At 54.7% G+C, this 57,671-nt stretch carries 51 protein-coding genes and 1 CRISPR repeat array (1 of these 52 running past the window's edge); of the genes, 24 read left to right on the forward strand and 27 right to left on the reverse strand.

All coding sequences use genetic code 11. The annotated features are described in order from the left end of the window. Positions 1–31: 31 nt before the first annotated feature. A CRISPR array of direct repeats spans positions 32–2,880; the repeat unit is 37 nt; unit sequence GTTTCAATCCCCAACGGGCGTCTCAGGCCATTTAGCC. Positions 2,881–3,065: 185 nt separating this feature from the next. The 5 genes from cas2 to VFA09_26950 all read right to left on the reverse strand — a co-directional run bounded on the left by cas2 (position 3,066) and on the right by VFA09_26950 (position 8,560). Beyond that, positions 3,066–3,371: a CRISPR-associated endonuclease Cas2 gene (gene cas2, locus VFA09_26930; protein ID HZU70940.1), complete on the reverse strand. Its 306-nt coding sequence runs from the start codon at positions 3,369–3,371 to the stop codon at positions 3,066–3,068. A gap of 9 nt (positions 3,372–3,380) precedes the next feature. Then, positions 3,381–4,478, reverse strand: a complete 1,098-nt coding sequence (cas1d, locus tag VFA09_26935; protein ID HZU70941.1) for a type I-D CRISPR-associated endonuclease Cas1d — start codon at positions 4,476–4,478, stop codon at positions 3,381–3,383. A 23-nt stretch (positions 4,479–4,501) separates the two neighbouring features. Further along, positions 4,502–5,119, reverse strand: coding sequence for a CRISPR-associated protein Cas4 (gene cas4, locus VFA09_26940; protein HZU70942.1), 618 nt, complete (start codon positions 5,117–5,119; stop codon positions 4,502–4,504). 211 nt (positions 5,120–5,330) lie between these two features. Next, complete coding sequence (locus VFA09_26945) at positions 5,331–6,842, reverse strand: reverse transcriptase domain-containing protein (GenBank protein ID HZU70943.1); 1,512 nt, start codon at positions 6,840–6,842, stop codon at positions 5,331–5,333. A gap of 323 nt (positions 6,843–7,165) precedes the next feature. After that, positions 7,166–8,560, reverse strand: a complete 1,395-nt coding sequence (locus tag VFA09_26950; GenBank protein HZU70944.1) for a ThiF family adenylyltransferase — start codon at positions 8,558–8,560, stop codon at positions 7,166–7,168. A gap of 130 nt (positions 8,561–8,690) precedes the next feature. Between VFA09_26950 and VFA09_26955 the strand changes: the two genes are divergently transcribed. Further along, positions 8,691–8,894: a hypothetical protein gene (locus tag VFA09_26955; protein ID HZU70945.1), complete on the forward strand. Its 204-nt coding sequence runs from the start codon at positions 8,691–8,693 to the stop codon at positions 8,892–8,894. Positions 8,895–9,191: 297 nt separating this feature from the next. Here VFA09_26955 and VFA09_26960 read toward each other — a convergent pair whose 3' ends face one another. Together VFA09_26960 and VFA09_26965 are read right to left on the reverse strand one after the other, a co-directional pair. Continuing rightward, entirely contained in the window at positions 9,192–9,875 is a 684-nt protein-coding gene (locus tag VFA09_26960) for a hypothetical protein (protein HZU70946.1), read from the reverse strand. A gap of 39 nt (positions 9,876–9,914) precedes the next feature. Then, complete coding sequence (locus tag VFA09_26965) at positions 9,915–10,580, reverse strand: NYN domain-containing protein (GenBank protein ID HZU70947.1); 666 nt, start codon at positions 10,578–10,580, stop codon at positions 9,915–9,917. Between the two features lie 345 nt (positions 10,581–10,925). Here VFA09_26965 and VFA09_26970 point away from each other — a divergent pair, with 345 nt between their 5' ends. Further along, complete coding sequence (locus tag VFA09_26970; GenBank protein HZU70948.1) at positions 10,926–12,356, forward strand: NB-ARC domain-containing protein; 1,431 nt, start codon at positions 10,926–10,928, stop codon at positions 12,354–12,356. 8 nt (positions 12,357–12,364) lie between these two features. Beyond that, positions 12,365–13,873 (forward strand): hypothetical protein, encoded by a 1,509-nt coding sequence (locus VFA09_26975; protein ID HZU70949.1) that lies wholly within the window; start codon positions 12,365–12,367, stop codon positions 13,871–13,873. Positions 13,874–14,002: 129 nt separating this feature from the next. Here VFA09_26975 and csx15 read toward each other — a convergent pair whose 3' ends face one another. Both csx15 and VFA09_26985 read right to left on the reverse strand, forming a co-directional pair. After that, a complete protein-coding gene (gene csx15, locus VFA09_26980; GenBank protein ID HZU70950.1) occupies positions 14,003–14,386 on the reverse strand; it encodes a CRISPR-associated protein Csx15 in 384 nt (127 codons plus the stop codon). Between the two features lie 133 nt (positions 14,387–14,519). Continuing rightward, a complete protein-coding gene (locus VFA09_26985; protein HZU70951.1) occupies positions 14,520–15,413 on the reverse strand; it encodes a CRISPR-associated ring nuclease in 894 nt (297 codons plus the stop codon). Between the two features lie 44 nt (positions 15,414–15,457). Between VFA09_26985 and VFA09_26990 the strand changes: the two genes are divergently transcribed. From VFA09_26990 to VFA09_27030, 9 genes are all read left to right on the forward strand, one after another. Further along, positions 15,458–16,636, forward strand: a complete 1,179-nt coding sequence (locus VFA09_26990) for a CRISPR-associated protein Csx3 (protein ID HZU70952.1) — start codon at positions 15,458–15,460, stop codon at positions 16,634–16,636. A 138-nt stretch (positions 16,637–16,774) separates the two neighbouring features. After that, positions 16,775–17,776 carry a CRISPR system precrRNA processing endoribonuclease RAMP protein Cas6 gene (cas6, locus tag VFA09_26995; protein ID HZU70953.1) on the forward strand — a complete coding sequence of 334 codons (1,002 nt, stop codon included), beginning with the start codon at positions 16,775–16,777 and terminating at the stop codon, positions 17,774–17,776. A gap of 270 nt (positions 17,777–18,046) precedes the next feature. Then, positions 18,047–19,453, forward strand: coding sequence for a hypothetical protein (locus VFA09_27000; protein ID HZU70954.1), 1,407 nt, complete (start codon positions 18,047–18,049; stop codon positions 19,451–19,453). A 2-nt stretch (positions 19,454–19,455) separates the two neighbouring features. Continuing rightward, positions 19,456–21,126, forward strand: a complete 1,671-nt coding sequence (locus VFA09_27005) for a hypothetical protein (GenBank protein HZU70955.1) — start codon at positions 19,456–19,458, stop codon at positions 21,124–21,126. After that, the gene (locus VFA09_27010; protein HZU70956.1) at positions 21,126–21,809 is read left to right on the forward strand and encodes an RAMP superfamily CRISPR-associated protein; all 684 of its coding nucleotides are present in this window, start codon (positions 21,126–21,128) and stop codon (positions 21,807–21,809) included. The genes VFA09_27005 and VFA09_27010 overlap by 1 nt, the downstream gene beginning before the upstream one ends. Then, positions 21,806–23,464 (forward strand): hypothetical protein, encoded by a 1,659-nt coding sequence (locus VFA09_27015; protein HZU70957.1) that lies wholly within the window; start codon positions 21,806–21,808, stop codon positions 23,462–23,464. The genes VFA09_27010 and VFA09_27015 overlap by 4 nt, the downstream gene beginning before the upstream one ends. A gap of 2 nt (positions 23,465–23,466) precedes the next feature. Further along, positions 23,467–24,999, forward strand: coding sequence for an RAMP superfamily CRISPR-associated protein (locus VFA09_27020; GenBank protein HZU70958.1), 1,533 nt, complete (start codon positions 23,467–23,469; stop codon positions 24,997–24,999). Continuing rightward, the gene (gene csx19 / locus VFA09_27025; GenBank protein HZU70959.1) at positions 24,996–25,601 is read left to right on the forward strand and encodes a CRISPR-associated protein Csx19; all 606 of its coding nucleotides are present in this window, start codon (positions 24,996–24,998) and stop codon (positions 25,599–25,601) included. The genes VFA09_27020 and csx19 overlap by 4 nt, the downstream gene beginning before the upstream one ends. Next, entirely contained in the window at positions 25,598–28,186 is a 2,589-nt protein-coding gene (locus VFA09_27030) for a TIGR03986 family CRISPR-associated RAMP protein (protein HZU70960.1), read from the forward strand. Before csx19 ends, VFA09_27030 begins: the two co-directional genes overlap by 4 nt. Positions 28,187–28,444: 258 nt before the next feature. Here the strand turns inward: VFA09_27030 and VFA09_27035 are convergent, their stop codons facing one another. Both VFA09_27035 and VFA09_27040 read right to left on the reverse strand, forming a co-directional pair. After that, positions 28,445–28,582: a hypothetical protein gene (locus VFA09_27035; GenBank protein HZU70961.1), complete on the reverse strand. Its 138-nt coding sequence runs from the start codon at positions 28,580–28,582 to the stop codon at positions 28,445–28,447. Positions 28,583–28,633: 51 nt separating this feature from the next. Beyond that, positions 28,634–29,413, reverse strand: coding sequence for a Uma2 family endonuclease (locus tag VFA09_27040; GenBank protein HZU70962.1), 780 nt, complete (start codon positions 29,411–29,413; stop codon positions 28,634–28,636). Between the two features lie 291 nt (positions 29,414–29,704). On the opposite strand from VFA09_27040, the gene VFA09_27045 reads away from it, so the two are divergent. After that, on the forward strand, positions 29,705–30,325 hold the full coding sequence (locus VFA09_27045; protein HZU70963.1) for a hypothetical protein: 621 nt from the start codon (positions 29,705–29,707) through the stop codon (positions 30,323–30,325). On the opposite strand, the gene VFA09_27050 is transcribed toward VFA09_27045, so the two are convergent. The 4 genes from VFA09_27050 to VFA09_27065 form a co-directional block, all read right to left on the reverse strand. Continuing rightward, a complete protein-coding gene (locus VFA09_27050; protein ID HZU70964.1) occupies positions 30,322–31,425 on the reverse strand; it encodes an SAM-dependent methyltransferase in 1,104 nt (367 codons plus the stop codon). The genes VFA09_27045 and VFA09_27050 overlap by 4 nt on opposite strands. Continuing rightward, positions 31,418–32,524 (reverse strand): DNA polymerase III subunit delta, encoded by a 1,107-nt coding sequence (gene holA, locus VFA09_27055; protein HZU70965.1) that lies wholly within the window; start codon positions 32,522–32,524, stop codon positions 31,418–31,420. Before holA ends, VFA09_27050 begins: the two co-directional genes overlap by 8 nt. Before the next feature lie 24 nt (positions 32,525–32,548). Then, positions 32,549–32,914, reverse strand: coding sequence for a PTS sucrose transporter subunit IIBC (locus VFA09_27060; protein HZU70966.1), 366 nt, complete (start codon positions 32,912–32,914; stop codon positions 32,549–32,551). Between the two features lie 117 nt (positions 32,915–33,031). After that, entirely contained in the window at positions 33,032–33,391 is a 360-nt protein-coding gene (locus VFA09_27065; protein HZU70967.1) for a hypothetical protein, read from the reverse strand. 838 nt (positions 33,392–34,229) lie between these two features. On the opposite strand from VFA09_27065, the gene VFA09_27070 reads away from it, so the two are divergent. From VFA09_27070 to VFA09_27080, 3 genes are all read left to right on the forward strand, one after another. Next, positions 34,230–34,526, forward strand: a complete 297-nt coding sequence (locus VFA09_27070) for a transposase (protein HZU70968.1) — start codon at positions 34,230–34,232, stop codon at positions 34,524–34,526. After that, on the forward strand, positions 34,523–35,380 hold the full coding sequence (locus VFA09_27075) for an IS3 family transposase (GenBank protein ID HZU70969.1): 858 nt from the start codon (positions 34,523–34,525) through the stop codon (positions 35,378–35,380). The genes VFA09_27070 and VFA09_27075 overlap by 4 nt, the downstream gene beginning before the upstream one ends. A gap of 503 nt (positions 35,381–35,883) precedes the next feature. Continuing rightward, positions 35,884–36,297 (forward strand): DUF4870 domain-containing protein, encoded by a 414-nt coding sequence (locus tag VFA09_27080; GenBank protein HZU70970.1) that lies wholly within the window; start codon positions 35,884–35,886, stop codon positions 36,295–36,297. A gap of 2 nt (positions 36,298–36,299) precedes the next feature. Here the strand turns inward: VFA09_27080 and VFA09_27085 are convergent, their stop codons facing one another. From VFA09_27085 to VFA09_27095, 3 genes are all read right to left on the reverse strand, one after another. Then, positions 36,300–36,833 carry a hypothetical protein gene (locus VFA09_27085; GenBank protein ID HZU70971.1) on the reverse strand — a complete coding sequence of 178 codons (534 nt, stop codon included), beginning with the start codon at positions 36,831–36,833 and terminating at the stop codon, positions 36,300–36,302. 226 nt (positions 36,834–37,059) lie between these two features. Continuing rightward, on the reverse strand, positions 37,060–38,001 hold the full coding sequence (locus tag VFA09_27090) for a DUF92 domain-containing protein (GenBank protein HZU70972.1): 942 nt from the start codon (positions 37,999–38,001) through the stop codon (positions 37,060–37,062). A 188-nt stretch (positions 38,002–38,189) separates the two neighbouring features. After that, positions 38,190–38,645: a RusA family crossover junction endodeoxyribonuclease gene (locus tag VFA09_27095; protein ID HZU70973.1), complete on the reverse strand. Its 456-nt coding sequence runs from the start codon at positions 38,643–38,645 to the stop codon at positions 38,190–38,192. Positions 38,646–38,900: 255 nt separating this feature from the next. Here VFA09_27095 and VFA09_27100 point away from each other — a divergent pair, with 255 nt between their 5' ends. Beyond that, positions 38,901–40,421 (forward strand): hypothetical protein, encoded by a 1,521-nt coding sequence (locus VFA09_27100; protein HZU70974.1) that lies wholly within the window; start codon positions 38,901–38,903, stop codon positions 40,419–40,421. A gap of 207 nt (positions 40,422–40,628) precedes the next feature. Next, positions 40,629–42,473, forward strand: a complete 1,845-nt coding sequence (locus tag VFA09_27105) for a glutamate mutase L (protein ID HZU70975.1) — start codon at positions 40,629–40,631, stop codon at positions 42,471–42,473. A gap of 143 nt (positions 42,474–42,616) precedes the next feature. Here VFA09_27105 and gpmI read toward each other — a convergent pair whose 3' ends face one another. Further along, positions 42,617–44,200, reverse strand: coding sequence for a 2,3-bisphosphoglycerate-independent phosphoglycerate mutase (gpmI, locus tag VFA09_27110; protein HZU70976.1), 1,584 nt, complete (start codon positions 44,198–44,200; stop codon positions 42,617–42,619). Positions 44,201–44,568: 368 nt separating this feature from the next. Between gpmI and VFA09_27115 the strand changes: the two genes are divergently transcribed. The 3 genes from VFA09_27115 to VFA09_27125 all read left to right on the forward strand — a co-directional run bounded on the left by VFA09_27115 (position 44,569) and on the right by VFA09_27125 (position 47,436). Next, the gene (locus VFA09_27115; GenBank protein HZU70977.1) at positions 44,569–45,519 is read left to right on the forward strand and encodes a hypothetical protein; all 951 of its coding nucleotides are present in this window, start codon (positions 44,569–44,571) and stop codon (positions 45,517–45,519) included. A 350-nt stretch (positions 45,520–45,869) separates the two neighbouring features. After that, a complete protein-coding gene (locus VFA09_27120; GenBank protein HZU70978.1) occupies positions 45,870–47,147 on the forward strand; it encodes a hypothetical protein in 1,278 nt (425 codons plus the stop codon). A 10-nt stretch (positions 47,148–47,157) separates the two neighbouring features. Continuing rightward, positions 47,158–47,436, forward strand: a complete 279-nt coding sequence (locus VFA09_27125) for a hypothetical protein (protein HZU70979.1) — start codon at positions 47,158–47,160, stop codon at positions 47,434–47,436. 318 nt (positions 47,437–47,754) lie between these two features. Here VFA09_27125 and VFA09_27130 read toward each other — a convergent pair whose 3' ends face one another. The 8 genes from VFA09_27130 to VFA09_27165 form a co-directional block, all read right to left on the reverse strand. Further along, positions 47,755–48,216, reverse strand: a complete 462-nt coding sequence (locus VFA09_27130; GenBank protein ID HZU70980.1) for a F0F1 ATP synthase subunit epsilon — start codon at positions 48,214–48,216, stop codon at positions 47,755–47,757. 3 nt (positions 48,217–48,219) lie between these two features. Continuing rightward, positions 48,220–49,638 carry a F0F1 ATP synthase subunit beta gene (gene atpD / locus VFA09_27135; GenBank protein ID HZU70981.1) on the reverse strand — a complete coding sequence of 473 codons (1,419 nt, stop codon included), beginning with the start codon at positions 49,636–49,638 and terminating at the stop codon, positions 48,220–48,222. A 105-nt stretch (positions 49,639–49,743) separates the two neighbouring features. After that, entirely contained in the window at positions 49,744–50,637 is an 894-nt protein-coding gene (gene atpG, locus VFA09_27140) for an ATP synthase F1 subunit gamma (protein HZU70982.1), read from the reverse strand. 12 nt (positions 50,638–50,649) lie between these two features. Continuing rightward, positions 50,650–52,296 carry a F0F1 ATP synthase subunit alpha gene (atpA, locus tag VFA09_27145; GenBank protein HZU70983.1) on the reverse strand — a complete coding sequence of 549 codons (1,647 nt, stop codon included), beginning with the start codon at positions 52,294–52,296 and terminating at the stop codon, positions 50,650–50,652. 237 nt (positions 52,297–52,533) lie between these two features. Then, a complete protein-coding gene (gene atpH, locus VFA09_27150; protein ID HZU70984.1) occupies positions 52,534–53,196 on the reverse strand; it encodes an ATP synthase F1 subunit delta in 663 nt (220 codons plus the stop codon). A 2-nt stretch (positions 53,197–53,198) separates the two neighbouring features. Continuing rightward, entirely contained in the window at positions 53,199–53,732 is a 534-nt protein-coding gene (atpF, locus tag VFA09_27155) for a F0F1 ATP synthase subunit B (protein HZU70985.1), read from the reverse strand. Between the two features lie 304 nt (positions 53,733–54,036). Beyond that, positions 54,037–54,264, reverse strand: coding sequence for an ATP synthase F0 subunit C (atpE, locus tag VFA09_27160; protein ID HZU70986.1), 228 nt, complete (start codon positions 54,262–54,264; stop codon positions 54,037–54,039). A 104-nt stretch (positions 54,265–54,368) separates the two neighbouring features. Beyond that, a complete protein-coding gene (locus VFA09_27165) occupies positions 54,369–55,283 on the reverse strand; it encodes a F0F1 ATP synthase subunit A (protein ID HZU70987.1) in 915 nt (304 codons plus the stop codon). Positions 55,284–55,708: 425 nt separating this feature from the next. Here VFA09_27165 and VFA09_27170 point away from each other — a divergent pair, with 425 nt between their 5' ends. The 3 genes from VFA09_27170 to VFA09_27180 form a co-directional block, all read left to right on the forward strand. Beyond that, a complete protein-coding gene (locus VFA09_27170; GenBank protein HZU70988.1) occupies positions 55,709–55,954 on the forward strand; it encodes a hypothetical protein in 246 nt (81 codons plus the stop codon). Between the two features lie 336 nt (positions 55,955–56,290). Next, positions 56,291–57,457: a 23S rRNA (adenine(2503)-C(2))-methyltransferase RlmN gene (rlmN, locus tag VFA09_27175; GenBank protein ID HZU70989.1), complete on the forward strand. Its 1,167-nt coding sequence runs from the start codon at positions 56,291–56,293 to the stop codon at positions 57,455–57,457. Between the two features lie 52 nt (positions 57,458–57,509). Beyond that, a protein-coding gene (locus tag VFA09_27180; GenBank protein ID HZU70990.1) for an arylamine N-acetyltransferase crosses the window boundary here: on the forward strand, positions 57,510–57,671 show its beginning. 723 nt of this gene lie beyond the right edge of the window; only the first 162 of its 885 coding nucleotides appear in the window; it begins with the start codon at positions 57,510–57,512; its stop codon lies off the right edge, out of view.

The raw sequence follows: 57,671 nt of genomic DNA on the forward strand, positions 1-57,671 counted from the left end.
ACCAGCCGCCTGGACGTGTACCGCCAATGACGTTTCAATCCCCAACGGGCGTCTCAGGCCATTTAGCCGCGTGAATGGTGGGATGAGCGATTTGGCAAGTCTAGTTTCAATCCCCAACGGGCGTCTCAGGCCATTTAGCCGCCGGAGTTCGCGCTTGCTAGCACGACCATGCTGATTGGTTTCAATCCCCAACGGGCGTCTCAGGCCATTTAGCCGTGGGACGTTCTCGTTTCCGCTGCCGCCGTTGCCACGTTTCAATCCCCAACGGGCGTCTCAGGCCATTTAGCCGCGCCTACTCCTACACACACAGTAACTATTACAGCTGTTTCAATCCCCAACGGGCGTCTCAGGCCATTTAGCCGTTATGGGTACTATCGCACCAGTTGACGAATTGACTGTTTCAATCCCCAACGGGCGTCTCAGGCCATTTAGCCGGTAAGGGATTTGCTCCAATATGGTCACTGGAGTTAGTTTCAATCCCCAACGGGCGTCTCAGGCCATTTAGCCAATCTGCTCCCACAATAGACGAGTTGAAATACTATTGTTTCAATCCCCAACGGGCGTCTCAGGCCATTTAGCCTGTAGGAAGCATCACCGAATGCCACGAAAGGTGATCGGTTTCAATCCCCAACGGGCGTCTCAGGCCATTTAGCCGTATCATACGGTCAAAACTTGCAAGGTATTGGTAAGTTTCAATCCCCAACGGGCGTCTCAGGCCATTTAGCCAAGACGATCGCAACCCCAATTGCATCAACTCAAGTAGTTTCAATCCCCAACGGGCGTCTCAGGCCATTTAGCCCCTCCGGCGCTGGCAACCGGTACCGCGCCTTGCGCAGCGTTTCAATCCCCAACGGGCGTCTCAGGCCATTTAGCCGCGGTTCCACGCTTGCTTCTGCAACTGGAATACCACGTTTCAATCCCCAACGGGCGTCTCAGGCCATTTAGCCGGCTCGCTGTACCCTCATACCGATTTGCTATTTAGTAGTTTCAATCCCCAACGGGCGTCTCAGGCCATTTAGCCCTCAGGGTGGCACGACCACTGCCCCTGCCAATGGAGGGTTTCAATCCCCAACGGGCGTCTCAGGCCATTTAGCCCACGAACTGACCCATCAGTACAGGAGCAATAATGCTGTTTCAATCCCCAACGGGCGTCTCAGGCCATTTAGCCACAGGTGACTTTGTGGGTGGATTTTTGGACATGCGCGTTTCAATCCCCAACGGGCGTCTCAGGCCATTTAGCCTGTGCAGTATGGACATGGCACATCACCGGTTCCATTGTTTCAATCCCCAACGGGCGTCTCAGGCCATTTAGCCCCGGGTGAGGCAGACTTTACCCTAAAGGTGGAAGTGTTGGTTTCAATCCCCAACGGGCGTCTCAGGCCATTTAGCCCGAATCAAATGCTTGACCTCTAAGAAGGCGTACATGGGTTTCAATCCCCAACGGGCGTCTCAGGCCATTTAGCCCCGGGTTGCGTGGCCTGCTTGCAACTGTAAACTTTGGTTTCAATCCCCAACGGGCGTCTCAGGCCATTTAGCCTGTTCAGCCACCATACTGCGACACGTTTTTTCACATCGTTTCAATCCCCAACGGGCGTCTCAGGCCATTTAGCCCACGCCATCTGCGGACGAGCGTCCACTCACTGGGATGTTTCAATCCCCAACGGGCGTCTCAGGCCATTTAGCCGATGGAATTCCTTACATGGCATCACACGCACTATACGTTTCAATCCCCAACGGGCGTCTCAGGCCATTTAGCCGCCGCGGCCTCGCCTATGAGTCCGGCGCCGACTTTTCCGTTTCAATCCCCAACGGGCGTCTCAGGCCATTTAGCCATGGATGGGTAATCCCCACCATCTCCAACGGTCACAGTTTCAATCCCCAACGGGCGTCTCAGGCCATTTAGCCCATGAGTTGTGAGCCACCGACGTTAAACGGCTCATCCAGTTTCAATCCCCAACGGGCGTCTCAGGCCATTTAGCCACCGTTGTCGGTGTGGAATTATCACGCCACGGCTGACAGTTTCAATCCCCAACGGGCGTCTCAGGCCATTTAGCCGTTTCTGGCAGTTTATGCTGCATCCCAGGTCGATGATTGTTTCAATCCCCAACGGGCGTCTCAGGCCATTTAGCCCTGGAGAGATTTTCGCCTGCACTGCAAAGCACTGCTGGTTTCAATCCCCAACGGGCGTCTCAGGCCATTTAGCCGGGGGGACTGCTGTGTAGTGAGTGGCCTCCCTCTCATCGGTTTCAATCCCCAACGGGCGTCTCAGGCCATTTAGCCCCCCGACTTGAAGAACGTGGAGCGCATCCTGGAGTTCGGTTTCAATCCCCAACGGGCGTCTCAGGCCATTTAGCCCAATTGCCAGGTATGCTGTAAGGACAGCTTCAACTGAGTTTCAATCCCCAACGGGCGTCTCAGGCCATTTAGCCGGCGTCTAAACCAGGGTAACATAGATATCCCCTCCAAATGTGTTTCAATCCCCAACGGGCGTCTCAGGCCATTTAGCCTTTGGATTACTAGTCTCCTGCGGAATCCCTGCTTGTGTTTCAATCCCCAACGGGCGTCTCAGGCCATTTAGCCTCTCATGACTTCTCCCCATTCCTCGTAAGAAATCCAGGGTTTCAATCCCCAACGGGCGTCTCAGGCCATTTAGCCCCAATAGTTGCAAAAGCGCCAAAGCGTAAGAGAGGGAGGTTTCAATCCCCAACGGGCGTCTCAGGCCATTTAGCCCCAGGATTTGAACCAGGCTCAGCTCGAGCTGGTGATCGTTTCAATCCCCAACGGGCGTCTCAGGCCATTTAGCCTGAAGTTGGAGGGGTTGTAAAATGCGGGCATCTCTGCTAGTTTCAATCCCCAACGGGCGTCTCAGGCCATTTAGCCCGCTACCCCCGTAGTATAGCATAGGAAGCCAATTTATGCAAGGGTTTGCGAGGCACTCGTTTTTTGGGCTATTTTTGGGGTCAAAAAAGAGGGCATTTTGGGCGCATTTTGCTCTAAAGCCGCTCCTGGCGTGCTGCGAGGGATCGAGCTTGGAGATTCCGTCACTGCGACCCTCGCGGCAGAGCTTATACAATAAAAAGGATGTCGTCCTTCGGCGGGGGATCACCGATGGTTTCTACTTTCGCGACACAGTTCGCGCAGAGGGGATAAAATCGCACGCTGTCCTGCGTATCGACGAGGTATTCATCTAACTTCGCTTGCAAGAGGATCATGTCTCTCCTGCTGAGAAAGCATTCAAATAACGAGTACTGCGTCCATTTGCCAAATCCGGTCAGAATCTGGTGTATCTTGGTGCGCCTGCGATCATCGGGAATATCATAGGCCACCACGTAGCACATCGTCTGCATGCTGCTGCGACTCCTGCTAGCCATTGTCCTCTCCTATCGAATGCGCAGCGGTGGATACTCATCAATCTCGCCGGTCAGGTATTTCCCTAAGAGCCTGGCCTGGAGTTCAATGCAGCGCCGGTAGGTGGTTCTGTAGCCGAATAATGGATGCTGCACTTCTTCGTTCAGGCGTTCTTCCAATTTCGTGAAGAATACTTTGCGCTTCTCCTGCTTGAGATTGTATGCGCCTAACTCTACGACAAAATCATTCGGACTCATCATGCGATGATTCAGCATGTTCAGCACCATCGAATCCACGATAACGGGCCGGAATTCTTCCAGAATATCGAGTGCCAGGGCTGGACGACCGTAAAAGGAACTGTGCAGGTAGCCCACATAGTGGTCGAACCCTACCAGCTGTACCGCGCTGGCAACTTTGCTGGTCAGCAGTGAGTAGCCAAAGCTGAGCAGCGCGTTCACCGGGTCGGTCGGCGGTCGCTTGACACGCCCTGGAAATGGCCATTGCCTGGGGTCGGAGAACAATTTGCCGAAACAGCTAAAGTAGGCCGCGCTGCCCGCACCCTCCATCCCCAGAATCGCTTCCAGGGGCGTACCTTCTATCCGGTTATCTCCCGTCGCCAATCGCTGTGGGACGTGTACCGCGTCTAATCGCAGCGCTGCCAGTTGCTGTAGCAGTGAGGTGATCTGTTCAATGGCCTGCCTCATCTCGGCATCGGATTGACGGCGCTGGTACCGTTGCAACATGGTGCGTTGATTCATGAGCTTACCCATCACGAAGCGCCGCGCCAGTTCGCAGCGTTTGCCCATATCCAGGTGCGCGCGATACTGTGCCATGCGCAGGATGGCATTCCTGGAGAACGCGGGCGAGAGGCGACCCTTGAACTGTCCAAAATGGCTCATGAAGGTGATCTCGATGTCGCGCTCGAGCAACAGGCGCAGGGCCGAGGCCGTCATTGTTACCTCGCCCATCACCACCACTTCGTCTATTTTGATCAGCGGCACGCGCTCCTTGCGAGCCGGGACGGCCGCCGCGCCATCCTTCGCGCGCCTTTCGGGAATTTGCACCAGCAGGCTGTCTTCGCCGTCGCGCCGTACCAGCGCATAGTCTTCGGTCAGATACAATGTTGGCATGTCTATGCTCCTTTCAACCAGACCTACGTAAGCTTTTTCGCTTGCAGCATTCGCACTTCCTCCGGCATACAGAGCGGCAGCAGGCTGCATTTGGGGCAGCGTGCCGCCAGTTGACCTGTAAGCGGCGGTGGCGGAGTCTCAAGCGCCGCTATTTTCAATGCCTGGACGATGGCGGCCCGCGTCCTGGCGCGCAGTTCCTGTGTGAAACGTACCTGCACGCGCCTGCGCGAGCCAACGTAGTAGATGTAGCCATAGGGGATGAGCGGCTGGCCGGGACGACGCTCTTCCAGACACAATGCTTGCGCGCACAGTTGAATGGAATGATTGAGCCAGTCGCCCTGCTGCCCGTGCTTGTATTCCACCGGTACAGGCACGCCTGCCCGCTCCTCGATCACATCGGCAAAACCCGTCAGGCGCAACGCCTCGGAATACAGGTAGAGGCGCGTGATCTGCATCTCCCCCTCCGCCGTCGTATGTGTCCCTTCCTGGTGGACACGCTCGTGTTCCAGCGTCCCCTCCAGCACGTATTCATTGACCAGCATCTCCCCCTGCACGAACTGGTAGTAAAACTTGCGCGGGCAGTATTCCAGCGCGTTGAGCGAGGAGATGGGGATCATCTCCGTCTGTGGTATAGTTGCCATGGCTTATTGTATTTCCTCTTGATCTTTTCGGGTTTCCTAGTATACTTGTCTTGTACCGGTGTGGCAGGAGCAAGACCTTTTCTCCATCTCCCGTCTGGGATTGAAATTATACTCCATCACTTGTGAACTGTTGCCGGTAATTTGGCAGGGACGCGGGGCCGATACATCGGCCCCTCCAACCATTACTCACAGCCTTTTCCAAACCAAACTGCTACCCTTTCAAAATGCTCTTTTGCCGGTACGCGCGTAGTTGAATGCCGTTGGTGGTCGCGAAAACCCTCCGATTGTTTCCGGCGCGCTGCCAGTAACGATTGAGCAACCAGTCGCGCCCCTTGCCTGGGTGCCGCCGACCCGCCCAATCGAGGAGCCGCTGCTCCAGCAGATCATCGTAGCGGTTCAGCGTTGCCGCCGGAACGATACCGTTGTAGTAGTTCGCCCAGCCCATAATCATGGGATTGAGTTCCTCAATCACCTGCGCCTGCGGAGCCTGCTGCAACTGCCGTAACTTTTGCTCGATGGCCGCCAGGTGCCGATTGCTCGCCTCCTGGCCGGGGGCCACGATGGTCTTCAATCCCGTTGGGCGCAGCGGCGACGTGAGCCGCTGCATAAGGGATGTGAATCCAGACATGCTTGCCTGCGCCGGTGCCCGTCCCTGCCCGCTCCTGCCTGGAGAAGGTTGCTCTCTCGACTCCTGATGAATGTGAAAGCCCAGGAAATCGAAGCCGACCTGGCCTGAATAGGGCATCAGCGTATGCGCGATGCGTGTTTTGCCGGGATGCAGGTGCAATCCCATCGTTGCCAGCCACTGCCGGACTCGTTTGGCCGCCTGTTGCAGTTCCTTGAGGTCGGTATGCAAAATCACGAAGTCGTCGGCATAGCGTATCAGCAACGGCCGCTCCTTTGCCTGATCTCTGGCGGTACTGCCAGCTGCTATGGCCTCCATTCCATGCAGCGCCACATTCATCAATAAAGGCGAAAGCACGCCTCCCTGGGCAATGCCCGTTTCGACGGCATAGTAGGTGTGGTCGTCGATCACCCCCGCCTTGAGCCAGGCCTGAATGGTCTCGCGCAGCGCAGGATAGGTTTGCAGCTTGTCCAGCACCATCGCCTGGTTGACATGATCAAATGCCCCCTCGATATCAGCATCGAACACATAGGTAGGCTGGCGTTCAATCGCGACCAGAATGGCCGCGATCGCATCATGCCCACTGCGACCGGGACGAAAACCGAAGCTATGTGGCTCAAACTGCGCCTCCCACTCCGGTTCAAGCGCCAGTTTCACCAGCGCCTGCTTGCAGCGGTCGATCATCGGCAGGATGGCCACCGGGCGCTGTTCCGTCGTACCCGGCTTGGGAATCCATACTCGCCGCACCGGTCGCGGCACCTGTTGTCGCCAGTTCCGCGGATGAATCGTCGCCGCCATCGCCAGCCGCTCCTCGGCACTCAGCGATTTAACGCCATCGACGCCCGGCGTATGCCTGCCCGAATTCTCCTCCGCCGCGCGGCGCACCGCCAGTAGCCGGGCCGCCTCGGACTCCATCAATCGCTGCTGCAAGGAATGTACCGCCTGCTTATCCCCGCGCTGGCATGCCTGTGAAATCTGCATCTGCATGCGCACCACCTGCTGCTCCAACGATTTCCACGGCACGCCATTGCGTGCTGAATTCGCCGGAGCAGCCGCCTGTTGCACGCGCGCGTTTCCCGATAGTTTCTTATCTTTCATCTCCTATGTCCGATTCACTTTCAATACAAACGCGACAAAGGGCCGATAAATCGGCGGTGCCCACGATAAATCGGGGCCTACGGCCATCACCCGGTCACCCATTTGCCCCGTTGCCACCCTGTGACGATGAAGCGGCACCCCGGCGGTGCCGTAGGGGCCGATTCATCGCGCCCAGCGCCGATTCATCGGCCCTACGTGGGAAACCGACCACTGCTGGATTGCTTCGTCAATGCCTACCATCCTGTTCCTGGAACAGGGTCTATTTGCCGGACGATTGCCCCACCCTGGGCGCGATAAATCTGGCCTCTACATCCTCGCCCCCATCACACATTGCACACAAAACACTGCTTGTTCCTCATCCGCACGCTCTCTTTATCCTCGTAGATGCTCATCGCGCCGTTGTTTTCGTAGACCAGGATGGGTACATGCCTGTATACATCCGTGTACTGGTTGATCAATACATCCACCAGCATCGTCGCCAGGTACGTGTTCAGCGTTTTAACGGCAGGCTCCTTGACATTCATGCCCGTCACATAGCCTCGTTTCACCAGCTCCTCGCGGATCATCTGATCAGGATGCTTCTCACTCGCGACCTTCGTCGGGTTGATACGGTGCAGGCATTGCAAGCACAGCCTGTCGCCCACCCTGGCCGTAATCACTTCCCCACTCATATCCTCGATCTTGCCATCCTTCACCGTGATGTTAACCCCTACAGAGAGCAGCGGCACAAAGTATTCGATGGAGAGTTCCTGCGCGCGCAACCGGCTGGAATGGTTATCAGTCGCCACAATGATCCAATCGGAGAGCGCCAGCACGCTCTCGATCTCCTGGTCATGCACATCCTTCCTGTAGGCCTGTACGGTGGCCTTGGGATTAATGCGGGTGAGATGCCGCTTGACCACGTCCACCTTGGGCAGCTTCCTCTGAGCATCCTCGTAGTACGCGCCCACGACGCGGTTCAGGTTCGACATCTCCAGCACATCGGGGTCAATGAGATTGATCTCGTGAAAGCCCATATGAATGAGATGTTCGGCGATGATGGAACCTAATCCGCCGACGCCCACAATTGAGATGACCTGGTCATGCATGATCGTTCGCATCACGTCCAGGCCCAGCACCGCCGCGCCGCGATTGAAAAAGCCCTCGGTAGCCGTCACCGCCGTCTTTTCGTATTGATCATCCGCGTATTCGCGAAAGTCGGCGCTCGCGATACGCTCCCGACTCGTCTGCGTCTTCAGTTGCGCGGTTTTGGGAATGATGGAGCCACCGTTGAGCGTCCAGACGCGCGCAGAGTAGCGGCTCTGCGAGAAAACGATGCTGGCGTAGTGAATACCGGCAAATGTCTCGTGCAAAAACTGGAAGAAGGTCTGCTCGTCGCCATCATCTGTGGCCGAGAACGCGACCCGCCCCTGCGAGAAGGGGTGTGTATGCACATCGATAATCGTATCGACATCGTAGCGCCTGGTCATCTCGGCCAGCGCCGCGTGGACGAAATCCTTTTTGATGCGCAAGAAGGCCACATTCTGCGTATTGTAATCCGCCTGCGAGGGATATAGCTGATCGATAACGTTGATGATCATACAGCCATTGACCCGGCGCGTCTTCCCCAGCAAAATCGCAAAATGCTCCTTCGAAAGATCCTCCAGTAGCGTCTCTCGCAACTGCTCAAGATCGCCATTTTTAAACTTGATCTGATAACGCGATTGTGTAGTATGCATGAATGGTTCCTTTCGTAATATGGATAGGTTTTTTGCACCGCCCCTGGGCATGTCATTCTGAGCGTAGCGAAGAATCCCCCGGCTTTTTCGCCCCCCACTCTCGCCCGGTCTGCTTCCGAGAAACACCTGATTGGGTTTTTGGGAAGGTGAGGGTGAGGCTCTTACGACCGTTCATGGTGGAGTCGCTCTTCCTGGCACACAGCTGTGTACACGCCAGGGGCCAGGTTATGGGCATGCACACATTGGTATGGTAATCCCGCCAGGGGGCCGATCAATCGGCGATGCCCGCGATAAATCGGGGCCTACGGCATCCCGCCGCGGCGAAGCCGCGTAGGGGCCGGGCAGTCCTGTCTGGGGGACAGGCATACCGTACCCATCGCCGATTTATCGGCCTCCACGTCCATCCCAGAGTATTTTGTCAAAAACCTTCATCGGGCCTGGCGCAATTACCCCGTTATTTTGTTCAAGCCCATCATCACGCCCTCTGATTGAGCCTGCTCGAATTCACATGCCTATCCTCACCATGGGGCACGATGATGCCTTTCAACAAACGATGGTGGTCAACCACGCCGGGCCGATGAATCGGCGCTGGGCGCGATCAATCGGCCCCTACGACCCTCCCCATACATCCCTATTCCTCCGTTCCCGACAACACTTCGCTAATCAGCGTAAAGTATGTCCAGAGGCTATCGCCCTTGCGCCAATCTCCGGGATGTATGACCGGGGCCGGCTGCCATCCCCCGGGGTTGATGTAGACGCAGTACCACTTCCATCCCTGCGTCAAGGGGTCGCTGCAGGCCTCGTGATAGGCTTGCTGGTACAGGTGCCCGTTGACGGAGAGCGGTATATCTTGCCTGAGGTAGAAACCGACCGGCGGCAGCACCGGATATTCGGTCGGGAAGACAACCATCAGATCGGTCGTTTGAGCGATGTTATGCCAGATGGGCGGCAACACATAATTGTTGGCTATCATCCAATCGGCATTTTCCTCGTCAAACGACACGCCACGCTTGAACAAGTTCTCCGCGATATCGTAAACCTGTTCAGTGATGATCTGTTTGGAAAGCCAGGTTCGCACTCCCCCATAGGTGACGCCCTTCGTGCGGTCAGGAATCGTGGTAATCTTGACCGGATTGCCATGCTTGTCGTACAGTTCCGCCGGCGTATAGGTATGGCTCGGCTGCACAGGACGGAAAGCCATTCCCTGCTGGATGACCGGGCGCCGGCCAACTCCAGGATTCAATTGCTGGATCAAATTCTGCCCGGTAATGCCCCCGGGTGGAACCTGAATCCTTCGACCATTAATGATCGCCATGAGTAATTTCTCCTTCTAGCTTCTCGATTGAGAGCGATCTTATAACGTCACATCATCGCTGCTGTCCGCGACAGCCACACCCGTCTCCTCGCCTTTCAGATCGACGGTGATCTTTGCCCCTGGTTCGTCCGCGTCCAGGTCAAGCGCCTGCGATTCGATGAGTTTTTGAAACTGATCGTCCTCGAGCCTGTCCGCGCTTGCATTGCCATCCAGGGCCGCCAGGTAGCCGTCATAGTACACGGCCAGGTTGATAAAGCCCGAAGACTTGATCAGGATATCCGTTCCAGCATTCTCCAGAAACGTCGCCACCTCGACTCGCACACCGGCCCGCCTGACCTCCTGAATCAGCGGGATAAAATCGGAATCGCCGGTCGCCAGCACAATAATGTCCGGCTTGACCTGGTACACCACGCGCTGCACGTCCATCGCGATCTCAACGTCGAAGTTGCATTTGTACGTACCGCCCGCGATCGTACCCATCTTGGTAGTGACGATGTAGCCGGCCCGCCATAGCTCCTCAATCTCCGCGTCCAATCGATGCTCGTTGCGCGGATTGATGGGGACGTAGCAATACGCCTCGACGAGAAACCGCTGCTCGCCGACATAGTGCAGCAGGTCGGCGTAGTCCATGCGATACCTTTTCTCCCTGGCCGCGCGATTGACGTTGGCGTAATCCAGGAAGAAGACAACCTTTTCCTTTTCCATAATGTTCACTCCTCCTTTAGGAATGTGACTTACCTGGCCACTTCAGTTCGACTGTTAGTGATTGCCCAGAAGCGAGGCCGGGATTCTTCGCTGCACTCAGAATGACATGACCTGTGCATGTCATTCTGAGTGCAGCGAAGAATCCCTCGTGCCATTCTCAGACCGGCAGACACTCCTCGTTCTGGCAAATTTCCAGTTCGACTGTACTTGAAGTGTTTCTCTCCAGGTGTTAAACTACGTAGCGGAAGGTTCAGTTTTCCCTTCCACTACGAGCATATCCGTAAAGGTTGTCATTGAGAATGACATCTTTTGTCATTAGATTTTGATAGCAACGGGTGAAAAACTATGACATATGCAGGTCGCCCGCGCCGTGAGGAAGAGAGGCCGGATAGCGCATTTGGCAAGGCGCTCAAACACTACTTACAGCGTATCGAGGATTTCACACAGACCGATTTAGCCAGGGAGACCGGCATTCCCGAAAGAACGCTCTCCCTTATGGTCAAGGGGGAACGCGCAAGCGGCACGACACTGCGGCGCGATCTGCGCGACATCATCAAGGTCCTGTACAAAAAGAATGCGCTTCATTCGCTTGCAGAGGCCAACCAGCTGGTGACCAGCATTCCAATGATCAAAGAACTGGACGAGCGCGATTCCGATGACGCGGCAGTAATCAAACTGTTCAGTACATCCCTGACCGAAAACGAACGACTTGCTCGCATTGAGGAGCGCATCCGGCACGTGCTGCGCGATAACGCGGTTGTCGATCACACACAGTTGTTCGGCGTCGACACGCTGCTAAAGAAATTAAAAGATGACCTCTTCGCGCCGCAGGGTGCATGGGTGATCAGCCTCTGTGGCGAGGGCGGACTCGGCAAAACGGCCCTCACCTATGAAGCGGTCGCTCGTTATGCAGCCTCAGCAGGCTTTACCAGGGTTGGCTGGGTTTCGGCCAAAACATTCCAATTGCTACCCGATGGCATACTCTTGAGAGATGGCAGCGCCGAACTGCATTGGGGCAATATACTCAAAAAATTAGCGGACCAGCTCGGTATTCGCCTTGGTGATAACTCGAGCGGGTGGATCAAGGATTTTCAGCGCGGAATACGCTCGCTTCCGCCAGGAGAACGCTGCCTGCTCGTTGTGGATAACCTCGAAACGGTTCAGGATATCGATGAGGTCATCCAGTACCTGGGCCGCAACACGCTCGTCAATCCGCATAAGATACTCCTCACGACCCGCCATGCTCTGTTAGGAAAAGTGCAGTACCTGGTCGAACGGCACGTCAAAGCCCTTGAACTTGAACCGGCCTTACGCTTTATCCGTACTCTCGGTGGCGATGTTGTCGAACAGGCAAGCGATGACGAACTGCGGCCCATCGTAGATGTTACCGAGGGCAACCCCCTCTTAATCAAGCTCTTCGTCACGCGCCTGCTCGTGAGCCACCAGCCGCTCGATTTTGTCGTGGAAGAGTTACAGGCGGTTAATCAGCGCCTCGGCCAGAACATCATCGACTACCTCTACGCGGAATCGCTCTCGATGCTGCAACAACGCTGCGGCAAAGAGGCCGCGCGTCGTCTCCTCAACGCCTTTTGCCCACTTGGCGCCGGAGATAGCGTGACCTACGGGGCGCTGCGCACCTACAGCGACATCGCGGACGACGAGGTGTTTCACAATACGCTCAAGGTTGCTTGCGACCTGTCATTAATTCGCAGTTTGAATCTCAATGCTCGTTTTTCCATTCATAGCCTGTTATGGAAATTTGTGTGTGAATACTGAGAAAATTCATGCAATCAATAGACGACACCGCTATCGAACAAAAAATACAAAACATCCGCGCCACGAAAGCGGATTTTCGCCAGGCGGATGACAGGCGTAACGCCTTTGAAAGAGTATTGCGCGATTACTATGAACGTCTTCGCATGGCCCAATCTCCTTCCCAGGAAGACATCATCCAATCGCTCCATGTCCTCTACCGGGCATTGAACGCGCCGGAACTGGTTGATCAGCAGTTGCTCATCGACTTCATCGCGGTCGTTATTCGTTTTGTGGAAAACGCCGGTGTGGGCTACGAATTCAGCAAAGGCTTCATAGACAAGGCCATTCAGGTCTATCGAAAAGCAGGCTTTTCGCCCGTCGAACTCTACCAGGCGAAGGCCGACCTGCTGCGCCTCAATCAACTCGAAAGCGCCGAGCGCGAGCAGGCGCTTCTGGAAGCCAGGCGCTACGCTGAAGTTTCAGGCAACGCCGAAATGCTGCTGCGCGTACTCATCTCATGCGCCGTGTACTACACCGAAGTGAGCCAGTACCAGAAGGCCCTTACGGCCTGCCAGGAAAGCGAGCAACTGATCGAGCGCCATAGCCACCTGCAAAAGTACCGGCCCAAATTGCTGACCCTCTTTGGCATGAACTACACGCCACTCTTCAAATACCAGATCGCCAAAGACTGCCTGATGCAGGCAAAAACATTGCTCGATGCTGAAGAAAACCGGCAGGATGACGGTGAAAACTATGAAATCTGGGTCAGTTCGATGGATACGATCTATCACTACCTGGGCCGTATCTACGCAGCGGAAGGCGACCTGCAAGCAGCCATGTATCACTATGTCGAAGGGCATCGCTACCAGCACATGTTTGCTCAGGAGCCTCGCTCGCGCCTCGCCTTCTACCACCTGCGCATAGGCGAACTGCTCACTTCAGCCTCGCTACTGGAGCAGGCTCGCGACCACCTGCTACTGAGCCAGGAAATGTTCGACGCCATCAAATTCTCCAGTTCAGGGCGCCTGCAAGTCAGCGCCGCCTGGGCCGCGCTTTACAGCAAGGAAGGAGATTACGTGCGGGCGCGAGAATATATCCTCGACGCCAGAAAAGAGGCCCGCAACAAGCAGTTTTCCCGCGGCGAACTCTGGTGCCTGGTCAAACTCTTCTGGCTGGAACTGGGTCATTTCCACCTGTATCGTGCCATCGTCGCTGCTATCCAGGCGCTCGGAACCTGGCGTCACGGAGAACTGCGGCGCAACGAAACCCTCAGAATGCTTGGTCACTACTTCGTACAGGTCGTCTCCGCGCCTATCAAACTGCTGAGCCGTAAGCCCCATACCGTGATGGGCGCCGGAACGCTCAACGCCAGATTGCAGGCGTGCATTTGCCCCCTGCACCAATCCTGTGATCCCCAAAAGAGATTCTTCGCTCCGCTCAGAATGACATGCTGGCTGTGTCATTCTGAGCGCAGTGAAGAATCCCGCTGGCCTGTCATTCTGAACGAAGCAAAGAATCCCGCTGGCCTGTCATTCTGAGCGCAGCGAAGAATCCCGCTGGCACAAGGCTCACATTCTTCCCCCTGGTTCCTCACGGCTTCGGCTCGCGCTCAGCATGACACCGCCAGAGCCACTCGGATGACCGGCTTTGAACGTGAGATTTCATAATTAAGAGTAGCGCCTCTCCCTCGCCCGCTCGCGAATCACCTGCAGATCAAGCAACTCCGCGACCTCGTAGGTCGTGACCGCCCCGGCAGCCGGGCGCAAGCGTATCAATGCCGGGAAATGTCCCATGCGTCCATGCAGTTCCGCCAGCAAAACGAAGGCGGCGGGCGCGTATCCAGGGGGATTGATGAGCAACTGGCGCGTCTGCCACTCTTCCGATGAGAGGCCAGCCGCGTTTACCAGCTGCGCGATTTGTGGTTCCAGGGCCTTCGCCTGGTCGATCTGTACCGGTATCGTGCGAACATCCTCTACAGGCATGCCGGCCAGCGCCTCAATGCGCGCTCGCTGCTCGGTCGTGAAAGGATGCGAAAAGTTGATGACAAGCATAGAAATACTCCTTCAAATAGGCAAGAATGTGATCTCCCCGAGTATATCCCATAACCTTTCAGAATAGATGAGAAAAACTTCTGAAAAATATCAGAACATTTCTGATGTATTTAGCTCCCAGACAGGATATACTCTACCCGTGGTCTGTTTCAAAGTAGCGCGAAAAATGCCGGTAGAGAAATCGCTGGTCGAATGGCCCATAGTCCGCGCTATCCCAGACCTGCGCGCAGGTATCCAGCAACTTATCTCTATGGCTATACACTGTTTTGATGGAGAGGCAGAGCCGGTCGGCGATCTCCTGGGCGGTGAGACCATCCGCGATACCGCGCAGGACATCGAACTGGCGATGCGTAATCTTCTGGATAAAAGCCTCGCAGCGCGCGTGTTCTTGCGCGTCCATGCGCGCTTTCCCGGCCTGCTGGGCCGCCTGCGCGCTGGGAAACGACTGCGCCAGCAAGGGAACGTAATCGGCTATAGGAAAGAACGGCATCTCGATCAGGTTCACCCTTGCATCGGGCGGAACGTGCATCTGCGCGCCGTCTCTCACCTGCGCCTTGATAGCTTCGGGCGTGTAGATGTGCCAGATATGGTCGAACGAGTCGAATTTGAGCTGCGCGGCTGAAATGGCCAGCAGCGCCATCAGTCGCCGCCCACCGGTCACCGACAGGTGAATATGGCGCGGCTGCTGTTTCAGCTCCTCGAAAAAGCTGTAAATGGTGTCGCGCGTTCCTTTAGCAGAGGTGTTGTCGGTGATATCGTCCAGCGGAATGTGATCGAGTTCCAGGATTTTCGGGCGAAAAGGGCAGTTGATGATGCGCCCATCGATCTGATAATGGTCGTCCGGAAATTCGGCGTGCAGGCAGTCGAGAGCATGTCGCAGGCGCGGCTGAGCGGCGCGTGGGAGAATTACGATCACCTCGCCTATCGTTACGCCATGCCGCAGTAACAGGTCGAGCGTGAACGTCACCACCTGCGGCTGCCCGCCGAGGGTGGCTACCAGCGTCTGAATATAGTTCAATTCGGGCATTCGCGGCACACTCACTTTCATTATAGAGAAAGGACTATCGAACGATGAACGTACTTCCGGCCATATTGATCGGCGGCCCACCCAACGCGGGCAAATCCGTCCTGTTCTACAGCCTGACGATGGCGCTGTATGAACGCGGCATCAAACATCATATCGTGCGCGCCTGCCCCGACGGCGAGGGCAACTGGTATCAAGAGATTCACCGCTCGCTCGACCCAGAAATCGCCCGGCTCATTAAGGTACAATCGAAGGCAGAATGGACGCCGGCATTCGTCGAGGGTATCTGTCGCGACCTGGAACGCCGTCACACTCCGCTCCTGGTAGATGTGGGTGGCCGCCCGCAAACATGGCAGCACTGCATCCTGCATCAATGCACGCACTCGATCTTACTCTATCGCGACCCCAATGACGAGGCTACCCACTTCTGGCAGCACTTGCTGGGTTCAACACAACTCCTGCCGCTGGCCTCCATCCATTCTACCTTACATGGAGAAGCCGTGCTGACGGAAGAAACGCCCGTCATTCGCGGAACGCTCACCGGCTTAGAACGCGGCACGCGCGCGCAAGGGCCAGTTTTCGACGCGCTGGTGAATCGCATCGTCGCGCTCTTTGCCACCTATCCGCTCGCCGAGTTGGAGCAGGCGCAACTACAAAAGGCGCCCGCGGAACCCGTCGTTCTCCCAGACCTGCTGCACAAGTTCGATGCCGGCGCGCAGGAATGGAAGCCTACCATGCTGCGCCTTCTCGCCGGAGAACTGCCATCTAACCAGCCGCTGGCCATCTACGGCAAGGGTCCCGGCTGGCTCTACGGCACTCTGGCGTCCCAGGTAGGTGAGCAGCCATTCTACCAGTTCGATCCGCGCATCGGCTGGATGGCCCCGCCGCGACTCGAATCCGGCACGGAGCCTGCTCCCGAAGGACTCACCTACCGGCTCTACGACGATTCCTATGGGCAGGTACTCTCCATCAAACTCAGCAACGAATACCTGGACTACCTGCAGGCAGAAGGAATGCATTTCCCGCCGATTCAGGCCGGTCGCGGACTCATTCTCAACGGCAAGATGCCGCTCTGGCTGCTGACCGCGCTCGTCCGTCTCTATCGCGTGGCGGAAGTCCCCTGGATCGCCTGCTACCAGCCACAGGTAAAGGGAGCGGTGATCGTACTTTCCCGCGGCGATGAATACGCGATTGGTGATGTGATCCTCATGCCCATGCCGCAGTGAAATTCCCCGCTTACCGTTGTTTCATTGTAGCACAGGTGCAAACGATCAGGCAGAGCTATAAGATGAAGTTACTACGGGGGTATCAAAAAATGCGGGAATATTCTATAATAATCCCGAATAGAAAGGATGGATGTTGTGATGGAATTTGATACAATGACCACAACGGATGGACAACCTGCTACAAAACCCGCTGTTCCAGATGCGTCTCCGGCGAAACTCTATGCGTTCCTGCTCAAGCTGCGCCCGCTGCAACCCGGCACACTGATGCCCTTTTCTGGCGAGCTGGTGCATGCCGCGTGGCTCGACTGGCTGGCCGCTGCCGCGCCCGATGTTGCCGCCTGGCTGCACGATGGCAACAAACGGCGTCTCTTCACCTGCTCCAGCCTGCAATTTCCCATTCCCACGCAGCGCATGCGCCAGGCGGAGAGAGAGAACGTTCACCTGTCGGTAGAGCCTGATAAAACATACGCCATACGCATCACGCTGCTGCTGGGCGGACTCTTTCCCCTGTTCCACGAGGCGTTGATGAACTACAACCAGCGCAACACCGGCGAGCAAAAGCCACCATTCATGCGCCTGGGCAAGCAAACGTTCCTGCTCGAAGAGGTGCTGATCGGCAACGACGATCCATCTGATTGGACCGGCTTTACCTCTTTCAGCAATTTCGCCGAAAAAGCCAGGGAGCTCAAGCTGAGCAAAGTCGAAACGCTCAAACTCGAATTTGACTCCCTGACGACGTTCAACCGCAACAACGCGAGAAACAGGGTCTACGGCGTTTATCATGCCCTGTTGCCCCTACCGGAGTACATATTCCCCATTCTCGCCCGGCGCTGGCAAGAACTCGCCCCGCCGGAGTACACTCATCTTGTTGACGAGGCCGCCATCGAACAATACATCCAGAATAATGGGATCATCATCACCGATTACAACCTCAAGCCTCATCGCGTGACGTTCACGAATCATCCGCAGCCCGGTTTCACCGGCACCTGCACCTACGCGCTGCGAGGCCCCGACGAGCCGGCCAGCGAAGAGGCCCCTTTGACGGTGCGCCAGCAGTTGATCCTGCTCGCGCAACTGGCATTCTACACCGGCGTTGGGTACAAGACGGCGATGGGGATGGGGAGGACGAGGCCGGTGTAAGGGCTGTAGCTGGCGCAATCAAGAAAAAATTCAGAATTTTTCTGAGGAAAACCAGAAGTACTTCCCTTGTACTAATCAGCATTTTCTGCTAAGATAACCAGCACTGGTAATCCCATCATAGATACTCGGCTCCGGCATAAATCATCCTGAAATAGTGGCTTGAGGTATTTAGAAAGAGTAAGTTCAAAGTCATGGAATCGAGAACAGTACAAATCCTTTCCCTCAAATTATTGCATTCCTTCTTCACAGACAAAAGCCTGAGGTTCGAAAATGAGCGAATTACATGAGTACCAGGTTGATCATCTCTTGCTTCTTGTCGGCTCCAACCCGGTGCCAAATGCGGTAGCAGGCAAACTACTCATTGCGCCGGGCGGCACGATTACCCTCATTCACTCAAAAGAGGGGCTTAAGCTCGCCCAAAGATTACAAACGTGGTTGGATTCTAGCAAAAACTTTGGTTTCAAGGAAGTTGAAGAGTCGAATGCGGCTTCAGTCTCTAAGCGCGTACAGGAGGCGCTCGATAAGTATGAACGCACGTTATTGGAGGAAAGTGACTCCAACAATGCAAACAAAGAGCATGAGTTCCGCCTGGGTCTCAACTACACGGGCGGCACCAAGGTGATGTCGGTACATGCCTATCGCGCGCTAGAGAAGTGGGTTAATGACCCCAAAAGACGCATCATATTCAGTAAGAACCTCGTATTTAGCTACCTCGACGCGCGTACACTAAAAATGTGCTTTGAGCCTGTCCAAGGTCAGCCTACTACAATTCCCGTTGGCAATGAAGTCGAGATTAAGATTGAAGATTTGCTCAAGTTGCACAATTGGAAGTTTAAAAAGTCCCCCACCTGGGAACCGGTGCTGCCACAGAGTGCGGCAGCCTTGCTCGCTATCCATAGCAATCCAGCCGAAGCCAGGATATGGACAACATGGCTGTATGATGAGCTTTTCCGAAATGCGAAGAGACAGGATGATCTCCGTTCTCCCTTCTGGGTGCTTAAGGACGGAAAAGAGCAACAGGGACAACTTGAGGTAAAGTATGCGGATTTTGAATCTAAGTGGAAAAGCAAGGGTCAGCTACGCGAGCTAAAAATATCCTGGCCCAACCTGCCAGACCTGCGGGAAACCATGAGCAATGAGCTTGGACAAAGTGGAACCGAAAACCTTGACCTGGCTGTAGCGAAAGGAAAAGGATTTGACGTGGTAGAGGATTTCTGTAAGTGGTTGAGCGGAATCTGGTTGGAGTCTGCTGTGCTTACGGTGCTGCAAAATTGCTCCCAGGAATTAGGTCTGAAAGAGTGTTGTATGGATCTCCAACCCGAAGTGCTGGACAATGGGGATGGCAAGACCGGCTTCCAATTTGATGTCGCTGCGTTATGTGGCTATCAGCTATTCGCCTTTTCATGCTCTACTGAGAGCGGGGAAGACAGGGGAGGCAGAGGACTTCTGAAGCAGAAACTGTTCGAGGCCTATATACGCGCGCGGCAGATGGGCGGCGATGAGGCCTGTGTCGCGCTAGTATGCTGCGCAAAGCCGGAAATGACCGGCGATCTGGAGAACGAGATACGCCATGTTTTTAACCAGGAGGGGCGCATACGAGTCTTCGGACGTGAGCATCTGGCAAACCTGGCGGAGAATATCGCGGACTGGATCCGCAGACAGAGTAAGGAGGGTTGAGCATGTGGCTCGTGGTTGTCGACACGATGCAGATACAACCGTACATCTTCGGCAGCAACCGTCTGCGCGAGAACGTCGGAGCATCATATCTGGTTCACCTCGCAACCGGAGACTGGGCATTTGATGCCGTGAAATCCGCTGTACCTGGAAAGACCAACATCGGAGACGGAAATAAGTTGATAGGTGATGCCTGGATCGAGAATGGTCTGGATGCCGAGGTATTGTATGCGGGTGGTGGCAATTTCGTTGTGCTGTTCGACAACAAAGAAAAGGCCAGGGAGTTTACTTCTAATCTCTCGTTGCGTGCTTTGCTGGAGGCTCCTGGACTACAATTAGTGATCACCCCACAGGAGGAGATCAATTGGCAAGAAGATGTCCTTCATAAAAAGCTAGAGAAGGCGTTTCACGCATTAGCGGAGCAGAAAAGAAACCATACCTGGTCAGCACCCCTGCTCGGACTGAGCGTAACAGCAGCTTGCGGCTCAACCGGCTTACCGGCTACCGGAGTGGTTAAGGGCATTGGTGGTGAGCCAGGCTACCTGGCTTCCGACGAGATCCAGGCCAAAGTAGATGTTGCCAGACCGGATCAAAGTAGTTTAAGCAAAGCTGACCGGCGACTACAAAGGACAGTGAGACTACCAGAAGAGTATCGCTACCCCGCCGATTTCGAGGATATGGGTGCTACAGCAGGCGAGTACAGCCATATTGCTGTCGTGCATGCTGACGGCAACGGCATGAGCCAGCACATTCGTGACATCGGCAATACCTATCCCACACCGGATAAGAACCGTGATTTTATCCTCGCCTTGAGGAAGTTTTCAGTCGATGTAGAGATCGCCGCCAAGAAAGCACTCAATGCGGTAGTCGAGAGGCTCGTCAACCACATTGTTGATAAAGATGGCGGCAAATGGATCGTTTATGAGCCACACCAGGATGAGCCACACCAGGATCTGTCGATCAAGATCGAGCTGGCAAAAAGCAAAGACGGACGCTATTATATCCCTTTCCGGCCTATCGTCTTTGGTGGCGACGATGTTACCTTTGTATGCGATGGGCGTCTGGGCTTGTCGCTGGCGACGATGTACTTGCGGGAGTTTGAGCAGCAGACAGCCGGGCTGGGGAAAGACAACAATGAACTGACAGCCTGCGCGGGTATCGCTATCGTCAAGAGCCATTATCCTTTTGCCCGCGCATACGCATTGTCCGAAGAGTTGAGCAGGTCAGCTAAATCCTATCGTACAAGGGAGACGATTGCTGGCTCCTGCCTCGATTGGCATTTCGCCTTGAGTGGCCTGGGTGGTTCCATCACGGAGATTCGCGAGCGCGAATATAAGGTGCGCACCGGTTCATTGACGTTGCGCCCTGTCACGCTGAAGGCTAATCCTAAGAGGGGACAACACGCCTGGCCCGTAGTTCTGGAAGGTATCAAGGCCTTTCAAGGAAAGCAGTGGGCGGGACGTCGCAACAAAATTAAGGCCCTGCGCGATACCCTGCGCGAGGGACCCTCAGCGGTTGAACACTTTAGAGTGGCTTTCAACAAGGGTGAGAAATTGCCGCCGGTTCTGCCTGAGATGCAGGACTGGCCACTGAGAGGTTGGCAAGGTCCTTTCTGTGGTTACTTCGATGCGATTGAGTTAGTAGACTGGTTCATACCGTTGGAAGGAGACGGGTAATGCGACGCCTGCAACTAAAGTTGCAACTTGAAAGCGATGCCACCTTCGGTCGTGGCGAGGGTTTGGCCGGGCTGGTAGACGAAGAGATAGAATACGACCTTGCGACCGGGCTGCCATTCCTGCGTGGCCGCACGCTGAAAGGCCTGCTGGTGGAAGAATGCGCCAATCTGCTGTTTGCTCTTCAGGTAGCACATTCGCCTGCACTGTCTACACTTGGAGCCTCGGCCAGGCGCCTATTCGGTAGTCCCGGCAGCGGTCTGGAGAGTGCGGCCCTGCTACACTTCGGCCCAGCTCTCCTACCCCAACAATTGCGCGAGGCAGTACGCTCCGGCATAGAAAATGAGGAGATGGAACCTAACGATGTGCTGGAGGCCCTAACCACGATTCGCCGCCAGACTGCTATCGACGAGGTGAGGGGAGCGCCCGATAAGGGCAGTTTGCGCTCGATGCGCGTTGTGCTGCGTGGAACAAGCTTCTGGGCGTGGCTCGACTTTCCCGATAACCTTGGGGAGGATGATCTGGCTTTGTTGGCCGCCTGTGTGCTAAGTGTGCGGCGCGGTGGCATAGGACGCAACCGGGGACGAGGCCGGTTGAGCCTGGAATTGTTGGATGAAAGCGGCAACCCCATTCAAGAGAAATACTTCGGACGCTTTAAGGAAATCATAGCGGAGGGGCAAGCATGAAAGTTATCAAGTATAACATTGAACTGCTGGAGCCAGTCCTGGTGACTTCAGTGCAAGGCGATCCCAACAGCTCAGTAGCATTTGATTACCTGCCAGGCAGCGTCCTGCGCGGCGTCTTGATCGATAAGTATCTCGGCTCAAAATCGGGCGACACCACAGATAGCACGCTGCGGCGTCTTTTCTTCGATGGCACTACCCGCTACCTCAACGGCTATCTCCTGGACGCTTACGACCATCCCAGCTACCCGACACCCTTATCCTGGCAGCGCGTCAAAGATCAAGCCAATGATAAAGAGGGAAAGACTTTCGACATCTTCGATTTTGCAATCGAACCACAGTATGACGATCAGCAATGGCAGCCCGTCCCGGCGCCGTTTTATACCCAGTCTAGTACATCCGTGCGGTTGATTCGACCGGCTCGCAACGTGGCAGTACACACCCAACGCACCCCACGCTTTGGCCGCGCCATGCCTGAGTTGCTCCCTATCAGTAAGGGTCCGGCAAGCGGGCAGGCCGTCAAACCACTTGAGGAGGGCAAAATCCGCGGTGCTGTTTATCGCTATGATGCGCTGGCCGCCGGACAGAAGTTTCAGGCTGCGATCATATGTGACAATGACGAGGATGCGAAGATTCTACAGGACTTAATAGGTGGCTACGTTACCCTGGGCGGCTCGCGCAGTGGTGGCTATGGTCGAGCCGAAATCAAACTGCTTACCGAGGATGATTCGGATCAAGATGCGACTGAAGATGACGAGGACATACAGGAGGACAAGCTGATCGTCACGCTGCAAAGCGATATGTTAATACGCGACGTGCGGGGCCAGTTCGCCGTCGATTCCGAACTACTATGTCAGGTATTGGGCAGACATCTAGGAGTAGATCTAAAGCTTAAAATGGCGTTCATCGGCGCTGTGCCGATCGGCGGTTTCAACCGCAAATGGGGTTTGCCCTTGCCGCAGGCTCTGGCGGTTCGTATGGGTAGTGTACTGGTTTTTGAAGATCCCCACTGCGATCCCGCTCTGCTACATGATCTGGAGGTACGCGGCATCGGCGAGCGCCGCGCCGAAGGCTTTGGGCGCATCGCTTTCAACCGGCAGCGAGTGCTAAAGCTGGAGACGAAAGAGAATAAGCGTTCCAGTTCCAGACCGGCTAACCTTACCTTCAGCCAGGACGAGGCACGTACACTCGCGGAATTGATGGTCAATCGCATGCTTATAAAGCGGTTGGACGAAAGTCTGCTGGCCCGGGCCAGCACTTTAGAAATTGCCAATCCTCCGTCCAATGCACAGATTTCGGGCCTGCGCAGCATTGTTCTCGAGGAGATTCGCCAGACAACACCAGGAACCGGCAAGATACGCCGGTTTATTGCGAGTATTGAAGCTAGAGGTACTTCCCGCCGCCAGTTTGAACGCAGCACCATCAATAGAGAACCACTGCTCCGCTGGCTGAAAAGCCTGCTGGGGGACGGTAGTGAGGGTACATGGACGATGGACGATAATGTTTGGAAAAATCTACTGGGTTTGAGTAGTACTGGAGAGATTGCCATCGGGAATGTGAAAGCAAACATAGATAACGCTCTGCGCCTGAAGTACGTACTCCGCCTCATAGACCTTGTGCTGGCGCGAGCAGCCAAAGAGCAAGGAAAGGAGAACTAGCTATGCCTAAGCCTTCATGGTCTGGCGAGGTATCGCGCAAAATCGTGCAGCGCATCGTGGTCGAGGGCGATCTTGTTCTGCTGACCCCTGCCCACTTCGGCAATGGCGACGGTGACGACCTGATCGACATGCCGCTGTTGACCGATTCACTCGATGAAAAGACGCCGCTACTGACCGGTGCGTCGATTGTCGGGGCCTTACGCGGCTACTTGCACGAACGCGAACAAGGCTTTCGCGTGAAAGTCGATACATACGCGAGTGCTAACAAGTCGGCCAGTGTACGCCTTTTCGGTGGCAACAAGGGCAATGATGTTGGCGAGCAGAGTCCACTGATCGTCGAGGATGCGCGTGGTAAAAATGCTGGCATCGAGTTGCGCGATGGTGTGCGTCTCGCCGGTAAGAGTCGTACAGCAGAACATGATGCATTATTCAATATTGAAATGTGGGAAGTCGGCACGACGTTTCCTTTGCGTTTCGAGCTGGTGGTGCGCCAGAGCGATGAGGCATCCGAACTTAAGCGGGCGCTGGCTACAGCCCTCGCCGGTTTCACCGATGGCAGCATCACTATCGGTGCGCGCAAGCGGCGTGGCTATGGCCGGGTAAACGTAACTGGTTGGCGGGTCAAAGAATACGACCTGACAAAAACTGGGCAATTGCTGGACTGGATCGAGCATGGTGCGAAAGAATTGAGTGGCACCGCCAGTACAGATATTATGCACGCGCTTGGCATTGATGAGTTGGTAACCGATCAGCGTAAGGCTTTCCGCCTCAAGGCAGAATTCTACCTGGATGGCTCGCTGCTCATTCGCTCTGGCAGCGGTCCCGATATCGAAGGTGCCACAGACGCCGCCAATATAGCGCGCCCCGACTTTATGCACCTGCATTCAGCACGACCAACGGCAGGCGGTGTACGTAAATCCGAACCGGTCCTCTCAGGCACCAGCCTTACCGGCGCCTTGCGCGCCAGAGCCTTCAAGATCGCTCAGTTGATTGCGCCAGACACCGTAGAAGGGCAAGAAGCAGCGGGTGGATTGATTGAAGACATGTTCGGAGCCAATATGGGAACCGCTCAAGAGCCAAAAGCCAGCCAACCGAAGGCCAGTCGAATGCTTGTTCGCGAACACATTGTGAGGAATGTCGAAAATATGTTGGTACAGAATCGTGTGAGCATCGACCGCTTCACCGGCGGCACACGCGATGGCGCCCTGTTCAACGAACAGCCCCTGTTCGGTGACGCGCAATCGGTCGTCACAGTTGACCTGCAACTTGAGGAACCAAAGGAACACGAGATCGGTTTACTCCTCTTGCTTTTGAAAGACCTCTGGACAGGAGATCTGCCCCTTGGCGGCGAAATCTCGGTTGGCCGAGGTCGGCTGCAGGGCAAGAACTGCGAGATCGAGCATCGAAACGGCGAGGTACGCACCTGGAACTTGCTTGCAAACGAGACCAACGGCCTGAGTGTGAAAGGTGATACCCAGGAGCTAGAAAAATACGTTGCCAGTTTACACACATATCTGAGTGGGAGCAAATCATGAAGCGCGAGATCATCGACACAACAACAACATGTGAACCCGTAAAGATGGACGGCTTTGCAAGCAACCCAGCAGAATGGCTATCCCAGCAAATGCAGACTTACGGGCTGAAATACCTGCTCGCCCACACTGACGATGGCGTAATATGGGGCCGACTTGATGGCACAGAGTTGATTACCTCGCATGGCCTAGTCCCAGAATACTCGCCACCTTTGCGAGCAGAGACACTCCTGACAGCCCGCGTCTTCTCACGTGCGGGTGAGTTGCTCGTCTGGCGCGACGAATCCGGTGAATGGGCTGGTCGGCTCATCATCGAGGATAAGCCGGACGCGACTGCCGAATGGACCAGAGCTTTTGAAGAAAAGCAGGTTTTGTTCGGCACACATGCCCAACCCAAGGAGCGAGGCTTTGCCCTGATGCGCGAGGGTTCACAGGGACTCTTTCACGCCGTCCCACTGGACCTCTCAGGACCAATTGACGAGGAAGAACGCCCCCTGCGACTCATAGTTCGCCACTACTTGAAAGAAGATAAAAATGGTTTCGTCCGAGTAAACGCTAGCCGACTTGTTGGCCTGTTGCCAGAGCCTGAGGAGAGCAACGCATGAGTATTCTACAACCCTGGCCTGAACACCAGAACCCCACCAGACGGGATCGAATCGCCAGTGCGCCTTATAATTTTGTGCCACTGCCTGAGAAAATCATATCTGCCGTCGATAGTGCCAATGAACTTCCAGATCACAATAAGTACTACCGAAACCATCTCAGCGGCTACTTCGATGTGACACTGACGACCCGCTCGCCCCTCTACATTCGTGGGCCTATAGCGGCAAAAGATTTGCCCCGCCAGGAGGAGAAGGAGATAAAGGACAAACCTGAGTTCTTCTATACTCACGACGAACATACGCCGGTAATTCCCGGCAGCAGCCTGCGCGGCATGCTGCGCTCTGTACTCGAAATCGCCAGCTACAGCAAGATGCAGTGGGTCAGCGATAAGCAGTTATTCTTTCGTACAGTAGATGATTCAGCTATCGGCTCATACTATAACTATCGAATGGTCGAAGAGCTTGATACTGTTCATAGTACCGGACATCCACCTGCGCCTGCTTATCACGCTAGAGTCGAGGGCGGCTTTTTCCACATGCGTAAAGACGGAACCTACTTCATTGAGGAATGCACAGTTGCCCGTGTTGAGATAGAGGATCTCTTGCGACTATTTGGGAGATCGAATCGACGCGATTTGTACCAACTCGATGGCAGGAATCTGAATCCAAGTAATGAACGTAATCCCAATCAGACGCCAAGTTGGTCATATCAACATAAAGAAATATGGGCAGATATTGATAGGACCGAGAAGGATTACTTTTTCGCCGGACAATTCACAATAGACCACAATAATAGAAGGCACATGCGCCATCCTGATCTTTACCTACGCTTCCGGCGTGCCAACAATCTTGCACAGGCTCAGACGCAAGGCAAAAAAGCTGGCAAGTTGGTCCTGACAGGACACATGAACTATAAGCATCTGGCATTCCTTTTTGTTCCCAATAAGCAGCTTGGGTTACCAGTTACTACAATCGATGTACCCAACGATCCCGGTGAACAGAACTCTAACAAGCGGCTAGTTGACCGCTTTCATGATGACGATCAGCTTACACAATGGCAGAAAAAAGCCTTCCCTGCCCATAGAAGGCCGTCAGGGCCGAAGGAAGATGGATACTTGCTTGATGGCGATCCAGTCTTCTTCCTATGCGACGAAAAACGTAATCTCATATTCTTTGGACGAGCCCAAATGTTCCGCTTGCCCTACACTCGTTCACCATTTAAACTGGTAGATCCGTCTCTTCATAGCATCAGGGATATCGATTATGCCGAAGCTCTATTCGGGTTTGTACGCAATCCGCAACAGTTTGAAGAATCGAGAGTCCCTGTACCCAGGCAAGGCGAAAAAGGCCGCGCTTACGCAGGCCGCGTTACCATCACAAATGCTATACTCCAACCAGATCAAGAGAGTATCTGGCTAGCGGGAAACTTTAACCAGGATATTACACCTAAAATATTAGCAACACCAAAACCTACCGCATTCCAGCACTACCTTACGCAGCAACATCCTGATGAGAAGAAAAGACTCGGTCACTATGATAGCAAGCCACCAGAGAGCGACAAGACTACTATTCGTGGTCATAAGCTCTACTGGCATCAAGGCCTGGATGCCGAAGACAGACTAAGACTTGAAGAGATCCGTGATGCTATCAAAGAACCGGATAAAGTTCCTCCAGATGATAAGCAGCATACGCACATGAAACCGCTGAAGCCTGGAGTTCAATTTTCCTTCCGTGTCTACTTCGAGAATCTGTCTGAGCAGGAACTTGGCGCTCTCTGCTGGACGCTTCATCCAAATGGAGAGCAGGGAAAGCGTTATTGCCACCATCTTGGTATGGGTAAACCGTTGGGGATGGGATCAGTGGAACTGCATGCCCACTTGCATATCATTGATCGTCCGTCGCGCTACAATACACTCTTTACCAGTAGCGGCCACAACTGGCAATCAGGTGAGGCATCGACAGTCGAGGACCTGGCTGATCGCGAAGTACTGGAGCGCCGAACGCGGCCTTTCGAGAAACACCTGTTGGATGAACTGAATCCAGACCCACCTTGCGGACGACTGGCAGATATGCAACGTATCGCTATGCTGCTCAAGTTGCTCGAATGGCCAGGCTACCGTGCGGAAGAAGGCGATAGATATCTGGAAGCCGAGAATCGTCCAAATACCCGTTACATGAAGATTCAGCCTAATGAATATCGTGATCGCCCAGTATTGCCCGATCCCAGGCTGTTCGACAATCAATACTTTGAGGGTAAATCACGCCCACAAGATACCCATGCTCCGGTCGCGCAACAGGTTCCGGCAGAGAAGGATGCATCTCAACCAGCTGTGTCATCTAAATTGATGGAAATAATGGAAGAATTTCCTATCGGCCGGGAACTGACCAATATGCTTCATTTTCCTCAAAACGAGCAGGGAGTTGAAGTCAGGTTCTGGGATCGGAACCCTAAACAGATTATTGGGTTTATCCCGAAGGCACTGATAGATCGTCCATTAGGTGACAGAATATCAGTTGTTGTGACAGGACACCACCAGGAACCCAACGGTCGCTTAGTCGTCGAATTGAAGCTGCGGTCGAAGAAATAGTATACTTACTATCTGATTGATGAACACAGGAGATGAAATCATGAGAAAAAATGCGAAACTCTTCAAGTCCTGCATGCTATGTTTGCTCTCACGCTCATCGTTATCGCCTTCAATTGCGCGTTGGAGGAGTAGAAGCCTATCCGCTGAGTAACAGCTGCAAATGGCAAGTCGTTAGTAGCCCAAACCCTGGAAGTGGAAGCCAATTGGTAGGAGTAGCGGTCATCTGAATTCTATCCCTGCTAATAGGTCCTGTTGAAGCTACGAGTTGGGCGGAGGAGGATGTAAGTTGAAGATGACCTGAATATGCTTCTTACTGTCTTCCATGCGAGGTGGACGTGGATAAATCCAGACCGATTCCTGGCCCGGCCCCGGTTCAATGCGATCACGCTGGTTCATCTATCTGCCGTGCTTTCACTTTTATATTAAATCCGCTTTCACGGGCTGCAATTACAACAACTGATCGGGGTCGATGCCCAGGGCACGCAGCCGCTCCGCATAGGCCTGTGCTTTGCGCGCCTCTGCTTCGGCTCTTCTGGCTTCCATCTCTGCCCGCTGGCGTTCTGCTTGCGCCCGCAGGTGCTCCATCCTTCGGGCCTCCGCTTCCACATCGGCCCGGAGTGCCTCGGCCTGCTCCCTAGTCAGACGCGGCTCTCCCCGGCTATTGTGCAGGCGCAGGTACTGCTCATCAGGCACCAGGTAGCTGTCCAGGCGCGGACTCCACAACTGTCCCTGGTCATTGAGCGAAAGTGGCTCCATCAGACCGGTCGCGGGATCACGATGCCAGCCGAACAACCGCTGCCCCTCGCGCCGGCTCAATGACAGCATCGGGTCGTTAGGGTCGTAGGCATAGTATTCCTCTACACCCATGCGCGCATATTTCCAGACCTTTTCCCCAAGGTCTTTGGCCCAGGTTTCCTCTGAACCAATCACAAAGACCACCTGAGGAGCTGGCCCGTAGACACCAACCCGCCAGCTTTTCACGCGCCGGAACACGACTCCCTGAATCACGGCGATATCAGGCGCAATCGGGCGCTCATTTTTGTTGGGGGTTTGATAGAAATTCAGGTTCTCATAGATGGCACACAGTTGCCCGTGAAAGAGCCAGGTAAGGACCGCCATCAGGTAGTTGACCAGCAGGGCATGGTCGGCGGTTTCCCCCATCTCGTCCTCCTCGGTGGGGTGGGAATCGTAATAATACTCTACCTCGTCTTCAATCTGCCTTGCCATGAGTTCTTCCTTTCTTGAATGCAGGCCGCTACCAAGGTCTCTTCGTCCCCCAACCTTTTATCGTCTGTAGTGGCTTCCCTGGCTCCCTGGTAGGCCAGAAAAAGCTATTTCAATCTTATCACAGTCTTAGCGGAACAACAAGCAGAATCCTGGTAAATGCAAGGCCTCTACTGAATGAACCTGATGATAATAGGACAATCAAAAGCCCATAGACAGGTAGAACTATTTCGGTCTATAATAGCTCTAGAACAGGCAGAGATACCTCTGACCGGCAGTATGAGGAGAGTCTACATGTTTAAGCTGATTCGTAACCTGCTCTTTACAGCGATCATTGTTGGGGGCGTGCTTTATTTTTTCACGCCGCGCCTCTTCGCCCAGGTGGGAAGTTCAGCGGTCAATGCGATCAACAACTCGACAACTACCGGGCTGGCACAATACCTTCCGAAAGATGTCAATGGGACAACTGACGCGCTACAGTTGAATCTCAGCGGCCTCGCATCACATTTCAGCTATTTCGTGACGATAGATACCGGCAAATGCGGTGGCTCTCCTATGTTCAACCTGGGGAAATACAGTTCCGACAGCAACGGCAACCTCGATACCCTGCTCTCCACCACAAACCTGGATACCTCGCATACCCTCTACATCGATATCCACCAGGGCAACTCTGCTAGCGGAACAACCGTTGCCTGCGGCCAGTTACAAATAAACAAAAATAGCGTAACCAGCCTTAACCTGACCGGCAACAGCTCTACAAATACGAACCTGACCCCTTTAAATGGACAGAATACCGGCCAGAGTTCGAGCACCTCGGCGCCCGCGGGCATTCCTCAAGGCGGCTTCCCTAATACAGGCGTGGCCCCGGCAGGCAGCAATTCGTATGATAACTACAGCTACCCGCGCAAATACTAGCGGCGCAGGATCAACACCTTGAAATTTCCCATGCCGTTGGGGTCGGTCAGAAGTAGGACGCCCTGCCGCACGTTATACCATTTCAGCAGCGCCACCTGTCCCCGGTCGCTGGCACGCGCCGTATCGGCCTCCGCGAATTCCTGCTGCCGGAGCCGCTCCAGTTCCTCACGAATACCCAGTCCCTCCAGCCATTCACGCTGCGTCGTAAATTTGCTGACACGCAGGCCATGTCGCCTCGCCTCCTGAATAAGCGCGCTGAAATTGACATGCGCCGTAATATCCTGCGCCCCCGGACGCGCCAGCGGCCACCCGGTCATTTGATGCTGGTAGTAGCAGTTCAGCGTGCCATGCCATCTATGGCGCGTATAGAGGTCAGGAGCCTTCTCACCGTAGTCGATGGTCAGAATAAAGCCCTTACGCACTCGTCGCGCCACGCGCTCCACCCAGCGCAGCGCATCCAGATTGATCTCCGCACGCCATCCATCGCCATACGTCCGCCAGGGAATCTTATATGTATCCAGGTACGCGGCGACCTCTGGCGTTTCCGGCTCGCTCAAAACCTCGCACAAGCGCCCATTTTGCTCATCCACGTACACCTCATACAGCTGCCCATCGCGCACCTCAACAACATGCACGGGAAAAGCATCGATCAACTCGTTCGAGAGCAGGACGGAAGGCGACGAGGATTCACCAGCATCTGTCGCTTCACTAAGCACATCCTGTCCCACTCGAATATCCTCTACCCGGTAATCAAGTACTTTGGAGAAATCAGGAGCCTCTCTTTCCGCCCAGGCCCGCACACCATCCGCCAGTTTCCCTCGCCCGGCTCCCTCTTCAACTACAAGAAATGGAACTGGCTTTTTCAGTTTCTCCCACATGGCATACAGCTGGCGACCCATGCAATTGGCGAAGAACGTAGAGACATCCGTGCTGGTGAAATAATCGCCCTCCCAGCCCATCTTTGCCGCACCGCTGACATAGTAACCGTAGCCCGGCTCGTACAGGGCCATGCGCATATATTCGGAGAAAGGAATCGGCCCTTCGCGTCGAATACGCTCGACGATCAATTGCTTGAGGGGATTGCGAGTTTGACTACCCATTGCCAAAATTCACCACCAGCAAATCCAGCGCCATATCCGGCGTCATGCGGCTGCGTTTCAGAGCGGCATCCGTCGCCAGCAACTGGCGATAGACCGCTTCCAGTTGCTGCGTGCTGAACTTCCCGATCTGGCGCGCGGCTTTCTCGGCCACGAATGGTGCCATGCCCGTAGCTGCGACGATCTGTGAGACACGCAGCCCCTCACCCACCAGTTCTTTCACCAGCAGCAAGCTCCGTACCTGAGAAGTGATAGTGCTGATCAGGCGCAGCGGTGGCTCTCCGTCGGCCAGCAGGTTGTGCAGCAGGTCGAGGGCCTTCTTGCGATTGCGTTCCGCCAGGGCATCGGTCAGATCAAACACGCGCGCCTCCTGCACCTGTGGCGAGAGCTTACGCACATCCTCAACATCGATAATGCCCTTGCTACCAACGTAGGTCGCCAGCTTGTCTAGCTCGTTTGCCAGCATGCGCAGCTGGTTGCCGGTATAATCCGCCAGCATGGAAGCAGCCTCTGGTGTAATCTTCACACCGATGCTTTTGGCGCGATTCTCAATCCAGGTTTTCACGGCAGTGCCTTTAGGGAGCGTATACTGCAATACCTTGCCATGTTCCTGCGCCACTTTAAGTAACGCGTTGCTGGCGCTAAGCTCCTCATCGACCACAACGATCAACACAGTGCTATCGGGCATCTGAGGAATATATTCGGCCAGGCCCTTCTCAAAACCTGCCCGCGATTCCATGCTGCTTTTCGCACTTTTCTTGCCTTTTTTGGATTTGCCGCCTTTCTCGGGTACTGGCCGATCAATCGGCGCTGGGCGCGATGAATCGGCCCCTACGGATGCTTCAGCTGCCGGCATTGCGGCCTCGCTCTCAGCAGATGGGGCCGCGTCTTCGCCGCGTCGTTTTTTAGGCAGACCCATTACAACCACCAGGCGCTGGTCGGTGAGAAAGGGCAGGGTACTACAAGTAGCGGTGATGGTCTTCAGATCGACCTCACCGCCAACATAAGTATTCTGGTTATATTCGAAATTCCCCTGCTGGCGCAGCTTCTTCAGTTGTTCGCGGCAGGTGAACTCGTCATTGCCGTGTAAGAGATAGAACATGGTTGAGAATATGAAGTCTATACGTTATTCGTGGGCAGTAGAAGGCGATCTGAGATAATCGCGCTTGCTCATACGCGCCACGATCAGATCCGAAATAATTCCCCCGGACAAGCCGCCTACCGAACACAAGAACAATGAACCGAAGAACGTCGAGCCGGGTGAGGCTCCAGGCAAAGTAGTACTATAGATCAGCGTGCCAACCCACCCCAGAATGACGACAAACGCCAGGAACGCGCCGATAAATGCGCCTACAACAACCGCGAGACGATTTTTAACGCTGCTCATCCAGAATGCCAGGAAGAGCGCGACCGGTAAAGCGAGAATAAAACCAAAGAGATCTCCCCAAAAAATACCTTGTGGGTCAATAATTTGCAGAGCGGGACCACCCATACTATTTCCTCCTGAAAGAAATGGATTTGTTATTTCAAGCTCTATAGTGATTATACGGTAGTGGAAAGATTGTGACAAGCCGAGGGTCAACAAGACTGGCGGGTAAGGTCTGCTATCTCATTGGGAAGAGATACGATATTCATTTGGGTTTTCTGGATTCATCTTAAAGAAAATCTCTTCACCTACTTTGAAAGCGAAAAAATCAGGCACCTTGACTCTAAATGTATATGTACGTTGCGTTTGTAGGTCTTGCCCTTGTGCGTAAAGGTAGTTTTCATATTTCCACCTGGAGAAGGTACTTGCTACACCACCTGTTTGCGTGACAAGCCGTGATTCCCTCTTAATATCGGTTACTCGTGCCAGGATGAGGATTCCATACTTCTCCACACGCCTGTATTTGTAGTATCCAGAGATGAGACGTACAAGAAATAGGATAATCAAACCTGATAATATCAATATTCCTAATGGCTCTTCCATAACTTTCTCCCGGTATCACTTAACACCTAACTAAAAATAACAACACGGATCTTGTCGAATACTTTGTTCCCGTATTGTTTGTATATACTCCTCAAACCGTACATCTTTTATTTTTCCTTTTTTCGATACATGAGGGTTCATTATCTTCACAAGCGTATGCATAAATGGCATGTATAGGACTAGTAAGAGTAAGGAACTGACAATGGGTAGGAGTATCCAGGAAGGCCAGGTCAGAGGTGTCGTAAAATAACCTGTCAACGTGATATCAAACCCGGTGCTTTGCCGGTACCAGGCAGATATGCTGATAAGCCAGATTGATATAAGGAGGGACCAATACATGACCTTTGAATTCCGAAAGCTGAAGCAGAAAAGCAGAAGCCCAATAGTAAGTGGTGTAAGCGGCCACTGAATTAACGAGATGTAAGCGCCATTGAGATCCCAATTCCAACCCTGCAGGAGTTGGAAGGCTTGAGAGCCACCAATATACAAGAAAATGCAGGCAACGATGCGCACAATCCATTTGAGGGGAGCTGCAATATTCGTCAGCCAGGGATGCTCCTTTCTACTGAAATGACTCCTAGTTGCTCATCCTAAGGCGGAAGCATTGGTCATTTCTGTATTGATCAAATGAAATCACCTAGCGTGCAATACTTCTATTATAGCATAACGCAGAAAATTTTTCACAAAACTTTGATGCTCTATCTTTGCCCTTTTGGAAGGCCGCCTCAAGCGGCCAAGAGCTCAAACAAGGAGTCAAGGTGAAAAAAACTGATCCTACCCCGAATTTGTGGAGGAGTGAAAGCTTCGAGTATACTACTCGCAAAGGAGGAAAAGGATCATGGGAAAAGTTCAGAAGACGTATTCGGTTGAGTTTAAGCGCAAAGCGGTGCGATTGGCGCAGACGAGCGGCAAGCCAATCGCGCACGTGGCCCGCGAGTTGGGCATCTCGGATACTTCGATCCATCAATGGCGCAAGGAACTGGGGGCACATGGCGAGCAAGCCTTCCCAGGCAGCGGACATCAAACCGCCCAGGAAGAAGAAGTCCGTCGTCTCAAGCGCGAACTGGAAGTCGTCAAGCAGGAGCGCGATATCCTAAAAAAAGCGCTGGGCATCTTCTCGCGCGGCCCGCAATGAGCTATCAGTTCATTGTCACCCATCGGCACGAGTATGCCATTACGCTCATGTGCCGAGTGCTGGAGGTGTCGGTGAGCGGGTACTATGCCTGGTGCAAGCGCTCACCCAGTCAGCACAGCCGAGAAGATGTCCACCTGGCCGAGCACGTCAAGACCGCTTTTCAGGCTAACCGAGGGGTCTATGGTAGTCCACGAGTGCATGCGGAATTGCAAGCAGAGGGGATCACGTGTGGGCGCAAGCGCGTGGCTCGTCTGATGCGTGAACAGGGACTGCGTGCGCGCAAAGCGGTTCATCGTACCATCACCACGCAGAGCGATCCCCAGGCACAAATGGCTCCCAATCTGCTGGCCCGCGACTTCCATGCGGAGAAGCCGGACACCAAGTGGGTCGCCGATACGACCTACATCTGGACAACAGAAGGCTGGCTCTATCTGGCGGTGGTGCTTGATTTGTTTTCACGCATGGTGGTAGGATGGTCCATGGCCGCCACTCAAGATGCCAGCCTGGTCATGCAGGCCTTGCAAATGGCTATTACTCGTCGTCGTCCAGCAAGCGGCTTATTGCACCACAGTGATCGGGGCAGTACCTACACCAGCGAGAGCTATCAAGCCCTCCTGCGAGAGCAAGGGATGGTTATCAGCATGAGCCACACGGCCAATTGCTACGATAATGCCGCGATGGAAAGTTTCTTCCATAGTTGCAAAGGGAAGTGCATTGAAGAGGAGTCCTTTCAGACACGAGCCCAGGCCAGGGGGTGCATCTTTGAGTACATCGAAACCTTTTACAATCGCAAGCGGAGACATTCGACTCTTGAGTATCTGAGTCCGCTTGCCTATGAACGAGTCAGGTGTTAATCCCCAGGTTTGGGGCCGCCACTTTTTCGGGTCAAGATCAATTTATATATGAGGATTACAATAGATAGAAGAGGATCAGTATATATTCCAAATAACTAAATCCTACATGAAATGCTTCTACTTCTCACTTCGAGTCTAAATGATCAACTGAACGAATTATGCCATAATCTGATCCAAAAGTCAATAGTATTTAAAAGGATAAAATCGTAAATAGAATAAACTTCGATTTTGATCAAACACGCGATAAAAATGAGTATGAATAGCTCAATTGTTGAGTTCTTGTGAATCTTGTTAATTTTCTACATCTATAGCGGGAAGTATAGTAAAGCTCTCCCATTCACCTCACTAGTATACCATGCAACAAGCGGAAGGAATCTACGTATATTGCATAGAAACAAATTTGAGACGCGCGGCTTCCATTTTGAAGCAGCTTGGAGATGGGCCATTGAAGAAGCTCGAACGTCGAAGAAAGAACGAGGAAGACAATGATGAATAGGGAAAGAATGTCAAGAAGCAGAACAATAAGCAGAGGGACGACGCTAGGCCTTGATGAGCGTCTGGAAAGTATCTTGATTTACGCGGTCAGCCTGATCATCAGCTTATTCTTGCCATTGGGCTGGCTTCCAGGATTGATCATCTACTTTATTGAGAAAAATCGCAATGTGCGGGTACAGGCCGGGCAATCGGCAATTGTTTTCGGTGTACTCTCAGTACTCTACTTTGTGGTACATCTGCTGCAACATGTGTTTGGGCTGATCCCCATACTTGGTGGCGTTCTAGTTTTTGGCCTCGGCCTGCTGGCCTCGATCATCATGTGGGTCATGATCATCCTGGCGGTGTACCTGATTATTATGGTCTGGTTCCGGCCCAATTACCGCCTGCCGGTCATAGGCCGCTACCTCGGCAGCGGATTCTGATCTCATTTCTCGCGGTACAGCAATCCCAGCGTCAGGCCAAAGAAGAAATGACGCACAACATTCTGCAAAAACGAGGTCCAGTTGGCAAGCGGCGGCAACACACCGCGCTTGATGAAAGGGTGATACTTATCCGCCAGGGGCGTCAACCACCACACAGAAACAATGAACGCCTCGCCGAAGATCACGCCTCTCAGCCAATCTGGACCCGGCAAAAATCGCTTGAAAACCGCAGCATACAACTCCGCAAGCATCACTCCATTAACCAAATGTATCCCCCACGCCAGTAGGGGCCGATTGATCGCGCCCAGCGCCGATTGATCGGCCCTGTTGTCTAACTCCATCCTCGCGCCCACCGCCAATTGATCGGACTTTCCCGGCAACAATCCTTCGATGAAACGCACATCGCTGAAGTGATTGCCGGTAACGGCCATATCAACCTCCATTTCCGCCGTATAGACGCCCAGAGCTACTATGCCCGCGAGAGCCGCGCGTCCGGGATGCCAGAAAGGTGAGACAATGTTTCGTAATATGTTCATGATATTCACCCTTATTTAGATATTGCTTTGATTGAACTGTAATAGAGATGCGCGACGTGTCCATAAGGGATACATTCCTGGTGATTCCCCATCAGTCCCCAGGATGAGAGGAACAGACAATCACGCGGGGGATTCTTCGCCTCGCTCAGAATGACAGGCCTGAGCGCAAATGCCGAAGCCCTGAGCTGAGCGAACAGGGAAGAATCTCTGCCTGACTTTTGAGGAGTCACCGCAGACGAGATACAAAAATGGCGGCGAGCGCGCCAAAGAGCGTCGCCACAAAATTCACCACATCATTATCTATCCATGGCACGCCGCGTAATGGTGTAGTCCTCGCCCCACAGCTATGGATGCGCCGTTCAGTCTCTTTGCCGCATGCCGGGCAATAGTACATGGCCTGCGCGGTTGCCCCCAGCAGGCTGTCGAAAAAACTTCCCGCCAGCCCGCTCAGCAGCGCAACAAATGGCAGTGATGCGAGCGAGCGGGGAAATCGCTGCAAACCCCAGAAAACGATGCCCAGCGAAAAAGCCCCCAGCGCCGAGGCCGCCGTCCCCAGGGGTGTAATACCACCTGACGTTCCAGGTGAAACGCGCTTCCCCGAGGTGATCAAACGCGGGTCTTGCCTGCTGAGTACGCCCAGCTCCGTCGCCCAGGTATCGGCAGTAGCAGTGGCCAGCGCCCCCGTAAAACCGGCCCGCAATAACTTTGCGCGTGTTGATGAGCCGGACAGGCCATAGGCGAGCGACAGCAGAGTCGCGAGACCACCATTTGCCGCCACCTGCCCGATATCGCGCTCCGAGCCTTTGCTGAACTTGTCCGCGGCGGCACTGGCTTTCTCGCGCTCGCGATAATGAGAGAACAGCGTCGAAGAGACGAAAAAATAAATGAGCGAGAGACCCCATGACCAGCCTCCCATAGCGAAAATCGTTGTGCCGACCGCAACCGTCCCGGCGACGCCGCTACGCGAAAGCGAACGACGGCGGCGTGCCAGCAGAGCAATGGTACTGCTGAAAACCAGGCCCAGCAGGAGTCTCCGTCCTTTCCTAGATGTGCTGCGTTGAGAACCACGAGGCGGAATCATATGCGAGCAAAGGTGAATGGACGAATGTACTTCAGCAACTTGCGCAGGTATGGTACGCGATGACGTTCTACGAACTATTCCGGGCATCTATAACTACCTCTGAGAAAATATGGGCAATTTGTTACAGAAACATGATATTGCCAGTTCTATTGTAATGAAGGCTTTGCATAGAAGCAAGGATTCTTCGCTGCGCTCAGAATGACATGCCCCGGACGCACCCGGGTGCGTCCGGGGCATGTCATTCTGAGCGCAGCGAAGAATCCGGGGTAAACGTTCTATGTCAGGAGTACATACTCTTTATCGAACTGCCAATCGGGCAGCGGCTCCAACTCAACGTAGAGGTGGGGATGTAAAGGATCAATGTGCTTCGTCAGGTGAATGTCTACCACGCGGTTGTCGTTCAAGCTTAACCCTTCGCAAAGCGAGTCTAATGTGATCTTCAGGCCTCCATCGAGGTCTCTTTTGAGGGGTGTGGTGAAGTAGAAGTCGAGGAAGAGAGCTAGATAGCCCTGGCGAAAGTGATGACACAATTCATCGTGCAGAATGCCCCGTCGCTTGAGCGAACGCAGGGTCTCCTGCACTTGCTGTTTATAACGACGAGCAATCTGCGAACTCACGCGATGCCCATTCACAGTAGCATATTGTTCATTAATGCTGGGAGGCAGGGGTAAGGTAAGCTGCAACAACTGTCCTTGTACGGCTCCTCCCCAATCCTCAAGCCGCTGTGACATAAAAACCTCCTGATCGATGAGTAGGTAGTCCAGATAGGTTCTGTAGTACTTTTGGGAGAGTAGTAACGCGTGTATTGTATCATATCAATATGTCTTATCATATAGCTTATGGGGGATGCCCCTTATGGGTAGTTATCGTTGTCAAGCCCAAAAAAGCATGATACACTGCGTTCGTAGCAAGCGTTTCCAGTTTGTACGCGCCCAGGTGAAACAGTCAGCCATTATGCCGGGGTCTGGCGAAAGTGAGGAGTAAAAGTGATTACATGTAAACGCTGTGGAAAGTCAGTCCAGGCAGGCGCCATCTATTGCCCGGTCTGTGGTTTGCCCTTGTCGAATGAGCAGTCGGAACTACCGGCCTGGCTGGAATCGCTACGTACCAGCGAGCGACCCTCCGGATCGAAAGCATCAGCGGATGGGCAAGCAGGATACATGTCGCCCGAATTTTCTGAGGAGGGAGCGCTCCCGAGCTGGATGAGGTCGGAAAAATTGGACCTATCAGAGGCGGGTAATTCAGCAAAGATACCGGCCTGGCGCCCGTCTTCGATGCCGGCCCCTAATACCGATAGCGATTTTTTGCCCCCAGCAGGTTTCGCTGCCAGTTCTCTGATCGATGAGCAATCCTTGCCATCATGGTTACAGGAGAAGCAGCCGGGAGCGAGCTCGCCCGCGCCGAAGAACATCGAAGCCTCCAGCCTGGTTCAACCAGACGCTTTACCCGATTGGATACGCAATTTGCCGCAGTCGCAACAATCATCAGCGGCCCAACCTCCCGCCCCAGGCAATAACCCACCATTCGCAGGCCAGAATAATCAGGCAGCAGGTATGGCCAATCCCGCTCCGGCCCCACAGGGCTTCTCTGCACGCGAGCTGATCGACCAGCAGGCATTGCCTTCATGGTTAGCAGGGCAGACGAGTTCACCCACACAGGCCAATCCACCAGGCTCGCAAGCCGCTTTTCATAACCAGGTCCCCAGCCCTGCGCCCGGCCAACCAGGTCCGCAATCAGGGATCGGCGCATCTTCGCTGATCGATACGAATTCCCTGCCGGGCTGGCTGCGCGAAAGCGAGCAGGGGCAGGGATACCCGCAACAGGGGTACATGCAGGCTCAGAACATACGACCGGGGCAACCTGGGCAGGCCCCAAATGGTAATAGTAACGGGGGAAATCTGACAGGAGCATCCCTGATCGATATGAACTCGCTGCCGGGCTGGCTCCGCGCAGCTGAAGAGGGTCAGGGACGACAAGAATCGATGGGTACGGCGCGGTCTACCCCGTCTGGCAATCCTCCACGTGTCGAGCACGTGCCCGTGCCAGGCCGCCCCCGTGGAGAAGTTGGACAGTATGAGCAGAGCGAGGTCGCGGCCAATGTCTTTTCTTCAATGTTAGGCGTTGCCTCATCCGCACCCTATTTCCCCTCGCAGCCAGGCTCCACTCCTGGATACCAGCAGGGATTTCAAGGTGAGTCGTTCCAGCAGCAGCCGGCACCCACGCAGATGAGGCAGATGCCTGCGCAATCGCCCAATCCATCCGGCGCCTTGCCGCAGGCCAACAACGCCATACCCACTATGCAGCCAGGACTGCCCGGTCAGGGATATCTACCAGGGGGACCCCAGGCATACGCGCCTGGCACGCCGGGACAGCAGTTGCCACCCTATAGCGGAGCAGCATCACCGTCTCAGATCAACAATGGACAGAGGCCCGGCGCAAATCCCTCAGGGGGCAAACCGGCGCGACGAGGTTTCATCGAAACCATCCGAAGCTGGTTCAGTCATTAGGTTTCAATCCCTAACAGGTTCAGGAACGGGGCCGGCTGGCTCCAGGGCCACCCTGTAGGGACAGCGCCTTGTGCCTGTCCTCTTGGAGCAGGCAGATCCGCAAGGGTCAAGTGTAAATGCATGAGGAAAATGTAATCAGTATTGTTCCTGAGGGGGGCATAGACATACATTCTTTCACAGCCGATTCGAGGACAAAGGACAAAGGAGATGTATACAGAGACTAAACTGGAGGAGGGGCCAGGGCAGACTATGAATCGCAATCCAGCATCGGCCAATTCGATTCTGGTTGTTGATTGTGGCAGCGTCTTCACAAAAGTTTCGCTGCTGGGTCTGGTCGAAAATCAGTATCGTCTGATGGCACGAGGTGAAGCGCCTACAAGCCTCTCGAACCCCGACGAAGATATTACGCGGGGTATTATCCAGGCAATTCAGCGCATCGAGCATATCACAGGGCGTCAATTGATAGCCGATGGACAAATGATCTCTCCCGAACGGCCGGATGGAAATGGGGTAGACGTGTTTGTCGCGACCGTCAGCGTTGGAGGAACGATGCGGCTGGTTGTCCTCGGAGGCGTAAGCTCGGCCCTCAATGAACTTGCAACCCAGGCCGTTTCTGGACTCTACGCGGAAACCTATGCCGTACCCTCTCCTGCATTTCAGGCCGCCTCGAGTTCGAATGCGAATCCACCGGCGTCCTGGACGCCCGAACGGCTGGCTGCCGAGTGGAAGAACCAGTTGCAACGCATGCAAGAACTGCAGCCCGATGCCGTCCTGATTGTAGGCAATGCCGAAGGACCCGCAGGCGCGGCACCTCTACAAGAGGCATGCCAGTTGATCATAAACGCAGTACAATCCGGCGCGCTCGAAGCATACTCCCCCGCCAATACCTCGCGCCGCTTGCCGGTCCTCTATGCGGGCGCTCCCCAATATGTCGAAGCAGTGCGCACGATGCTCAAAGGGTTCGCCGAAGTTACCCGCATCGACACACTCACCTCTCAGGCCCAGCTTGGACCCGTAAGCATGACCGCGATGGCTCTCTACGAGCGTGATATCATACAGAGCATTCCCGGATACGAACGTATGCGCTCATGGTCCGCCACCACACCCGTTGCTACGGCCAGTTCGCTGAGCAGCCTTGTGCGATTTCTTGCCCAGCACTACGCTATGAATGTTACTGCCGTCGATGTCGGTGGCACAAATACGACCGTCATGATGGCCAGCGAACGCGGCGAGTTTATCCCCATCGTAGATACCGGAATAGGAATCGGCCCAGGCATAGGAGCCATCCTACAAAAAGCAGGCCCACAACGCATTGCCCGCTGGCTTCCTTTTTCCATCAGCAACGAAGAATTGCAGCACTATGCGCGCAACTGCATGCAGCACCCGCAGGTGTTACCGGCAAATCAACGCGAACTGCACATCGCGCAGGCGTTCGCGCGTGAAGCAATGATACTCGTCCTCGAAGCGGCAGGTAACGCCCATCTTGGGCAATTCGAGGCCGACCTGATTTTAGCCACCGGAGGCGTCCTGGCCCATGCTCCTAAATTCGGCCAGGCCATGCTCATGCTGCTCGATGCCCTGCAACCGCGCGGCGTCACATCGATAATTCTCGATAGTACCATGTTGATTACGCAGCTGGGCGCCGTAGCCACCGTAGCGCCCATCGCCGCCGTGCAGGTGAATGAGAACGACGCCGTCGCGCACCGCCTGGGCACGTGCGTTGTACCCTATGGCACATTACCACCCGGCCAGAACGCCATCCGCGTTGGTGTAGAATACAGCAACGGGCGGCAGGTGACGGTCGATGTCAAAAGCGGCTCCCTTGAAATTATCCCACTACGCATAAACGAGCAGGCATTGTTGACGCTCTATCCGGCGCCAACCGTTGATGTCGGCTTAGGACCAGGCGAAAGGGCGCGCGCGGCAGAAGAAATCGACGGAGGCCTGGTAGGACTGGTCATCGACGCGCGCGGCAGGCCCCTGGTACTCCCAAATAACGAGGCCGAGCGGCAGGCACGTTTGTTACAATGGATGCAAGTAATCGGCGCCTGACAATCAATCATCTTGCATTACATGTATTGCTCGTTATCCACACGCGTGAACAGTTATCCACATGCTCTATTGAAATATGTGGATAACTGTTATGCATTTTTGGCGCGAAGGCAAACATATGTTGCCCTCCAATCTCCCCAACATCAGGGCAAAATTAACGACCGTCCCGTCATATCTTTGGGTTGGGGAATATGCATCACCTGAAGGATGGTCGGCGCGACATCGGCCAGGATTCCGTCGTCGCGCAGGTGCGCCTGCGCTAACTGCGGCACAACCAGGTAGAGCGGCACCGGATAGGTCGTATGGGCAGTAAACGGCTTGCCCGTATCGTATTCGATCAATTGCTCGGCATTGCCATGGTCAGCCGTGATCAGCAGGCCTCCACCCACATCCAGCGTCGCCTCCACCACGCGTCCAACTCCCTTATCAACCGCCTCAACCGCCTTGATCGCCGCTTCAAGTACACCCGTATGCCCAACCATATCGGCATTGGCATAATTCATAATCACCAGGTCATACAGGCCGCTGCGGATGGCTTCAACCGCCGTATCCGTCACGCCCGCCGCGCTCATCTCCGGCTGCAAATCATACGTCGGAACCTTGGGCGACGGCACCAGCACGCGATCCTCGCCAGGAAATGGCGTCTCGCGCCGCCCATTAATGAAGTAGGTAACGTGCGCGTACTTTTCCGTTTCAGCCGTGTGGAACTGGCGCAGTCCATGCTCAGAGATCACGCGCGCCAGGGGCATTTCCACGTTGTCGGCGCGATACGCGACATCGGCGTCAAGCCCCTCTTCGTATTCCGTCATCATCACGTATTCCAGGTCCTTCAGGCGCGGCCCGCGATCAAATTTCCCCTCGGCCTGTGGTGGCAATTCCTTCAGCACGAACGCTTTGGTCAGCTGGCGAGCGCGATCAGGACGGAAATTGTAGTGAATGAGCGCATCGCCATCCCGCACGACGGCTACAGGGTGGTTGTCCTCCATTACAACCGTGGGAACAATGAACTCGTCGGTGACGCCTTTCTCATAGGATTGCTGGATGGCGGCAACCGCGGAAACCGCATGCTCGCCCTCGCCGCGTGTCATGGCAAAATACGTCATGGCAGTGCGATCCCAGCGATTATCGCGGTCCATCGCGTAGTAACGCCCGCTGACCGTCGCCACCTTCGCCGGGTGCGCGCCGCCAATCTCCCTGGCCCGCGCCTCCAACTGCCGCATAAACTCAACGCCGCCCGTCGGCGAAGTATCGCGCCCATCCGTAAATGAGTGAATGTACACATGCTCTATATCGTGCATGTGCGCCAGTTGCAGCAGAGCCTCTAAATGGCTTTCGTGCGCATGCACCCCGCCATTGCCAAGCAATCCGCAAATATGCAGGCGCGAGGAGTTCTTCTTGACATGCTCAATGGCCTTCAGCAGGGCCGGATTCTGAAAAAACGTGCCATCCTGAATCGACTCGCTCACGCGTGTGAAGTCCTGTAAAACGCGTCTGCCCGCTCCGATATTCTGGTGGCCGACCTCGGAATTGCCCATCTGCCCCTCCGGCAGTCCGACCGCCGCGCCAGAAGTTTTTATAGACGTATGCGGCCATTTGCGGGCCAGCTCATCAATATGAGGGGTAGAGGCAAGGGCGATGGCATTGCCCTCCTTACGGGGATTGATCCCCCAACCGTCCATAACAATCAAGACAAAGGGGCGCGGCCGCCCCGCAGGTGTCGTACTCATGTGCTAGTTGCGCTCCATATTCTTACTTCAATTCAAAAAAGAAAGGCGTAATACTGCTATTTTATCATCTTCCATGGTTATACTGAGGCGAAATAGCCGCATCTGAGGGCAATTTAAGAGCCAGAGGCTTGTGTGATGCTCTTGTGATACTACTGGAAACGTTAGTACCAGATGCTTCGTACCCCTATGTAGGAAAACCATGAGCAAGAAGGCGGCTCACCGGCCCTTTGAACCATAAGAGTGTGGATGTGATGGGTGGGTGAGAAATCAGCTCCTAAGTAGAAATACCCGTTGAATTTAGTAAGGTTTCTCCGTTCTAATAACAACAGATAGTGCCACTACATCACATACTGAGGAGAAATAGTACCATGCTGAAAACACGAGCAAAAACCCTTATCCAACGCCATTTCAAGTACCTGCTGGCCTTAATCGCTGTGTCTTGCCTGTTAGTTGTCACGACTACAGCGGTGCTGGCCGACACGGTAACCATAAATGACCAGGCAGGAGTTCTCGATCAAAATAAGGTACGCAGCCAGGCACAACAATTGCCTTATCCTGTCAGCATTTATACCGTTAACAACTTTACGGGCACAAGTTCGGATTTCGATCAAAGGACGAAGAGCCACATTACGAACTCGCGATTGATCGTCATCGCGATTGATACCGTGCATCATCACCTGACTATTGTTGGCGGCTCAAGCGTTCCCCTGTCAAATAGCCAGTACAATGAAGCAGTGAACGCATTCAGAAGCAACTATAGTAGTGGAGGGTATACCGGCGCGACTATAGCAGCGCTCAATTCTCTACAGAGCGCTTTAGGTTCTAGCAATGCGTCAAGCAGCGGCTCAGGCTTTGGCTTGAGTGGTTTTGGCTGGGTCTGTTGCATTGGTCTTCTGATCCTGGCGGCCCTGGCGCTGTTTGGAGGAATCATAGGACGACGACGAGGCTTTTTTGGAGGTCGCCGTTTCGGGACACCATTGAATACACCCTACCAGCAGCCATATAACCCGGGCTATCCCCCAAATTATTATGGGCCTGGTTATCCTCAGGGGCAGGGAATGAATCCCTGGGCCGCGGGTGGATTAGGAGCCGCGGCAGGCGGGCTTGTAGGCTATGAACTGGGCAAAGAACGGGGCGAAGAAGAGGCTCGCGAATCCCAGAATCAGGGCGACTGGAATAATGGTGGCAATGATTTCGGCGGCGGAGCCAGCGGCGATTTCGGTGGTGGCAATGATTTTGGAGGCGGAGCCAGTGGCGATTTCGGCGGTGGAGGCGGAGGTGGAGGTGACTTTGGCGGTGGTAGTAGCGGAAACTTCTGAACGAAAAATCCGATACTTCCCATAAGCAGACAAGAGCAGGATTGTGGAGCGAGCAAACCGGGGGATTCTTCGTTGCACTCAGCATGACATGCCCCGGATGTGTCCAGACATGTCCGGGGCATGTCATGCTGAGTGCAACGAAGAATCCGCGAGCACATTGGGCGAATCGCGCGGGAGTTTCCGAGCCTGGGGCATGTCATTCTGAGTGCAACGAAGAATCTCCTGTCACTTCTGGATAATCACCGGGGAAAAGTCTCTACCAGGCCATTATTCAATGTGATCTATACTCACGAAATGCCGTAATCTCTTGCAGAGATTGTTGCAGCGGCATTTCTGAGCAGAGGATTTGTATGTCACACGAAGATGTACCAGGGATTACACCCGGTACTTCAGCAAACCAACCCGCAGTTGATGAGCAGGCTCCATCCTTTTCTCCAAAATCCAGGCCTGCTTCGAGCAGTAAAAGACACAAACTCAAACGGCGCAATTACCTGGCGCGAGCGGTGCTCACTCTCATGCTTCTCGCCGGATTCTTTTTTTCGGTTATTCCGGTTGGCCGGGCCGCGACGCGCGCGCTCTTCATCCTACCGGCACTGGTCTTCGATTCACAACCAGGAGTTCTGACTGCCGCGGAAGAACCCGTACAGCATATTCGCAAGACCATCCAGTCGAATAGCGGCCCGGTCTACCTGGATATCTTCGAACCGGTCGCATCGCCCCCTCCGATTCCCGGCTCTCGTGAGGGCATCCTATTTATTCCCGGTGTAGGCGATAACCGGGCCGACCCGCAGTTCATCAACTTTTCACAATCACTTGCGCGCGCGGGCCTGGTTGTGATGGCTGTTACTACGCCCACGCTGATCAATTACGACCTCTCATCAAATGATAGCGACGGGGTTGTGCGCGCTTTTCAGGCGCTCACACACTGGTCCGGCGTGGGGGCTAATCGCGTGGGTATTCTTGGCCTCAGTGCTACCGGGGCGCTGGCCTGTTTTGCCGCAGCCGACCCTCGCATCCGCGACCAGGTGGCATTCCTGGGGATCTTCGGCAGCTATTTCAATGCCAGAACGCTGCTTCAGGCCATAGGCAGGCGCGCGCTGGAGGTGGACGGGCATTTGCAGCCCTGGCAACCACAATACGTCCCGATTCAAGTGCTGGCTAACGTCATCGCGCCATTGCTACCGCCAGGAGAGGGAGACCGCCTGATCAATGCGCTCGCGCCGGGAGGCACGCCATTTACCTCTTCCGACCTCGCCGAACTTTCGCCCGATACAGTAGCTGTGTATCACCTGCTGAACGGAGATGAACCAGGTCAGGTAGATAGCAATCTCGCTTCACTCTCGCCGCCGCTACAGGCATTGTTGCAGGATCTCTCGCCGAGCCGCGTAATCAACTCGATTCGCGCGCCCATCTATCTGCTGCACGACCGCAACGACCAGTACGTTCCATTCACCGAATCGGTCGAGTTCGACGCTGCTCTATCACGCATTCACCACCCGCATGATTTCGCGGAACTCGGCATTTTCCAGCACGTGGAGGTGCGTTCTACCATCAATCCATGGCAATTAGTAGGCGATGGCAGCAGCCTGCTGCGCCTTCTAACGAAAACGATGTTGCCAGGCTCGTGAGGATTTGTAGATGAATATGTTGCTGCTTATAGGATTATGGATAAGTACCGGTGCGCTTGCCGGGGCGCTGGCAAATGGGGCTAGAATACGCCCGCTTGCCTTGGGTCGCAGGGGATGGTTGTACATGCTCGCCGTGGGAGCTGGATCGGCCCTGCTTGGGGGATGGATCGCCACGCTACTGTTGGGGCCACAGTTTGCGACGCTGGCGGCGCTATGGACGGCGGTAGTGGGAGTAATTGTTTTTCCCTGGATAGTATGGCTTAAAAAAATCGCCGGGCCATATCATTGAAAAAGGTTAGCTACCGCATGGGCAGCGACTAAACCAACCGATGAAAAAGTCGCCGGGCCATGTCATTGAAAAATCGCCGGGCCATGTCATTGAAAAATCGCCGGGCTATGTCATTGAAACAGGCGCCGGGCTATGTCATTCTGAGCGCAGCGAAGAATCTGAGGCGACCACCAGATCTATCCCGCTCGCGAGAGATTCTTCGCTGCGCTCAGAATGACATGCGAGAGGTCTTTTTTCATGGCGAACTATTCCAACAGGCAAGAGAGCAACACCAGTTCGGCGGACTGATGTTGCTCTCTTGCCTGTTGGAATGCTATTTCACTGTTCCGATTGCGGCATCTGGATGCGCCGCCGGTCATGCCGGCGCGCCAGTTCGGCTACACGCAGCCGGCTCAACGCCCGTTCCAGCGCGGCCTGCATTTCAGCGCGCTCGGCGTCCGACGTCGCCTGCTCCAGGCGCTCTTGTGCCCTTCGCCGCGCCTCTTCGGCGCGCGCCTGGTCGATCTCCTCGGCGTGTTCAGCTGTATCCGCCAGCACCGTGACCGTATTGTTATTCACTTCGAGGAAACCGCCCGACACAAACAACGGCTCCTCCGCATCACCTAACTGGATACGCATCGCGCCCGGCTTCAGCGTTGTCAGTAGCGCGGCGTGCTGTGGCAAGATGCCTAGCTGCCCTTCTGAGCCGGGAGCAACCACCATCGTGGCCTCGCCATTGTAGAGTTCGCGCTCGGCGGTCACGACCTCGACATGCAGAACATTGCGTGAGCGTGTCGCCATCGTTTACCCCTTCTGCTGGTCCGCTTCGTAGGCATTCACCACGTCATCGATGGGGCCTTTCAGGTAGAAGTAGTTCTCAGGGACGTGATCGTACTTGCCTTCGAGAATCTCTTTAAAGCCCTTGATCGTCTCCTTCAGTGGAACATACTTGCCCTCGAGGCCGGTGAAGACCTGCGCGACCGTGAATGGCTGCGAGAAGAAACGTTGCAGCTTGCGGGCGCGTGCCACGGTCAGCTTATCCTCGTCCGACAGTTCATCGACGCCCAGAATGGCGATGATATCCTGCAGGTCCTTGTAACGCTGCAACACCTTCTGCACGCTGCGCGCTACATCGTAGTGTTCCTGGCCCACGATCTGTGGATCAAGCAGGCGGCTGGTGGAGGCCAGTGGATCAATGGCCGGGTAGATGCCCTGCTCAAAGATCGAGCGCTCCAACACAATCGTCGAGTCAAGGTGCGCGAAAGTGGTTGCCGGAGCAGGGTCGGTATAGTCGTCGGCGGGCACGTACACGGCCTGCATCGACGTAATCGAACCCTTCTTCGTCGAAGTGATGCGCTCCTGCAACTCGCCCATCTCTTCGGCCAGGTTCGGCTGGTATCCCACAGCGGAGGGCATGCGGCCCAGCAGCGCCGACACTTCGGCCCCCGCCTGCGTGAAGCGGAAGATATTGTCGATGAAGAGCAGTACGTCCTTGCCTTCTTGATCGCGGAAGTACTCCGCCATCGTCAGGCCGGTTAGCGCCACACGCAGGCGCGAGCCGGGCGGCTCGTTCATCTGCCCGAACACCATCGCCAGGCGGTCGATCACACCCGCCGTAATCATTTCATGATACAGGTCGTTGCCCTCGCGCGTGCGCTCGCCCACGCCGGAAAAGACGCTGTAGCCACCGTGACCTTTTGCGATATTGTTGATCAGTTCCTGGATGATAACGGTTTTGCCGACGCCGGCGCCGCCGAACGCGCCAACCTTACCACCACGCATGAACGGGCAGATCAGGTCAATGACTTTGATGCCGGTCTCGAACACCTCGATGGCCTCGGACTGATCTTCCAGGTCGGGTGCCAGCCTGTGAATGGGCTCGCGCGGAGCATCTGGAATATCGGGCTTCAGATCGACCGGCTCTCCAAGCACATTGAAGATACGCCCAAGCGTCTTCGGCCCGACCGGAACGGTAATCGGCTGGCCAGTATCGTAGGCATCTATGCCGCGCTGGAGACCATCGGTCGGTCCCATTGCCACGCAGCGCACCCAGTTATTGCCCAGCAACTGCTCAACCTCAAGAACGAGTTCGGAATCGCTGCCCTCTATACGCGTACGAATTTCGTTATATATCTCAGGGATTTTATCTGGGGGAAACTCAACGTCTACGACGGCCCCCAGCACCTGCACAATTTTTCCTTTGGTGCCTATTTCTGTTGCCATGTATTTTTTCTTCTCCTGTTAAACGGCCGTGCGAGGGAGGACGGGGACAAGCCCACGTCCCTACGAGTTCATGATCAGGAGGGCGGGGACAAGCCCACGCCCCTACTACAGTGCGTTAGCGCCGGACACCACTTCGAGAATCTGGGTGGTGATGCTGGCCTGGCGCGCCTTGTTATAGGCCAGGGTGAGATCTTGAACAAGCTCGTTGGCGTTGTCGGTCGCATTCTTCATCGCGACCATCTGGGCCGAGTAAAAACTGGCGATGTTTTCTAGCAGCGCCTGGTAGACCAGCACATCCACGTAACGTGGTAGCAAGGCTTCATAGATGCTTCTCGGGTCCGGTTCGTAGATATATTCTACCGTCCTTTGCTCTTCTCCCTGGCCGGATGGGGGCTGCACCGGTAACAACTGCACGACGGTCGGCTGCTGCGTCACCGTGTTGACGAACTTGGCGTAGACCAGGTAGACGACATCGACTTCACCTTTCAAAAAGGCATCGACGGCTACCTGGGCAATCGCCGCTGCATCGCTCAACGTGGGCTTATCGCCATAGTTCGTGAATTCGGCAATCATTTGCAGCCGGGATCGCAGAACGAAATCGCGCCCCTTGCGGCCTACGGCGATAAACTGCAAACCTGGTCGCTGGCCGCCCTGCTCAGTCAATCTATTCTGTTCCTCTTGCACGGATAAAAGCGCGCGGCGGTTGATATTGCTCGGTAAGGCCCCGCTCAGGCCGCGATCAGGCGAAATCAGCAGGTAACCGATATTACGCACCGGGCGCTGTTTGAGCAGAGCCACTCCCTCACCTACATCCTCGCCAGAGGCATTCGCAAGGCGCGAGACCAGCGCGCGCAACTGTTCAGAGTAGGGACGCGATTGCTGCACGCGCTCCTGTGCGCGTCGCATCTTGCTGCTGGCCACCATCTGCATGGCCCTGGTGATCTGCGCCATATTTTTCACGGCACGAATGCGCCGCCGTACCTCTCGGGTTGATGGCATAACCTGCCTCCTTTACGACGGTTGGGCCATCTTGTCAGAGGAACCGGCCCCGGCGCGACTCTGGTTTTCCTCGTTGCGCCCCGCGCCGTTCGCCTGCGCCTGTGATGTGCCCAATGGGGCCGCTTCGGCCCGGGGTTCCGCGGTCTTCTTAAATTCTTCAATCGCGGCATCCAGGCGCTTCAACAGGTCATCGGACATCTTCTCTTTGCCCTTGACGGACTTGTCGATGATCTCCTGTCCGATCTCAGGATGGTTGGCATCCATATAGCGATAGAACGCCGGCTCCCATTTCGTGACCATCTCCACGGGTACATCATCCAGGTAGCCATGCGTGGCCGCGTAGATGATCATGACCTGTCGCTCGACCGGTACCGGCTGGTACTGCGGCTGTTTGAGAATCTCGGTCAGGCGCTGGCCACGATCAATGCGGCTACGTGTCGCCTTGTCCAGGTCGGAAGCGAATTGCGCGAAAGCCGCCAGTTCGCGGAACTGCGCGAGGTCAAGGCGCAAGGAACCTGCCACCTGCTTCATAGCGCGCGTCTGCGCGCTACTACCCACGCGCGAGACCGAGAGACCGACGTTAATGGCCGGTCGAACACCGGCGTTGAACAGGTCCGTCTCCAGGAAGATCTGGCCATCGGTAATCGAGATGACGTTCGTCGGAATGTAGGCCGAGATGTCGTTTGCCTTGGTCTCGATGATGGGCAAAGCCGTCAGCGAGCCATTGCCGTAGTCGTCGTTCAGACGAGCGGCCCGTTCCAGCAAGCGCGAATGCAGGTAGAAGACATCACCTGGATACGCCTCGCGGCCAGGAGGCCGGCGAATGATCAGCGAGATATTGCGATAGGCCTCGGCGTGCTTGGTCAGGTCATCGTAAATGATCAGCGCATCTTTGCCAGATTCCATGAACTCCTCGCCCATCGCGCAACCGGCATATGGGGCCAGGTATTTCAAAGGAGCCGGTTCCGAAGCTCCCGCGACTACCACGACGGTATGCTCCATCGCGCCATGCTGCTCAAGGATTTCAATGGTACGCGCAACCGTAGAGTTCTTCTGGCCGATTGCGACGTAGATACAGATCAGGTTCTTGCCCTTCTGATTAATAATCGTATCGATAGCGATGGCCGACTTCCCTGTCTGGCGGTCGCCGATGATCAGCTCGCGCTGGCCGCGGCCGATAGGGATCATACTATCGATAGCCTTGATACCCGTCTGCACGGGAGTATCGACCGGCTTGCGGGTAATCACGCCCGGAGCCACACGCTCAACAGGGCGGGTCTTCGTGGTATTGATAGGCCCCTTGTCGTCGATTGGCTCACCCAGGGGGTTGACGACACGGCCAATCAGGGCATCACCGACCGGAACGGAAACGACGCGCCCGGTCGTGCGCACCTCGTCATCTTCTTTAATATGGGTATAATCGCCCAGGACGGGGCAACTGACGGTCTCTTCCTCAAGGTTGAAAGCCATGCCCATAATGCCTGTGCGTGGAAATTCTACCAGTTCCAGGTATTTGACATCTTGCAGGCCATAGACACGGGCGATGCCATCCTGTACCGCAATGACGGTGCCGACGCTGGCAGTTTCCGTTTCAGTGCCTCCAAAGCCTGCGATGTTCTTTTCTATAATTGCGCTGATTTCATCAGCCCATGAAGCCATCTTGAGTTCTCCTCTGTAGAATCGACGCTGCGCAATGAATACAACGACACAACGGTTGCGCTCGTCGATCCATGTCGTAGGGGCCGATTGATCGCGCCCACCGCCGATTCATCGGCCCCGCGGAATTTTTGTAAGATCCATTATCGGCCATGTGCGCTCGTCTAAGTGAGGGCGGGGCAAGCCCACGCCCCTACTGTGCTGGTTCAATCCGAGTGAGGGCGGGGCAAGCCCACGCCCCTACTGTATTTTGGTTGGTTCAACCATCGTTTCCTGCGTATCCGGTGGTTCAGAAGGCGGCGGCTGAATATGTCCATCGCTTAATTCTGACGGAAGAAACGTATCATCGGTGGCGGTATTGGCCGCGACCCCGCGCAACAGCTGCTGCCGCAGCGCGGAGAGACGATAACGAATACTCCCATCGATCACCCGGTCCCCTACGCGAGCCACAACGCCACCCAGGATTTCAGGCTGAACCTTTGTCGTCATCAGAATAGTTTTGCCTGTTCTACGTTCCAGCGCCTGCTTAACGGAGTTGCGCTGCGCCTCATCCATCGGTGCTGCCGTTGTCACCTGGGCTTTCGCCTCGTTCTTATAATCAAGCACGAGACGTTCGAGTTCGCGGGCAATGTTTGGCATAGCCTCGACCAGCGCGCGCTGGACGACCAGCAGGGCGAGGTTGAGCGACGTAGGCAGCACCTTAGACGCCAGCGCCTGGCGTACCGCTGTCTCTTTGCGCTTCGCGGGCACCTTTGGTTCCATCAAGAGATAGGCCACCTTGCGGTTAGAAAAGACTTGCGCTATCTCCTGCACGTCCTCAAGCGTACGGTCTACCGTATTCTGCTTGCGGGCGATATCAAAGATTGCCGCCGCGTAGCGACGTCCTATCGCTCCCTTAAGCATTGCTACTGTTCCTTTGTTGTCGAACTAACAAAATCCTGGACCAGGCGGCGGTTATCTTTGCTGTCAACTGACTTGCCGATAACCCTTCCTGCCGCGTCAATCGAAAGATTGACGACCAGGCGGCTCAACTCTTCACGTGCCTGGGCAGCTTCCTGCCGGATACGAGCAACGTACTGTTGTTCCACCTGCTGACCACGGGCATTGGCCTCTTCTATGATACGACTCGCTTCGCGCTCGGCGGCTTTCTCTGCCCGGTCAACCGTCTCCTGCGCCTGCCGGCGGGCCTCGGCCAGTATCTGCTCGGCGCGCTCATTAGCCTCCGCCAGGTCGCGCCTGGCCTTTTCCGCGTTCTCCACACCCTCGCGAATGGTCGCCTGCCGGCGCTCGAGCGTCCGCACTATTACCGGAAAGCCCCAACGCCAGAGGATGACGAAGACAACGCCAAAGCTGAAAATCTGCGAGAGCAGGGCCAGTAAATTGATTCCCAGACCGCTCCCTATATCAGCAAAGATAAGTGTATGCACTACCGCGTGCATGGTTTTGCCTCCTTCCTTCAGTTCACCACGGGCGGCCACTGTAGAGTGCGGATTGAGTAGGGAGCCGATTCATCGCACTCGTCACACGGTCCACTCCCTACACCCGCGCCTGCCGGATTGCAAGAGGGCGACCATAAAGGTCTACTCCCTGCACCCACCACCGCTCCCGCCCCTCCAGCATGAAGACGCACTTTGTCGCTTGCGCATTCGTTTCAATCCCTGACGAGAAGCCAGGACCTTTTAGCCACAGCAACCGCAAGAAATAGAAGACTTACTGCGTCTCCATACCACAAGCCGAAAAGTATTACTTGAGGAACTGAATCAGGAAAGCGACCAGCAACGCGTAAATTGAGATAGCTTCCGCGAAAGCCAGACCAAGAATCAAGTCTGTACGAATGAGTGGCTCGGCTTCCGGGTTGCGTCCGATGGCATTAAACGCCTGACCGGCTGCGATACCGATGCCGATACCCGGCCCAATCGCTCCCAAACCAATTGCTAACGCTACTCCAAGTGGATGAAGGTCTACTGGCATAATAATCCTCCTTAAGGACAAGCCTTATAATGTTCTGTCTTTGAATAAATTTATGCAATCGCAGAAAATTCCTGCGAGTAGCAATCTTTTTTGCGCGTGGTAGCCTAGGCATGCCTGGCTGTGGCGCGCTCCTCGTTGCGTTCGAATTCCTCGTGCGCCTCATGCTCGCTTTCGGCATGGGCATGAGGCGTAACTGCCAGTTGCAGGTAAATCAACGACAGCAGCGCAAAGACGAACGCTTGCACAAAAGCGACGAAAAGTTCGAACGGAATAAAGACGATATCCGAAACAAACGGTATGATAAACGCGAACACTGCCAGCACAACCGTTCCGGCAAAGATATTGCCAAAGAGACGGAAAGCCAGCGAAAGGATGCGCCCAATCTCCTGAACAATGTCCAGAATACCGACAAAGAACTCTACGAAGCCCGTAAAGCTAAACCTGAAGAGGGCAGGGAAGTTGAAGTACTTGCTCAGGTGCTCTCCAGCTCCCAGGGTCGCAAAACCATACACCTGCGCGGTAATTACCGCAATCAGCGCCATGCCGATCGTCAGGTTCAGATCCGTCGTAGCAGGGCGAATCCAGGGTATCAATGCGCTAGAGATGTTGCCGAACAGCAGAAAACCAAGGACAGGTTGGGAGTTCGTATGCGCTGCGGCATTGATCGCATTGATCTTGGCTACGTCAATTTGCCCGATAGTATCCACGCCCGGAATAATATCAATGAAGTTGGAAACGAAAATGAAGACGAAGAAAGTGGCAACCAGCGGAAAAAACTTTCTTCCATTCACTTTCCCGGCCACGCCTTCCGCCAGGCCGAGCAGGAGTTCTACTACCCACTCCATCAGATTTTGCATACCGGACGGGATCAGGTCACGCCTGCGCGTACCCAGGAAAAACAGTACTAGCAAAATAGCAATCGATATCCAGGTACCCAGTAGTGTATTTGTGACCGGAAACGACCCGATATAAAATATTGTGTCCGGTGCAAGAGATATGTTAGGAAGTCTCCAGAGCACTCGGCATCCTCCTTATTCACCGTGCTCTGCCAGGTCTGTTTCGTTGTAGACGGTCGCGTCTCTCTGCTGTTCTGTTATAACAACCTTTTTAATAAACGGTACGCTCCATATACCCCGGTAATCAGGCCAAGCAGCAGCCCGAGTAGTAAAAACACAGGTCCAGTATGGACTTTGCTATCCAGGAGATTCCCCAGGATAGCTAATATAGCGATGGGAAGGGCGATGGTTAAACCCAATTGCCCGACTAAGGCCAGTGAATCCCAGACAGAGGGCGGTTGTTTTTTGTTCATGTTCTACAGGGCGCAATTTTCTGGCCCCTACCCCTCCTTGCCCTCGGAATCTTGCCGCCTTGCTTGCGCTTACGGTTATTGACCTTTTATCTCTCTCATTATACCAATGGGATTATAGCACATGGACTAGAAGATGTGCAACAGGTGATACAAAACGGCTTACAGCCGCCTGTAGCAAAAGCTGAGGGAAAGTCTGGCACGACATATATTCACCTCGATGTGGATAACAATCCTCGCGTCACCTCTATTCCTCCGCCCGATGGATATGGAGCATGTATCCGGCTCATTAGCGATAGCATCATACTGAATATTACAAAGCATAGATGCCCTATAGAGCAGGGTAAAACAATCTTTGCTACTATTGTACAGATAGACCTGTAACCTGCAACTTTTTTGCGCCTTTTAATCATGTGACTCTATAGATAAAGTGATTTGGCGATTACCGAATGAGTTTCGAGAATAGCATCATCGAAGAAAACGCTATTCTCTTTTAAGTAGATATGCTTAAGCAGATTTGCCCGTTGATTCATGCAACCGGATAAACGATAATCAATTGGCGTCAATAGCATCTGCCAGATTTCCTCTTTATGCATATTTCTTTTGATTTGACAGGAAGTAAAGGCGGTACCACTCAACACGGCACAACTTCTGGCCCGGCCATTTTACCCATCACGCCCTTTTGGGTAGTTAGAGATCAAAACGTGCTATAATGAAGCCATGACCCAGACCCAATTAACAGACAATTCAACCAATATACAAAAGAAGACCGACCTGCTCGCCTTCACACTGCCAGAATTGCAGCAATGGCTCGTCGAACGAGGAGAGCCGGCGTTTCGCGCCAAACAAATCTATAGCTGGCTCTACCAGCATCTTGTCACCGATTTCGCGAGTATGACCAACCTGCCGCAGGCCTTGCGTACACGGCTCGCCGAGGAAGCCTGCATCGGGCCAATGATTGTGCGCAGCGAATTGCACTCCAAAGATGACCGCACGCGCAAAATCCTGCTGGAACTGGATGATGGCAAGCTCATCGAATCGGTGCTGATGCTTTATCCGCCGCTCGGTGAGAGCAGCGCCCGCGCTACCGTCTGCGTCTCCTCGCAGGCTGGCTGCGCGTATGGCTGCACATTTTGCGCTACTGGACAGATGGGCTTTGATCGCCATCTCAGCGCGGGTGAAATCGTCGCCCAGGTACTCTTCTTCGCCCGCGAACTGCGCGCCGCGCCATGGAGCGCGGCAGGGCTTCCCGGCAGCGCGCCTATCGACCATATCACCAATATCGTGTTGATGGGCATGGGAGAGCCGCTGCATAATTACGACAACGTACTCAAAGCTTTGCGCATCCTCAACAGTCCCGAAGGCTTCAACCTTGGCGCGCGGCATATGACCGTCTCGACCGTAGGACTTGTTCCTGCTATAAGAAAGCTGAGCCAGGAGCCATTGCAGGTGAACCTGGCGATCTCGCTACACGCTCCCACCGACGAACTGCGCAGCCGCACAATGCCTGTTAACCGCAAATATCCAATCGCGGAACTGATCGCCGCGTGCAAAGATTACATTGACGCAACCGGAAGGCAGGTCACATTTGAATACGTGCTGCTGTCAGGTGTGAACGATACGCCTGAATACGCCCATAAATTGGGCGAGTTGCTTGCGCCATTGAAGCAGTTCGCGCACGTTAATTGTATTCCCGTCAATGCCACCGCTGCCGATTATCGACCGCCCTCCGGTGAGGCCATTCGCGCGTTCCGCGACATCCTCTATGAGCATGGAGTAAGTAACAGCGTGCGCGCCGAACGTGGAGATGATATCGCTGCTGCTTGCGGCCAACTGCGGACGCGCTTCGAGAACCAGCGCAAGCGCGGCGAGAGAATATCGCATTAAGAGACGCACGGCGGGGCAGAGGCCCTGCTAAAGAAAGGCGGAACATAATTACATGTTGCGTACCGGCAGCCATACAGCCATTTTAGAATACCTGGAGCGCATCCATTTTCCGGCTCCGCGAGGCCTGAACTCGCTGGAACCACGCCTGGATACATTACAAGCCCTGCACGAAGCCCATCTCCTGGCCGTCCCGTTCGAGAATCTTTCTATCCAT

Source organism: Ktedonobacteraceae bacterium (assembly GCA_035653615.1).
GTDB lineage: Bacteria > Chloroflexota > Ktedonobacteria > Ktedonobacterales > Ktedonobacteraceae > DASRBN01.

Bases quoted from the DNA above. Each gene is read 5' to 3' on its own strand.
- cas2 (HZU70940.1), bottom strand. From the start codon at position 3,371: ATGGCTAGCAGGAGTCGCAGCAGCATGCAGACGATGTGCTACGTGGTG.
- cas1d (HZU70941.1), bottom strand. From the start codon at position 4,478: ATGCCAACATTGTATCTGACCGAAGACTATGCGCTGGTACGGCGCGAC.
- cas4 (HZU70942.1), bottom strand. From the start codon at position 5,119: ATGGCAACTATACCACAGACGGAGATGATCCCCATCTCCTCGCTCAAC.
- VFA09_26945 (HZU70943.1), bottom strand. From the start codon at position 6,842: ATGAAAGATAAGAAACTATCGGGAAACGCGCGCGTGCAACAGGCGGCT.
- VFA09_26950 (HZU70944.1), bottom strand. From the start codon at position 8,560: ATGCATACTACACAATCGCGTTATCAGATCAAGTTTAAAAATGGCGAT.
- VFA09_26960 (HZU70946.1), bottom strand. From the start codon at position 9,875: ATGGCGATCATTAATGGTCGAAGGATTCAGGTTCCACCCGGGGGCATT.
- VFA09_26965 (HZU70947.1), bottom strand. From the start codon at position 10,580: ATGGAAAAGGAAAAGGTTGTCTTCTTCCTGGATTACGCCAACGTCAAT.
- VFA09_26970 (HZU70948.1), top strand. From the start codon at position 10,926: ATGACATATGCAGGTCGCCCGCGCCGTGAGGAAGAGAGGCCGGATAGC.
- VFA09_26975 (HZU70949.1), top strand. From the start codon at position 12,365: ATGCAATCAATAGACGACACCGCTATCGAACAAAAAATACAAAACATC.
- csx15 (HZU70950.1), bottom strand. From the start codon at position 14,386: ATGCTTGTCATCAACTTTTCGCATCCTTTCACGACCGAGCAGCGAGCG.
- VFA09_26985 (HZU70951.1), bottom strand. From the start codon at position 15,413: ATGCCCGAATTGAACTATATTCAGACGCTGGTAGCCACCCTCGGCGGG.
- VFA09_26990 (HZU70952.1), top strand. From the start codon at position 15,458: ATGAACGTACTTCCGGCCATATTGATCGGCGGCCCACCCAACGCGGGC.
- cas6 (HZU70953.1), top strand. From the start codon at position 16,775: ATGGAATTTGATACAATGACCACAACGGATGGACAACCTGCTACAAAA.
- VFA09_27000 (HZU70954.1), top strand. From the start codon at position 18,047: ATGAGCGAATTACATGAGTACCAGGTTGATCATCTCTTGCTTCTTGTC.
- VFA09_27005 (HZU70955.1), top strand. From the start codon at position 19,456: ATGTGGCTCGTGGTTGTCGACACGATGCAGATACAACCGTACATCTTC.
- VFA09_27010 (HZU70956.1), top strand. From the start codon at position 21,126: ATGCGACGCCTGCAACTAAAGTTGCAACTTGAAAGCGATGCCACCTTC.
- VFA09_27015 (HZU70957.1), top strand. From the start codon at position 21,806: ATGAAAGTTATCAAGTATAACATTGAACTGCTGGAGCCAGTCCTGGTG.
- VFA09_27020 (HZU70958.1), top strand. From the start codon at position 23,467: ATGCCTAAGCCTTCATGGTCTGGCGAGGTATCGCGCAAAATCGTGCAG.
- csx19 (HZU70959.1), top strand. From the start codon at position 24,996: ATGAAGCGCGAGATCATCGACACAACAACAACATGTGAACCCGTAAAG.
- VFA09_27030 (HZU70960.1), top strand. From the start codon at position 25,598: ATGAGTATTCTACAACCCTGGCCTGAACACCAGAACCCCACCAGACGG.
- VFA09_27035 (HZU70961.1), bottom strand. From the start codon at position 28,582: ATGAACCAGCGTGATCGCATTGAACCGGGGCCGGGCCAGGAATCGGTC.
- VFA09_27040 (HZU70962.1), bottom strand. From the start codon at position 29,413: ATGGCAAGGCAGATTGAAGACGAGGTAGAGTATTATTACGATTCCCAC.
- VFA09_27045 (HZU70963.1), top strand. From the start codon at position 29,705: ATGTTTAAGCTGATTCGTAACCTGCTCTTTACAGCGATCATTGTTGGG.
- VFA09_27050 (HZU70964.1), bottom strand. From the start codon at position 31,425: ATGGGTAGTCAAACTCGCAATCCCCTCAAGCAATTGATCGTCGAGCGT.
- holA (HZU70965.1), bottom strand. From the start codon at position 32,524: ATGTTCTATCTCTTACACGGCAATGACGAGTTCACCTGCCGCGAACAA.
- VFA09_27060 (HZU70966.1), bottom strand. From the start codon at position 32,914: ATGGGTGGTCCCGCTCTGCAAATTATTGACCCACAAGGTATTTTTTGG.
- VFA09_27065 (HZU70967.1), bottom strand. From the start codon at position 33,391: ATGGAAGAGCCATTAGGAATATTGATATTATCAGGTTTGATTATCCTA.
- VFA09_27070 (HZU70968.1), top strand. From the start codon at position 34,230: ATGGGAAAAGTTCAGAAGACGTATTCGGTTGAGTTTAAGCGCAAAGCG.
- VFA09_27075 (HZU70969.1), top strand. From the start codon at position 34,523: ATGAGCTATCAGTTCATTGTCACCCATCGGCACGAGTATGCCATTACG.
- VFA09_27080 (HZU70970.1), top strand. From the start codon at position 35,884: ATGTCAAGAAGCAGAACAATAAGCAGAGGGACGACGCTAGGCCTTGAT.
- VFA09_27085 (HZU70971.1), bottom strand. From the start codon at position 36,833: ATGAACATATTACGAAACATTGTCTCACCTTTCTGGCATCCCGGACGC.
- VFA09_27090 (HZU70972.1), bottom strand. From the start codon at position 38,001: ATGCCCGGAATAGTTCGTAGAACGTCATCGCGTACCATACCTGCGCAA.
- VFA09_27095 (HZU70973.1), bottom strand. From the start codon at position 38,645: ATGTCACAGCGGCTTGAGGATTGGGGAGGAGCCGTACAAGGACAGTTG.
- VFA09_27105 (HZU70975.1), top strand. From the start codon at position 40,629: ATGTATACAGAGACTAAACTGGAGGAGGGGCCAGGGCAGACTATGAAT.
- gpmI (HZU70976.1), bottom strand. From the start codon at position 44,200: ATGAGTACGACACCTGCGGGGCGGCCGCGCCCCTTTGTCTTGATTGTT.
- VFA09_27115 (HZU70977.1), top strand. From the start codon at position 44,569: ATGCTGAAAACACGAGCAAAAACCCTTATCCAACGCCATTTCAAGTAC.
- VFA09_27120 (HZU70978.1), top strand. From the start codon at position 45,870: ATGTCACACGAAGATGTACCAGGGATTACACCCGGTACTTCAGCAAAC.
- VFA09_27125 (HZU70979.1), top strand. From the start codon at position 47,158: ATGAATATGTTGCTGCTTATAGGATTATGGATAAGTACCGGTGCGCTT.
- VFA09_27130 (HZU70980.1), bottom strand. From the start codon at position 48,216: ATGGCGACACGCTCACGCAATGTTCTGCATGTCGAGGTCGTGACCGCC.
- atpD (HZU70981.1), bottom strand. From the start codon at position 49,638: ATGGCAACAGAAATAGGCACCAAAGGAAAAATTGTGCAGGTGCTGGGG.
- atpG (HZU70982.1), bottom strand. From the start codon at position 50,637: ATGCCATCAACCCGAGAGGTACGGCGGCGCATTCGTGCCGTGAAAAAT.
- atpA (HZU70983.1), bottom strand. From the start codon at position 52,296: ATGGCTTCATGGGCTGATGAAATCAGCGCAATTATAGAAAAGAACATC.
- atpH (HZU70984.1), bottom strand. From the start codon at position 53,196: ATGCTTAAGGGAGCGATAGGACGTCGCTACGCGGCGGCAATCTTTGAT.
- atpF (HZU70985.1), bottom strand. From the start codon at position 53,732: ATGCACGCGGTAGTGCATACACTTATCTTTGCTGATATAGGGAGCGGT.
- atpE (HZU70986.1), bottom strand. From the start codon at position 54,264: ATGCCAGTAGACCTTCATCCACTTGGAGTAGCGTTAGCAATTGGTTTG.
- rlmN (HZU70989.1), top strand. From the start codon at position 56,291: ATGACCCAGACCCAATTAACAGACAATTCAACCAATATACAAAAGAAG.